This is a genomic window from Lentzea sp. NPDC060358, from assembly GCF_042725365.1.
GTDB lineage: Bacteria > Actinomycetota > Actinomycetes > Mycobacteriales > Pseudonocardiaceae > Lentzea.
Genome location: NZ_JBHXCW010000018.1, coordinates 1 through 57,671, shown reverse-complemented (window position 1 = coordinate 57,671; position 57,671 = coordinate 1). Strand labels below are relative to the sequence as shown.

21 protein-coding genes (1 of these 21 running past the window's edge) are annotated in these 57,671 nt (G+C 73.3%); 10 read left to right on the top strand and 11 right to left on the bottom strand.

Translation table 11 applies throughout. The annotated features are described in order from the left end of the window. The 7 genes in view from ACFWGZ_RS06360 to ACFWGZ_RS06330 are tightly spaced (at most 11 nt apart) and all read left to right on the top strand, a layout consistent with a single transcriptional unit that may run on beyond the window. Window positions 1–157: the end of an ArsR/SmtB family transcription factor gene (locus tag ACFWGZ_RS06360; RefSeq protein ID WP_382450415.1), read on the top strand. The gene continues 734 nt to the left of window position 1, outside the view; 157 of the gene's 891 nt are visible here — the last part of the coding sequence; its start codon lies off the left edge, out of view; the stop codon is at window positions 155–157. Then, window positions 135–566, top strand: a complete 432-nt coding sequence (locus tag ACFWGZ_RS06355; RefSeq protein ID WP_382450414.1) for a cobalamin B12-binding domain-containing protein — start codon at window positions 135–137, stop codon at window positions 564–566. Before ACFWGZ_RS06360 ends, ACFWGZ_RS06355 begins: the two co-directional genes overlap by 23 nt. Continuing rightward, window positions 563–1,771, top strand: coding sequence for a methylaspartate mutase (locus tag ACFWGZ_RS06350; RefSeq protein WP_382450413.1), 1,209 nt, complete (start codon window positions 563–565; stop codon window positions 1,769–1,771). The genes ACFWGZ_RS06355 and ACFWGZ_RS06350 overlap by 4 nt, the downstream gene beginning before the upstream one ends. Before the next feature lie 11 nt (window positions 1,772–1,782). After that, window positions 1,783–2,757: an asparagine synthetase A gene (locus ACFWGZ_RS06345; protein ID WP_382450412.1), complete on the top strand. Its 975-nt coding sequence runs from the start codon at window positions 1,783–1,785 to the stop codon at window positions 2,755–2,757. Then, a complete protein-coding gene (locus ACFWGZ_RS06340; RefSeq protein ID WP_382450411.1) occupies window positions 2,754–3,977 on the top strand; it encodes a glutamate synthase-related protein in 1,224 nt (407 codons plus the stop codon). Before ACFWGZ_RS06345 ends, ACFWGZ_RS06340 begins: the two co-directional genes overlap by 4 nt. Window positions 3,978–3,981: 4 nt before the next feature. After that, the gene (locus tag ACFWGZ_RS06335) at window positions 3,982–4,905 is read left to right on the top strand and encodes an ATP-binding cassette domain-containing protein (RefSeq protein WP_382450418.1); all 924 of its coding nucleotides are present in this window, start codon (window positions 3,982–3,984) and stop codon (window positions 4,903–4,905) included. A 5-nt stretch (window positions 4,906–4,910) separates the two neighbouring features. Continuing rightward, window positions 4,911–5,681 (top strand): ABC transporter permease, encoded by a 771-nt coding sequence (locus ACFWGZ_RS06330; RefSeq protein WP_382450417.1) that lies wholly within the window; start codon window positions 4,911–4,913, stop codon window positions 5,679–5,681. On the opposite strand, the gene ACFWGZ_RS06325 is transcribed toward ACFWGZ_RS06330, so the two are convergent. From ACFWGZ_RS06325 to ACFWGZ_RS06275, 11 genes are all read right to left on the bottom strand, one after another. Then, window positions 5,646–7,355: a hypothetical protein gene (locus tag ACFWGZ_RS06325; protein ID WP_382450410.1), complete on the bottom strand. Its 1,710-nt coding sequence runs from the start codon at window positions 7,353–7,355 to the stop codon at window positions 5,646–5,648. The two genes, ACFWGZ_RS06330 and ACFWGZ_RS06325, sit on opposite strands and share 36 nt — an antisense overlap. A 73-nt stretch (window positions 7,356–7,428) precedes the next feature. After that, window positions 7,429–7,584 carry a hypothetical protein gene (locus ACFWGZ_RS06320; protein WP_382450409.1) on the bottom strand — a complete coding sequence of 52 codons (156 nt, stop codon included), beginning with the start codon at window positions 7,582–7,584 and terminating at the stop codon, window positions 7,429–7,431. Then, on the bottom strand, window positions 7,581–8,753 hold the full coding sequence (locus ACFWGZ_RS06315) for a nucleotide disphospho-sugar-binding domain-containing protein (protein WP_382450408.1): 1,173 nt from the start codon (window positions 8,751–8,753) through the stop codon (window positions 7,581–7,583). The genes ACFWGZ_RS06320 and ACFWGZ_RS06315 overlap by 4 nt, the downstream gene beginning before the upstream one ends. A gap of 8 nt (window positions 8,754–8,761) precedes the next feature. Further along, the gene (locus ACFWGZ_RS06310; protein WP_382450407.1) at window positions 8,762–9,559 is read right to left on the bottom strand and encodes an alpha/beta fold hydrolase; all 798 of its coding nucleotides are present in this window, start codon (window positions 9,557–9,559) and stop codon (window positions 8,762–8,764) included. A gap of 3 nt (window positions 9,560–9,562) precedes the next feature. After that, a complete protein-coding gene (locus ACFWGZ_RS06305; protein ID WP_382450406.1) occupies window positions 9,563–11,896 on the bottom strand; it encodes a penicillin acylase family protein in 2,334 nt (777 codons plus the stop codon). An 86-nt stretch (window positions 11,897–11,982) separates the two neighbouring features. Beyond that, on the bottom strand, window positions 11,983–12,207 hold the full coding sequence (locus ACFWGZ_RS06300) for an MbtH family protein (RefSeq protein WP_382450405.1): 225 nt from the start codon (window positions 12,205–12,207) through the stop codon (window positions 11,983–11,985). 17 nt (window positions 12,208–12,224) lie between these two features. Next, window positions 12,225–19,100 carry an amino acid adenylation domain-containing protein gene (locus ACFWGZ_RS06295; RefSeq protein WP_382450404.1) on the bottom strand — a complete coding sequence of 2,292 codons (6,876 nt, stop codon included), beginning with the start codon at window positions 19,098–19,100 and terminating at the stop codon, window positions 12,225–12,227. A gap of 1 nt (window position 19,101) precedes the next feature. After that, window positions 19,102–38,664, bottom strand: a complete 19,563-nt coding sequence (locus ACFWGZ_RS06290; protein ID WP_382450403.1) for a non-ribosomal peptide synthase/polyketide synthase — start codon at window positions 38,662–38,664, stop codon at window positions 19,102–19,104. Then, window positions 38,661–52,127 carry an amino acid adenylation domain-containing protein gene (locus ACFWGZ_RS06285; protein WP_382450402.1) on the bottom strand — a complete coding sequence of 4,489 codons (13,467 nt, stop codon included), beginning with the start codon at window positions 52,125–52,127 and terminating at the stop codon, window positions 38,661–38,663. Before ACFWGZ_RS06285 ends, ACFWGZ_RS06290 begins: the two co-directional genes overlap by 4 nt. Before the next feature lies 1 nt (window position 52,128). Next, complete coding sequence (locus ACFWGZ_RS06280) at window positions 52,129–52,380, bottom strand: acyl carrier protein (protein ID WP_382450401.1); 252 nt, start codon at window positions 52,378–52,380, stop codon at window positions 52,129–52,131. After that, window positions 52,377–54,062, bottom strand: a complete 1,686-nt coding sequence (locus ACFWGZ_RS06275) for a fatty acyl-AMP ligase (RefSeq protein WP_382450400.1) — start codon at window positions 54,060–54,062, stop codon at window positions 52,377–52,379. Before ACFWGZ_RS06275 ends, ACFWGZ_RS06280 begins: the two co-directional genes overlap by 4 nt. A 231-nt stretch (window positions 54,063–54,293) precedes the next feature. Between ACFWGZ_RS06275 and ACFWGZ_RS06270 the strand changes: the two genes are divergently transcribed. From ACFWGZ_RS06270 to ACFWGZ_RS06260, 3 genes are read left to right on the top strand one after another with little or no spacing between them, the layout of a single operon-like run. Next, window positions 54,294–55,859, top strand: coding sequence for a tryptophan halogenase family protein (locus ACFWGZ_RS06270; RefSeq protein WP_382450399.1), 1,566 nt, complete (start codon window positions 54,294–54,296; stop codon window positions 55,857–55,859). Between the two features lie 45 nt (window positions 55,860–55,904). Next, window positions 55,905–57,158: a cation:proton antiporter gene (locus tag ACFWGZ_RS06265; protein WP_382450398.1), complete on the top strand. Its 1,254-nt coding sequence runs from the start codon at window positions 55,905–55,907 to the stop codon at window positions 57,156–57,158. After that, a complete protein-coding gene (locus ACFWGZ_RS06260; RefSeq protein WP_382450397.1) occupies window positions 57,155–57,640 on the top strand; it encodes a flavin reductase family protein in 486 nt (161 codons plus the stop codon). The genes ACFWGZ_RS06265 and ACFWGZ_RS06260 overlap by 4 nt, the downstream gene beginning before the upstream one ends. Window positions 57,641–57,671 lie beyond the last annotated feature (31 nt).

Sequence of the window (57,671 nt, the reverse complement as noted above, 5' to 3'; positions counted from 1 at the left end):
CGCCGTGCTGCGCGAGGCCGGCCTGATCATCACGCGGCGCAAGCAGAACACCGTGCTGCACTCCTTGACCCCACTCGGGCTCGCGCTGCTCAACAGCAGGGGCATCGAGGCGACCGCGACCGGGGAGAAGCCCGATGCTCGCCGCTCGGTGTCCTGAGCAGCTCGACGTCGTGGTGACCAGCACGGCGTCGGACTCGCACACGTGGAACCTGGTGTACCTGCAGCTCGCGATCGAGGAGGCCGGGCACCGGGTGCGCAACCTCGGTGCCTGCGTCCCGGACGACGAGGTCGTCGACGAGTGCCTGACCGGGCGGCCGGACCTGCTGGTCGTCAGCAGCGTCAACGGGCACGGGTTCGCCGACGGCCTGCGGCTGATCACGGCCCTGCGCTCGCACGACGACCTGCGCGGGCTGCCGGTCGTCATCGGCGGCAAGCTCGGGATCTCCGGCACCGCGGGGGTGCACGGCGAACTGCTCGACGCGGGCTACGACGCGCTCTTCGAGGACGACCCCGAACTGACCAGGTTCCTCGGTTTCCTCGGCGCGCTGGTCGCGGTGCCGCGATGACCTCCTTCGGCGGCTTCGTCCGCGCGGCCAGGGCGGCGGGAAACCTCGTCGTCCAGCCGCGGATGGGGATGAGCGACCCGGTGACGATGCGCGCCGGGCTGCTCGCGACCCGCGGCGCGGCGGCCACCACGGTCGGCACGATCACCGTCGACAGCTACACCCGCGTCGGGGACAACCGCGGCGCGGCACTGGCCCTGGCCCGCGGCTCGGCCATGAACGGCTACCCGATCACCGCGCACAGCCCGCGCACCACCCGCAGGGTGCTGCACGGGCTGGGCTTCCCCGTCCAGGTCCGGCACGGTTCGGCGGTGCCGGGCGACATCGTGACCGCGCTGATCGCGTCCGGGCTCGACGCGACCGAGGGCGGGCCGGTGTCCTACTGCCTGCCCTACAGCAGGCTCCCGTTGCGCGACTCGGTCGAGAACTGGGCGCGCACGTGCACCCGGCTGGCGGAACTGCCCGGTCACCACCTGGAGACGTTCGGCGGCTGCATGATGGGCCAGCTGTGCCCGCCGAGCGTGCTGGTGGCGATCAGCGTGCTGGAGGCGCTGTTCTTCCGGCGGCACGGGGTGCGCAGCATGTCGCTGAGCTACGCGCAGCAGACCAACCCCGGTCAGGACGTCGAGGCCGTGGCGGCGTTGACGAGCCTCGCGGGCGAACTGCTGCCCGACGTGGACTGGCACGTCGTGATCTACGCGTACATGGGCGTCTTCCCGCGGACGCCCGCCGGGGTGCGGCGGCTGATGGCCGAGGCCGCGCGGCTCGCGGTCACCACCGGGTCGGCGCGGCTGATCGTCAAGACGGAGGCGGAGGCGCACCGCATCCCGTCCGTGGCCGAGAACGTGGCGGCGCTGGAGCACGCGGGCGACGTCGCCGCGTTCTGCGCGCCGGCACCGGCCGACGGCCGCGACACCGAGACGTACGCGGAGGCGCGGGCGGTGGTCGAGGCCGTCCTGAACCTCGACCCGGACCTCGGCATCGCACTGGACAAGGCCTTCTCCGCGGGCTACCTGGACGTGCCGTTCTGCCTGCACCCGGACAACGCGGGCAGGGCCCGCAGCTACCTCGACCCCGACGGCCGGCTGCGCTGGTCGGCCACCGGCTCGCTGCCGTTCGGCGCGACCTCGCGGCACCGCCGGGACATGACCTCGTCCGACCTGCTGGCCGCACTGTCCTACATGGAGCGACGGTGCGACACGAACTGAGGAGGAGTGCGTTGGACAGCACACCGTCCAGCCCCAAGGAACACCTGCGCTCGCCCGTCACGAGGGCGGCGCTGCGGGTGCAGAACGCGGTGCTCGCCGCGACCAGGGAGTTCCTGTCGGCGCAGGGTTTCACCGAACTGCTGCCGCCGGTCATCGGCCCGGTCACCGATCCGGGCGCCCGCGGCGCGAAGCAGGTCGACGTGGACTACTACGGCCACCGCTACAAGCTGATGACGAGCGCGATCCTCTACAAGCAGGCGACGCTCACCGCGTTCGACCGGATCTTCGCCATCGCGCCGAACGTGCGGCTGGAACCGCCGGAGACCTCGACGACGTCCCGGCACCTCGCCGAGTTCCACCAGATCGACGTGGAGATCGCGGACGCCACCGCCGAACAGGCGATGGACCTGGCGGAGAACCTCGTGTCGCACGTGGTGAAGTCCGTGGTCACCCTGCCCGACCTGGCGGTCCTCGGCCGCGACGTCACCGCGCTGGCCGCCGTGCTCGGCCGGCCGTTCGACCGCCGCACGCACGCGTCGGCCGTCGCCGAGCTGCACTCGCTCGGGCACGAGCAGAACCCGGACGGCGAGATCGACTGGCGGGCCGAGGTGCTGCTGTCCTCCCGCACCGCGCAGCCGTTCTTCGTGACCGCCTACCCCAAGGGCTCGCGCGGGTTCTACGACCGCGAGTCCGCCGAGCACCCCGGCGTGCTGCGCAACTTCGACCTGATCGCGCCGGAGGGCTTCGGCGAGCTGTGCAGCGGCAGCGAGCGTGAGCACCGCTACGCCGAGATCGTCACGCGGATGCGCGAGACCGGCGAGAACCCGGCCAAGTACGGCTGGTACCTCGACGTGGTCCGCGACGGCATCCCCGCGAGCGCCGGGTTCGGCATCGGCCTGGAACGGCTGACCCGCTACCTGTGCGGACTGGCGGACGTCTGGCAGGCCTCGGCCTACCCCAAGCTGCCGGGGGTGGCGTCGCCGTGACGCTGCGAGCGCCGGGGTTCCCCGAGCAGGAGGTGCGGGACCGGGCCGCGCGGGGCCCGGCCGGGATCTTCCCGGACCTGGCCCGGTACGGGAGCACGCTGTTCGGCGCGACCCCGGCGACCGGTGACGCGCTGGACTCCGCGCGACTGGTGCCGCCCGTGTTCATGCCGCGGCGCCTGGAGAAGCTCGTCGAACTGGGCCGCGAGCCGATGCACGACGCGGTGGACCTGACCACCCGGGTCGGCGGGTTCCGCTCCGCGCTGCCGCTCTACGTCTCCGCCTTCGGCTCCACGCGGGCGGCGTCCGGCGACCTCGGCGTGGCGGCGGCGCGGCAGGCGGGACGTCTCGGCATCCCGCTGGTGATCGGCGAGAACGTGGTGCCCGTCAACGGGTACGGGCGGCTGGACAGCGCCGGGGAGAAGTCCCTGCTGGCCCGGATCCGCGCGTACGGCGACGAACTGGGCGAGCGGGACGGCGGCGTGGTCGTGCAGCAGTCCACCGAGGACGCCGACGCCGAGGTGTGGAACCTCGTCCACAGCGACCCGTCCGCCCAGGAGCTGCTCGGCAGCGGGCGGCTGGGCCTCGAGCTGAAGGTCGGCCAGGGCGCGAAACCGGGCCTGGGCGGCATGTCCGTGCTCGACAGCACCTCGGCCGTGGCCGACCGGTTCCACGTCGACACCGTGTTCGGCGCGGACGAGGTGCTGCGCTGCGCGAGCCCCGGCACGTTCACGCGGGAGATCCTCACGCAGCAGATCCGCCTGATGCGCAACAACTACCCGCGCGCCAGGGTGTGGGTGAAGCTGCCGCCGGCCAGGGACGTGGGCGACGCCGCCCGTGCCGCCTGGGACGCCGGTGCCGACGCGGTGACGGTCGACGGGGCCGAGGGCGGCACGGGCTGGGCCCCGACCGGGTTCCTCGCGCACGTGGGGCTGCCGCTGGCGGAGTGCCTGCGGCGCCTCGGGCAGCCGGCGGGCGACCTGCTCGTCTCCGGGCGGATGTGGGAGGGCGCGCGAGCGGTGAAGTGCCTGGCGCTGGGCGCGCGGGCCGCCGGTCTCGGCCGGGCCGCGCTGCTCGCCGCCGACACAGATCCGGTGCGGGGCCTGGAGAACCTCGTGCGGTGCCTGGAGCTGGAACTGCGCCTGCTCGTCAGCGCGCTCGGGAAGTACTCGGCCGGCGCGGTGTCGGCGGAGGACCTGTGGTGGGGGAGTCGTGCCAACTGACCTGATGATCCACGCCGAGGACGTCGTGAAGTCCTTCGGCGCGCACACCGCGCTGGACGGGGTGTCGCTGCGGGTGCCGCGCGGCACCGTCCTCGGTCTGCTGGGCCACAACGGCGCCGGCAAGACGACGTTGATCAACATCCTCACGACCGCGCTGCCCCCGGACGGCGGCACGGCGTCGGTCGCCGGGTTCGACGTGGTGACCCAGGGCGCGAAGGTCCGCTCGAGCATCGGCCTGACCGGTCAGTACGCGTCGGTCGACGAGGACCTGACCGGCAGGCAGAACCTCGTGATGATCGCCCGGCTGCTCGGGTACTCCTCCCGCGACGCCCGCGCGCACGCCGCCGGGCTGCTCGACTCGTTCGGGCTCGCGGAGGCCGCTGACCGCAAGGCCGGCACGTTCTCCGGCGGCATGAAACGGCGGCTGGACCTCGCGGTGAGCCTGGTCGGCCGGCCCGGTGTCGTGTTCCTCGACGAACCGACCACCGGCCTCGACCCGACGAGCCGGATCGCGCTGTGGGAGACCGTCGAACGGCTCACCCGCGAGGAGGGCACGACGGTGCTGCTGACCACGCAGTACATGGAGGAGGCCGACCGGCTGGCCGACTCGATCACGGTGCTGTCGCACGGCCGGGTCGTGGCGGCCGGCACGGCGGGCGAGCTGAAGGCCGGGCTGGGCCGCCGCACGGTGACCATCACGCCGTCCGACCCGGCGCTCGCCTTCGAGGTGCTGTCCCGCAACGGGTTCGAGGTGGCGCGGGAGCTGGGCACCGTGCACGTGCCGGTGTCCGCGACCCGCGAGGTGGCCGTGGTCGTGCGGCTGCTGGCCGAGGCGGACGTCGAGCTGGCGGCGCTGGCGGTCACCGAACCGACCCTGGACGACGTCTACCTGGCCCTGGCCGCGCAACCACGGGGAGTGCTGCGGTGACGACGATGCCGGCGAGTCCGTTCGTCCAGGTCGGCGTGCTGACCGGGCGGTCGCTGCTGGGGCTGCGCGATCCGCGGATGATCGTGATGAACCTGCTCCAGCCGATGATCATGCTGACCCTGTTCAGCCAGGTCTTCAAGACCATGGCGAACGCGCCCGGTTTCCCGCCGGGCGTCGAGTACCTCGACTACCTGATGCCCGCGATCCTGGTGACCACCGGCGCGCAGGCCGCGGTGTGGGCCGGCGGCGGGCTCGCCAACGACCTCAGGAACGGGGTGCTGGCGAGGTTCCGGACGCTGCCGGTCACGATGGTCTCGGTCGTGGCCGCGCGCAGCCTCTTCGACGCGGTGCGCAGCGCGTTGCAGCTGCTGACGCTGCTGGTCGCGGCGATGGTGCTGTTCGGCTTCCACCCGGCGGGCGGGGTGCTCGGCAGCCTCGGGGCCCTGGTGCTCGCGCTGGTGGTCGGAACGGGGCTCGGGGCGGTCTTCATGGCGCTCGCGGCGTGGGTGAAGAACGGCGAGCTGTTGCAGACCATCGGCATGGCGACGATGTTCCCGCTCATGTTCGCCTCCAGCGCGTTCGTGCCGGTGACCAACCTGCCGGGCTGGCTGCGCGCGGTGGCGGTCGTGAACCCGCTGACCTACGCGGTCGACGCGGCACGCGGGTTCGCGCTCGGCGCCCCCGCGTGGTCCGCTCTCGTCTCCGCGCTCCTGGTGAGCTCGGTGCTGCTGGTGACCGGGCTAGGCCTGGCTGCTCGCGGTGTCCGCCGTCCGTGACTTCGACACGACACGAGGAAGGAGGTCGGGAACATGACCGCGACGGCTCAGCACCACCGCGCCGGACGGGGGCAGGGTCACGCGGGTACCGGCCTCCCCCGCCTCGGCGGGGAGGGGCCGTCCGGTCGGGTCGGTGACCTGGACGTCCTCCACGTCGTGCCCGACGAGCAGCGTCCGGCCCTGCTCTCCGCGGACGCGGACCCAGTCCGTGCGACCGCGGCTGCGCGAGGCGTCGACCAGGCACGCGCCGGGCACCCGCAGCGACTCCACGGAGATCTCGTCCCACCCGTCCGGAATGGACGGGAACACGTCGACGGCACCGGTGCGGCCGTGCACCACCAGGTCCAGCACGGCCTGGCTGACGCCGAACGGCACCGACCACACGTCGAGGTCGAGCACGTGCCGCAGGTGCTCCGCTGCGGCGTCCGGCTCCCGCACGCGCGCGGCCAGCGACGCGGCGGCGACGTGGGAGTCCACGGTCCAGTCCTCCCGCATGCCCGCCCAGTGCCGGTAGCTGCGCTGTGCCACGTCGAGCGAGATGCTGCTGTCGTGCAACGGGAAGAGCCCGACGAGGTGCGCGGCCGCGCGGTGCGAGCGCGTGAGCGGCCTGCCCGCGCCGAGCAGCAGGCCGGACGGCCCGGTGTGGTACGGCACCAGGTCGCGGACGAGCTCGTCGTCGCCGAGCACGCGGGCGGCCCAGCGCAGCAGCGCCAGGTCGTAGGTGCTGTCCGCGACGTCGCCGTGGCCGGGCGAGTGCGTGGCGGGCAGGTGCAGGAAGCCGTCGCCGCCCCGCACGAGGAACGCCCGGTAGAAGTCGGCGGCCTTGCGCACCAGCGGGACCAGTGCTCGCGGTGAGTCGCCGCGGTGCTCGTGCAGCGACCACAGCGCCGGCAGGTTCCAGGCCATGATCGAGTTCTCGGCCGCACCGCCCTTCGATCCCGTGCCGGGGATCGCGGCGAACGACAGCGGCGGCGCGACGTCGACGTTCGCGAGCAGCGCCACCTGGTTCGCCCCGGCGAGCATGGACGGCACCGAGGCGAGCGCGGTGCCGGGCGCCACCGTCGCGGCCGCGTGGTACTGCTGGATCACGTGGAACCGCTGCACGGACCTGTCCGGCACGGACACGAAGCTGTTGGTGTAGAGCCGGTTCCACCACGCGCGGTGCGTGACGAGCAGCTTCTCGGGATCACCGGAGCCGCCGGCCAGGAACACCCGGCGCGAGCCCACGACCTGCCCGGCCCACCGCGCCGCGGCCTCCCCGGCGCTCGGCGTGACGGTCACGACCAGGACCCCGGTCTGCCGGTGCACCAGCGCGGACAGCTCCACCGCGCCGCACGTGGTGGTGACGGTCCCCGTCAGCTCGGCGTTCCACAGGTCGAGCTGCCAGCGCGCACCGGTCGGCGTGCCGGCCAGGTCGAGCCGCGCGAGGCCGGTGAACGCGATGCCGCGCTGGTCCCCGAACACCTGCGTGGTCACCGACCCGTTGCCCAGCAGCGGTCCCGCCCACTGCTCCAGCGGCAGCTCGTGCCACACCATCGCGGCGTCGCGGACGATCGCCTCGTGCGGCCCGACCGGGCTCGCCGACGCGGCGGAGGTCAGCCAGCCGCCCCCGGCGGCGGTGGCGCCGAGCAACGCGGCGCCGCGCAGGAACGTCCTGCGGCCGAAGGTCTTCATGTCACCAACTCCTCGCATGTTCCCCGCTCGAAGACCTCTTCCCCGTGCCGCGGCGGGGTCGCCCGCACTGCCCTCACGGCAGCAGCCAGGCCGCGCCGCGTGACGCGAGCCCGCCCGCGTCCCACACCCGCGCGTCGCCGATCCCGTGCCCGTCGGGCGCCCCGGCGGGCCAGACCCAGCACCCGGCCACCACGGCGGTGAGCACGCTCCACCTCCGCCACGCCCTCATGCGACCCCCTCCCCCACGATCAGCTTCTCCAGCTGGTCCGCCGCGGCCGCCGGTCCGTTGGACTGCCGCAGCCGCTGGGCGTTCTCCGCCACCGCGGCCCTGATCGCCGGGTCGGTCACCACGTGCTCCAGCGCCGCGCGGAACGCCTCGGGCCCGGCCTCGTGGTCCACCACGACACCGACGCCGAGGGCGGCGAGCGTGCGGGCGATCTCCTTCTGGTCCGACGCCCTGGGCACGATCACCATGGGCAGCCCCAGCAGCAGGCCCTCCATCGCGGAGTTCATGCCCGCGTGCGTCAGGAACGCGTCGCAGTGCTCCAGCACCGCCGACTGCGGCACGTACCGGCGTGCCACCACGTTCGCGGGCAGGTCGCCGATCTCCGCGGGGTCGGTGTGGGAGGTGGCCATGACCACGCACCAGCCGTTGTCCGCGAACGCGTCGGCGATCTTGCGGAAGAACCACGCCCCACGGGTGAAGAACGTGCCCGTGGACACGTAGAGGGTGCGTTCCCGCTCGATCCGGTCCCAGGGCAGGTCCGAGTCGCCCCGGGCGGGTTCGCAGCGCAGGGGGCCCACGAAGTGGAAGCGCTCGTCGAACGTCTCGCGGTGGGGCTGCAGCTCCTCGGTCGAGTTCACCAGCGCCAGCGCGGCGTTGCGGTGCACGCGGCGGCGCAGGCCCGGCTGGACCTTGGCGAAGCCCGAGTACTTCACGAACGCGGCGGTCTTCGGGCCGGCGAGCCTGCGGACGTCGTCGAGCAGCACCTGCTCGTTGACCGCGTAGGTGACGTGGAACGCCACGTGGGGCACGCGCGCCGACTCGGCCGCGTGCACGCCCCACAGCGACATGATGTCCGTGACGACGACGTCGGGACGCAGGTCGGGCATGCGGGCCTTCAGGAACGCGCTGAGGCGCACCCGTTCGCGGTGCACGTCGCGGATCCACCGCAGCCGGCCGAACTTGCGCTTGACGGACCTCTGCTCGGCCACCGCGGAGCGGGGCATGACGTCGAGCTCGACGATCTCGCAGCCGAGCTCGCGGAACGGTGCGGTGAAGCCGGGGCTGACGGCGACGGTGACGTGGCCGCCCCTGGCGACGAGCTCCGCGGCCAGCGCGGCCATCGGAACGACGTGCCCGTGCAGCGGGAAGGGCGTGAGCAGGTAGCGGGACATGCCGGCTCCTAGGCGTGGAAGAACTTGATGATGCTGTCGTTGACGGCGTCCGGCCGCTCCAGGTAGCCGTAGTGGCCCGCCCCCGCGACGACCTCGAAGGTCGCGCCGGGGATGATCCCGGCCAGCTCCTCGCCGTGGGCGGGAGGCGACAGGACGTCGTCGGAGAACGAGATCACGTGGCAGGGCACCAGGATGCCGCCGTAGGCGAGGCTGCGGTCCGGCATCGGCTCGAGCCCGAGCTGGGCGCGCACACCGGGCCCGTCCGGCGGCGAGAGCTCGAACAGGTCGAGCCAGTCCCTGATCTGCTCCTCCGAGTCCACAGTGGACCTGGCCAGCGAGGTGAGCGCGGTGACCGCGGCCCGGTAGGCGGGCGGGATCCGCACGCCGGAGTCGTGCAGCTCGATCTCGGCGCGGGCCAGGGCGCTGCGGAACCTGTCGCTGCGCGCCCGGCTCGCCATCAGCACCACCTGGCGCACGAGGTCGGGCCGCGCCAGTGCCAGCTCCTGCGCCACGTAGGCGCCGAGCGACGTGCCGACGACCCGCACGCCGCGGAGCCCGAGGTGCTCGATCAACCCGGCCGCGTCGCCGACCATGTCGTCCACGGTGAACGACTCCGGGCACGACGACGGCTCGATGCCCCGGTTGTCGACGGTGATCACGCGGTAGCCCGCGGCGAGCAGGGCGGGCACCTGGTGCGCGTGCCAGACCCGGCCGGGGCTGCCGGAGCCCATCAGCAGCAGGACCGGGTCACCGGTGCCCTGGTCCCAGTGGTGCAGGGTGATTCCGTTGACGGGTGCGAACGGCATGTCTCACCTCGGGTTCGCGACGAGCCGGACCACGCGCAGCGCCGGCGAGGAGTGGATGTCCTGCTCGGTGAACCGCTCGCGCACCCACTGCCCCCGGGAGAACAGGGCCGTCTGGTCGGCGTGGTGCGGCGAGGAGGGGTCGGTGGACTGCGAGTACGTGAGCAGCGTGCGGGCCTCGGGTGCCCCGCGCCCCTGGAACTCCACGACCTGCACGAAGCTGGAGCCGTGGCCGACCTCGGTGTTGCCGCCGGGGCCCCAGACCGGCGTGATCACGTTGAGCACGCCGAGGTCGTGCGGGCCGCCGTGGATCGGGTACCGCTGCCCGGCGCGCGTCACGTGCTGGTTCTCGCCCAGCGCCGCGTCCTGGGCGACCCCGGCCGCGGCCAGTTCCCGTGCCGTGTCACCGAACGCCTGCTGGACCGCGGCCAGGTCGACCGCCAGCGTGTTCGGCGTGCTCAGCGGCAGCGCCGGGTCGAAGGGGACCTTCCACATGGCCGCCACCGACTTCGCCCGCAGGACGAACCGGCTGAAGAACACGGCTCCCCTGCTGTCCAGCCGGAACGTGCCGTCCCAGCCGGCGAGGGCGGCGCAGGCGGTGGTGACGTCGACCGGCCCGCCGGCCGACGGGGCCTGGCCGCCGGGGAACGCCTCGCACATCCGCACGGTGTCGGCCCGCGCGATCTCGGCGACCCGGCTGCGGTCGGCGAACAGCAGGGCGCGCATGGTCTCGTTCGAGAAACCCCGGCCCGGCAGGCCGTCCGTGCCGGCGACGCGGCGCTGCACGGCGATCTGCGCCTCCTGGGCGCGCATCGACAGCTCGGTCGCGGTGGTGCCGAGCACGCGCGGGTACCCGGTCGCGAGCGCGTCGGGGTTCGCCATCCACGGGGTGTTGTTGGCGTTCGCCACGGTGTCGCGGCGCAGCAGCGACGGCAGGCGGCCGGGGCCGAGCAGGCCGGGCTCGCGGGCGTCGGGGTCGCTGCCCCACGCGCACTCGCCGCGCGAACCGTCCAAGATGGACAGACCGGTCTGCGGGAAGACCACGGCGCCGAGCGCGGTGCTGCACTTGCGCGCGTGCTCGTCGGTGACGTGCGGGGCGACCTGGATGTCCGCGTACAGCGAGTTGCCCTGCCGGTCGACGGCGAGGGTGTTGACCCACGGCGTGCCGAGCGTCCCGGCCAGCGTGTCGCGGACCTCGGCGGCGCTGCCGGCCCGGTCGAGACCGGTCCAGGTGTCGAGCAGCCGGAAGTTGGTGGCGTTGGCGTCGCGCAGCACGTAGGCGGTCGCGCCCCAGGGCAGCGGCACGCCGGGGACCCCGGCGAGCACCGGGCCGTACTCGGTGGCCCAGAGCGTCCTGGTGACCGTGCCGACCGACCCGTCGGGCCGCCGCACCTCGACCGAGACCTCCTGGGAGGTCATGTCCCTCTGCACACCGTCGACGACGTACCGGGTGGGCGCGCCCGCGACCGTGGGCACCTCGAAGAGCCCCGCGGTCACGGCGGTGGACACGGTGTGGCTCCACGCGACGTTCTCGTTGTGGCCGATCGCGACGACCGGGATGCCGAGCAGGGACGCGCCGGAGACGTTGAGCCGTCCGGGGATCGTGAGCTGGGCCTGCCAGAACCGGCGGACTCCCTGCCACGGGTAGTGCGGGTTGGCGAGCAGCACGCTGCCGCCGCCCGCCGTGTCCTCGGCACCGGCCGCGATCGCGTTGCTGCCCAGGCCGGGGTCGGGCTGGAAGTGCCGGACCAGTGCGCTCGCCTCCACGGCAGGCTGCGCGCCCGCCGCGGCGGGCGGCTGGGCGCCGACGAGTCCGTCGATCATGGCGCCGCTGCCGGACACGAGGGTGATCGCGTAGACGTGCCGGTAGACGTCCCGTTCCTCGATCGCCCGGGTGGTGCCGTCGCAGCTCTTCCCGCTCCCGGCCAGGTACCGGTTGTAGCCCTGGACGTACCCGCGGACGAGGTCGCGGACCGGCTGCGAGACGGCGCGCGCGTAGCGCTCGACCACGCCGCTGCCGTTGATCCGGCGGAAGTGCAGGTCGCTGTTCAGGTTGGTGCTCGCCGAGCCCACGCCGGAGTTCGCCGGCCCGTCCGGTCCGAAGTGGAGCGACCGCTGCCCGGCGACCGTCAGGTAGGTGTCGGCGAGCACGCACAGGTTGTCCTGGGCGCTCGCGTAGCCGAATCCGTAGCCCAGACCGAGGTGGTCGTGCGCGATGATGTGCGGGATGCCGTGTTCGGTGTAGCGGATGGTGGTGCCGATCGGCATGCCCTGCGCGGATGTCGTGAGCCCGGCGACGAGTGCGACCACCGCGGCGCACACCTTGAGAACGCGCCCCATTGCCTTTCCCCCTGTCTGGTGCGGATTCGGGCAGGCCGCCCCCACGACGCCCGGTCAGCGGGAGCGGCCTTCGCGGTGCTGCCCGGTCAGCCGCGGCCGGCCTCGGCCATGGCGCGGACGAGGCTCGCGGGACGCATGTCCGTCCAGTTCTCCTCGATGTGGTCGAGCGCCTCCTGCCGGGACACGGACTCGAGCTCGACCACCCACCCCGCGGGCACGTCCACGAACGACGGCCAGAGCGAGTACTGGCCCTCCTCGTTGACGAGCGCGTGGTAGATGCCGTCGGCGTCCTCGAACGGGTTGGTGGACATGGGTTCTCTCCTCAGGTTCAGTGGGTGCCGAGCTCGCGCCCGATGGCGGCGACCGCCCCGGGGTCGGACAGCATGTCCCCGTGCGTCGCGTCGACGGCGTGGTCGAGGACGTGACCCGTCACGTGCGGCCGCCAGGCCTCGGCGGTGGCGAGGCGTGCCACCTCCTCCGGCACGACGACTCCTGGCGTGGGCCGCGTGGCGGTGAAGAACACCAGGTCTCCGCCAAAGGTCTCCGGGATGAACGTTCGCATCAGCCGGTGGTTGTTCGCGAACACCTTCATCGAAGACTTAATGCGCTCCTCGCCCAGGGCGGCGAGCCGGTGGTTGCGGTCGTTGAGGAACGCCACGTACCGCGCCACCACGGCGTCCTCGCCGGTCAGCAGCTCCGCCGGGTCCAGCTCGAACTCCGCGACGAACGCGCTCGCGAAGATCTCGTGCTCGGGCACGTCCTCGTCGTGCCCGGCGGCGGGCGGGTAGGCGTCGACGACCACCAGCCGCCCGACCTCGTGCCCGAGGCCCTGCAACCGGGTCGCCATGGCGTGCGCGACGAGGCCGCCGAACGACCAGCCGAGCAGGTGGTAGGGGCCTTCCGGTTGCACCGCCAGCACCTGTGCGACGTAGTCGTCCGCTATCTCCCCGATCGACGACGGCAGCGCGCCGGTGCCGTCCAGACCGCGTGCCTGCAAGCCGTAGATCGGCTGGTCGGCGTGGGTCATGAGGCCCGCGTAGCACCAGCTCGTCCCCGAACCGGGGTGCACGCAGAACAACGCCGGCCCGGTTCCGCCGCGCCGCAGCGGGAGTGGTGACTCGAAGGGGTCGCGTTCGACGTCCGACCCCAGCTCCACGGCCAGGGCGGCCACCGTCGGCGCCTCGAACACGCTGCGCACCGAGATGTCCGCACCGAACGCGTCCCGGATGCGCCGCACCAGCCGGGTGGCGAGGAACGAGTGCCCGCCCAGCCGGAAGAAGTCGTCGTCGATCCCGACCTCCGGCACCCCGAGCAGCTCGGCGAACAGGCCGCACAGCACCTCCTCCTCGGGGGTGCGCGGCCCCCTGGCGGTCGCGGCGCCGGCGTCCGGGAGCGCGGCGCGGTCGAGCTTCCCGTTGGGGGTCAACGGGAACTCCTCCAGCGCGACGAACGCGGCCGGCACCATGTAGTCGGGCAGGCTCTCCCCGACGTGCTTCGCCAGCACGTGGCCGTCGACGCGGCCGTCGCGCGGCACGACGTAGGCGACGAGCCGTTTGTCCCGTGCCAGCACCGCGGCCTGCGCGACGTCCGGGTGCCGCGCGAGCGTCGCCTCGATCTCCCCCGGCTCGATCCGGAACCCGCGGATCTTGACCTGGTGGTCGGCCCTGCCCGCGAACCTCAGCTCACCGTCGTGCGTCCAGCTCACCAGGTCGCCGGTGCGGTACATGCGGCCCCCGCCGAACGGGCAGGCGACGAACCGTTCCGCGGTCATGCCGGGCCTGCGCAGGTAGCCGCGGGCGAGACCGGAGCCCGCGATGTAGAGCTCCCCGATCGCGCCGGGCGGCACGGGGTTCAGCGCGGGGTCGAGCACGTACAGCCGGGCGTTGGCGATCGGGCCGCCGATGGGCGGGGGCACCGGCCACCAGTGCGGGTTCTCCGGCAGGGTCCTGGCCGTCATCACGTGCGTCTCGGTGGGGCCGTACTGGTTGTGCAGGCGGCGCGGGACCTTCGCGAAGAACTCGCGCATCGCCGCGCTCGGGACCAGCGCCTCGCCGGACTGCACGACGTCGACGAGCGCGGGCAGCGCCAGGCCGCGGTCGTTCGCCGCGTCGCAGACCGCGTCCACCACGAGGTTCGGCGCGTACAGCTCCTGCACCCCGTGCCGCTCGAGCCACGCCACGAGCTGGTCGGAGTCGCGCCGGGTCTCCTCCGGGCACTCCGCGAGCGTCTTGCCGAACAGCAGCGCCGAGCAGATCTCCTGGATCGAGCCGTCGAAGCTGATCGGCGCGAACTGGGCGGTGACCTTGCGGCCGTGCCGCGGGATCACCTCGTCCTGCCAGACCACCAGGTTCAGCGGGCCGCGCGAGGTCTGCACGACGGCCTTGGGCCGGCCGGTCGAACCCGAGGTGTAGATGACGTAGAACGGGTGCTCCGGCCGCAGCGGCGCGGTGCGTTCGGCGTCGGTCAGGTCCTGCGCGGACTCCCGGTCCAGGTCCAGCCCGGCGAGCAGCTCCGCGTCGAGCACGAGCGCGGGATCGGCGTCGGAGAGCATGTACCGCACGCGGTCCGGCGGGTAGTTCACGTCGATCGGCACGTACGCCGCCCCCGACTTGAACACCGCGAGCACCGCGACGATCAGCTCCAGCGAGCGCGGCAGCGCGACGGCGACGTAGTCCTCCGGCCCCAGCCCGCGCCCGGCGAGGTGGCGCGCCAGCCGGTTGGCCCGCGCGTTGACCTCGCCGTAGGTCAGGCTCGTGTCGCCGAAGACGACCGCGGGCCGGTCGGGGTCGCGGCGCGCCTGGGCCTCGAACAGCTCCGGCACCGAGCGCCACGGCAGGTCGCGCCGGGTGTCGTTCCAGTCGCCCAGCACCCGGCCGCGTTCCTCGGCCCCGAGCACGTCGATGCCGCTGACCTTCACGTTCGGGTTGGCCGTCACGGCGTCGAGCACCCGCACGAGCCGCTGGGCCAGCTGCTGCACGGTGTTCTCGTCGAACAGGTCGCGGCTGTACTCGACGGCCGCGATCATGCCGGCCGGCTTGCCCTCCGCGCGGCGCTCGACGAACGAGAACACCAGGTCGAACTTCGCCGACGTGATGTCGGTCCGCTCGCGGGTCGCGGTCAGGCCGGGCAGCGCGCCGTGGGCCTGGGCCGCGGCCGAGTCGTCGTTGTTGTTGACGGTGAGCTGCACCTGGTACAGCGGGTGGCGCGAGAGCGAGCGCACCGGGTTGAGCGTGTCGACGAGCCGCTCGAACGGCACGTCCTGGTGGGCGTAGGCGCCGAGTGCCGTGGCACGGGCCCGTGCCACGAGATCGCGGAACCTCGGGTCACCCGAGACGTCCGTGCGCAGCACCAGCGAGTTGACGAAGAAGCCGATGAGATCGGTCAGCGCCTCGTCGGTGCGGCCCGCGATCGGGGTGCCGATCGGGATGTCCGTGCCGGCGCCCAGCCGGTGCAGCAGCGCGGCGAGGCCCGCCTGCAGCACCATGAACGGGGTCGACCTCGTCGCGCGGGCGAGGTTCAGCAACGCCGTGTGCAGCGGTGCCGGGACCTCGAACTCGACGATGCCACCGCGGTGGGTCGACACCGCCGGGCGCTGCCGGTCCACCGGCAGCCGCAGCTCCTCCGGCAGTCCGGCCAGGGTCTGCGTCCAGTGCGCCAGCTGCCGGTCCAGCTCGGTGCCGAGCAGGTCCCGCTGCCACAGCGTGTAGTCCACGTACTGCACCGGCAGCGGCCGCCAGTCCGGGCTCTGCCCGGCGACGCGTGCGGCGTAGGCGGTCGTGAGGTCGCGCACCAGCAACGGCATCGACCAGCCGTCGCCGACGACGTGGTGCATCAGCAGCACCAGCACGGACTCCCGGTCGCCGAGCCGCAACAGGTAGGTGCGCAACGGGTTCTCGCCGACCAGGTCGAACCGGTGCGCGCCGATCTCCGCGAGACGGCGGGGCAGCTCGTGCTCCGTGACGCGGGAGACGGTGAGGTTCGGCCGGCCCGCGGGCAGCACGACCTGGTGCGGGCCCGACGCGTCCTCGGCGAACACCGTGCGCAGGGGCTCGTGCCGATCGGCCACATCGGACAGTGCGGCGCGCAGCGCGGACTCGTCGAGGTCTCCCGACAACCGCATCGGCACGACGATGTTGTAGGTGGGGTTCGGGCCCTCGACCTGGTTGAGGAACCACAGCCGTTGCTGGGCGTAGGACAACGGGATCCGCTCGGGCCGTTCTCGCCGGGTGAGCGCGGGGCGGCCCGGCCCGGCCGCGTCGAGCAGCTCGGACAGCGCGGCGACGGTCGGCCGTTCGAAGAGCTGCCGGATGGACAGCTCGGCGTCGAGCGTCACCCGCACCCGGCTGACGAGCCTCGTCGCGAGCAGCGAGTGGCCGCCCAGGTCGAAGAAGCTGTCGTCGATGCCGACCGCCTCCGCGCCCAGCACGTCGGCGAAGATCCCGCACAACGCCTCCTCGCGCGGGCTGCGCGGCGGGCGGGACTCCCCGGCCGCGCGCACCGGTGCCGGCAGCGCCTTGCGGTCCACCTTGCCGTTCGGGGTCAGCGGCATCTCCTCGAGCCGCAGCAGCGCGTCCGGCAGCAGGTGCGGTGGCAGCGTCTCGGCGAGCCGTGACCGCACCTCGGCCGGCTCGTCCGGTGCCACGTAGTAGGCGACCAGGCGCTTGTCGCCGGGCACGTCCTCGCGCACCAGCACGACCGGCTGGGGCACGATCCGGCCCAGCGCCGTCTCGACCTCGCCCGGCTCCACCCGGAACCCGCGGATCTTGACCTGGTCGTCGCCGCGCCCGGCGAAGAACAGCCGCCCGCTCGCGTCCCAGCGGGCCAGGTCGCCGGTGCGGTACATGCGCCCGTGCGCCGTGGCCACGAACCGCTGCGCGGTCAGGCCCGGCCTGCCGAGGTAGCCCCGGGCCAGCGACGGGCCGGACACGTACAGCTCGGCCGTCACGCCGGGTCCCACCGGCTTCAGGTTCGCGTCCAGCAGGTGCAGCGTCGCACCGGTGACCGGCGGCCCGAGCGGCGGTGGGACGTCCTGTTCGGACAGTGGCGGGCTGAGGGTGGCGGCGACCGTGGTCTCGGTCGGACCGTACCCGTTCTCCAGCACGTGGTCGCGCGACCACGTCTCCACGACGCCGGGCGGAGGCGCCTCGCCGGCGACGAGGATCGTCGTGCCGTGCGGCAGCTCCGGCACCACGGCCAGCGCGGTCGGCGGCAGCACGAGGTGCGTGACGCGGTGGGCGCGCACGAACTCCGCGAGGGGCTCGCCCGGCGCGATCTGCTCCGCCGTGCCCACGACGAGGCAGCCGCCGTTCAGCAGCGCGGCGGTCATCTCGAAGAACGCCGCGTCGAAGCTCGGCGAGGCGAACTGCAGCACCCGGCTGTCCTGCCCGGTCCTCATCTGTGCGTGCTGCGCGTGGGCCAGCGCGGCGATGCCCCGGTGGGTCACGCCGACGCCCTTGGGCCGTCCGGTCGACCCGGACGTGTAGATCACGTACGCCAGCCCGTCGATCCTTTGCGGAGCGTCGACCGGCGTGTCCGGCAAGGCCGCCGCCTCGTCCAAGTCCGCCTCGGTGAGCACGCACCGGGGGCGCGCGTCGTCGAGCATGTAGTCGATGCGGCTCCGCGGGTAGTCGCCGTCGATCGGCACGTACGCCGCGCCGGCCTTCATGACGCCCAGCGACGCGACGACGCGGCCGGTCGAGCGCGGCATCATGACCGCGACCAGGTCGTCCGCTCCGACGCCGCGGCCGGCCAGCAGGCGCGCCACCTGGTTCGCCCGCGCGTCCAGCTCCGCGTACGACGTGACGGCGCCGGCGAAGTCGACGGCGGGCGCGTCCGGCCTGCTGCGCGCGATCTCCGCGAACAGCTGCCCGAACGTGGCCGCGGGCAGCTCCGGCCGTGGTCCCCGCGACCACTCCTCCACGCGCGCCAGTGTCGAGGGGCTCAGCAGCTCGACGTCCGCGAGCAGCCGGCCCGGGTCCGCGGCGAACGCGTGCAGCGCCCGTTCGACCTGGTCGAGCACCTCCCTCGCCGTGTCGGCGGAGACCACGTCAGGGCGGTGGTCCAGGCGCAGGGCCATCTTCCGGCCCGGAGCGCCCACGAACGCCAGCGGGTAGTGCGTGGCGTCGTGTCCCTGGACGTTCGTCACCCGCAGGTCGCCGGGCGTCCCCGCCCCGTCACCGGTCCCGGCGGGGTAGTTCTCGAAGACGAACCCGGTGTCGAACAGCGTGCCGTGCCCGGCGAGCCGCTGGACGTCGGCGAGGCTCACGTGCTGGTGCGCCAGCAGGGCGAGCTGGTCCGCCTGCAACCGTTGGAGGAACTCGGCGACGGTGTCGCGGCCGCGCGGCACGGCCCGCATCGGCACGGTGTTGATGAACAGCCCGACCATGCGCTCCACACCGGGGATCTCGGCGGGCCGCCCGGAGGTCGTGATGCCGGTGACCACGTCGTCGCGGCCGGTCAGCCGGGACAGGGCCAGGGTCCAGGCGCCGAGCACGACGGTGTTGAGCGTCAGCCCGCTCGACCGCGCCCACTCCGTCAGCGCCGTCGTCGTGTCCTCCGCCAGCTCCCGGTGCAGCTGCACGGGCGCGGCGGTGCCGGGTTCCGCGGCGACGATCGTCGGCTCCACCCCGTCCAGGACGGCGCTCCAGACGGCATCGGAGTCCTCTTTGGACTGTCTGCCCAGCCACTCCAGATAGCCGCGGAACGGCGGCACCGCCGGCAGGTCGGTCCGGCCCGCGTACAGCGCGACCAGGTCGCGCAGCACGATCGGCACGGACCAGCCGTCCACCAGCATGTGGTGGAACGTCAGCACCAGGTGGTGCGTCCGCTCGCCGAAGCGCAGCAGCGCGCCGCGGAACAGCGGCGGCTTCGCGAGCTCGAACCGCTCCGCCAGCTCCTCGGCGGCGATCTCCCGCGCCTTCACCTCGTCCGGCACGTCCACGACCCGCCACGGCACGGTGACCGCCTTCGGGATCACCTGCACCGGCCGGCTCAGCCCCTCGTGCCGGAACCCGGCGCGCAGGCTGTCGTGCCGCGCCAGCAGGGCGTTCAGCGCCGACTCCATCGCCGTCTCGTCCACCACGCCGTCCAGTTCGACGACGAGCTGCACGGCGTAGACGTCCGGCCCGGCGCCGTCGTAGGCGTGGTGGAAGAGCATGCCCTCCTGCAGCGGGGACAGCGGCAGGATGTCCTGCAGCCCACTCATGTCAGTACTCCTCCTCGAGCAAGTCGATCTCGGCCTGGCTCAGTTCGGTCAGTGCCACGTCGGACGGGGTGTGGCCACCCGCGTCCGGGTTCCCGGCGTGCCGGGCGATCGCGGTGAGCGCGTCGAACCACCTGGTGGCCAGCGCCCGCACCTCGTCCTCGGTCAGCAGCCGTCCCGACCACACCCACTCGGCGACCAGCACCGGGCCGCCGGCGCGGTCCCGGGTGACGGCGGCGAGCTCGATCGGGTGCGGCATCCGCAGACCGGGGTCCTGGCCGCAGATCCCGGCCAGGTCGCCGAGCACGGACCAGTCGGTCGCGTCCGCCGTGGACGACTCGGAGAACCGGCCCAGGTAGTTGAAGCCGATCTGGGCGTGCCCGGTCACGCCGGCGAAGCCGTACCCGAGCCCGTGGCCGGGCACCTCGCGCAGGGTCTCCTTGACCCGCTTGAGGATCTGGCCCGCGGCCTGCCCGCCCGCCCACGCGTCGCGGTGGTCGAACGCGCCGGGGTCGAGCTTCACGGGGTGCATGCTGGTGAACCAGCCCAGCGTCCGCGAGGTGTCGACCTTGCCGACGAGGTCGTCGTGGCGGCCGTGGCCCTCCAGGTCCACCAGGAAGCTCGGCACCGACCGGACGTCGTGCACCGCCATCGCGAGACCGGCGAGCAGCACCTCGTTGACCCGCGCCGAGAACGCCTCCGGAACCGTCGTCAGCAACGCCGCCGTGACGTCGGCGGGCAGCGTCAGCGACAGCGAGCGGGCCTCGCTGATCGTGTCCCCGGTCCCTGCGGACTCGAACAGCGGTGGCGCGTCCACGACCGCACGCCAGTAGTCCCGGTCCTGGCCGCGCCCGCCCCACCGCGCGAGCCGCTGGGCCCAGCCGCGGAACGACGTGCGCACCGGCTGGAGCGCGGGGCGCTCCCCCCGTGCGACCGCGGTGAAGGCCTCGGCGAGGTCCGGCAGCAGGATCCGCCACGACACCCCGTCCACCGCGAAGTGGCTGAGGATCAGGAAGAGCCGGCCCGGCTCGGCGCCTCGGTCGAACCAGACGACCTCCATCATGGTGTCGAACGCCAGCCGGTCGCGGGCGGCCGCGGCGTGCCGGGCCATCTCGCGCGGGTCACCGGTCTCGACCCGGGTGATCCGCACCGGCAGCGACGGCACGACCTCCGCGCTCCAGTCGGGACGGATCCGCAGCCGCAGCACGTCGTGGTGGTCGACCAGCGCCTGGACCGCACCGGTCAGCTGGTCCTCGGTGGCCCCGGCGGGCGTCTGCACGACCCGCCACTGGCTGAGCTTCTCGATCGGGCCGCCGATCTCGGCGAAGTGCCGCATGATCGGCGTCAGCTCGACCTCGCCGACACCGGACTCCTCGGCCAGTTCCTCCACGGTGGACGTCGCGACCAGCGCGAGCGCCCTCGGCGTGTTGTGCTCGAAGATGTCCCTGGCCGTCAGCGCGAGACCGGCCCGGCGGGCGCGGCTCGCGAGCTGGATCGACATGATGCTGTCGCCGCCGAGCGCGAAGAACTCGTCCTCGGCGCCGATCTCCGCAAGGCCCAGCACCTCGGCGAAGAGCCCGCACAGCAGCTCCTCGCGCTCGGTGCCCGGCGCCGCCGCCCCGGTCGTGAAACCGGGTTCCGGCAACGCCCTGCGGTCGAGCTTGCCGTTCGCGGTCAGCGGCAGGACGTCGAGCACGACGACCGCCGCCGGCACCAGGTACCCCGGCAACGTCCGGGCCAGCGACTCGCGGACCTCGGCCCCGTCGACGTCGCCGACGACGTAGCCGACGAGCCGCTTGTGCTCGCCGGAGCCGAGGACGACCGCCGCCTCCGCGACACCGGGCAGCGCCCGCAGCGCGGTCTCGATCTCGCCCGGCTCCACCCGGAACCCGCGGATCTTGACCTGGTCGTCGGCCCGGCCGAGGAACTCGAGCTGCCCGTCGTCGTTCCAGCGCACCAGGTCGCCGGTCCGGTACATCCGCCCGCCGAACGGCGAGGCGACGAACCGGTGCGCCGTGGCGGCCGGATCGCCCACGTAGCCCCGGGCGAGACCGGCACCCGCGACGTACAGCTCGCCGACGACACCGATCGGCACCACGCGCAGCGAGCCGTCCAGCACGTACGCGGCCATGCCGTCGAGCGGCCGGCCGATCGGGATCCGGTCCGGCACGACGTCGTCCGGTCCGATGCGGAACGACGAGGCGAACGTCGTGGTCTCCGTCGGCCCGTAGCCGTCGACGACCGTGATGCCGGGGCACGCCTCGCGCACGGCCCGGACGGCGGCGGCGGGAACGACGTCACCGCCGGTCCACACCTCCCGCACCCCGCGCAGGCAGTGCGGGGACTCCTGCGCCAGCACGCGGAACAGGCCCGCCGTGAGCCACAGCGCCGTGATGCCCTGGCGTTCGATCGCGGCGGCGTCGAGGTCGCCCGGCACCACCACGATCCGGCCGCCGCGGGTCAGCGGCATCCACAGCTCGTAGGTCGACGCGTCGAACGCGACGTGCGAGTGCAGCGGGACGACGTCCGGCCTGGTGCCGAACCCGGACTCCACCGCCAGCGCGGCGATGTCGCGGTGCCGGACCCCGACCCCCTTGGGCTCCCCGGTCGAGCCCGACGTGAACATGAGGCACGCCAGCTGGTCCGGGAACACCGCGACGTCCGGTGCCGCCGCCTCGGCGGTCACGTCGACCTCGCGGACCACGACGTCCGGTGCCGCGGCGGCGAGGATCCGCCGCACGCGGTCCTCCGGCGCGCCGACGTCCACCGGGAGGTAGGCGGACCCGGCCTTGAGCACGCCCAGCACCGCCACGACGTACTCGGCCGAACGCGGCAGCAGCAACGCCACCGGCCGGTCGGGCCGGGCCCCCTCGGCCAGCACCCGCCGGGCGAACGCGTTCGCGGCGGCGTCGAGCTCCGCGTAGGTCAGCTCGACCGCACCGGACACGGCAATCGCGTCCGGAGTGCGCGCCACCTGTGCGGCGACCAGGTCGAGCACGGTCGCGCCGGGCACGGCGTCCGGGCTCTTCTCGAGCCGGGAGCGCACACCGGGGTCCAGCACGTCCAGCGCGCTGAGCGCGGTCGACGGGTCGGCGGCCACCGCGGCGGCGACGAGTCCGACCCCGTCGGCGATCCGCCGGGCCGTCGCGGGGTCGAACAGGTCGGCCGCGTACTCGACGGTGCCCGCGACGCCTCCCCCTGCCAGCTCGTCGAACGCGAACATCAGGTCGAACTTCGCCACCCCGAGCGACGCCTCGTACGGCGCCACCTCGACGCCCGGCAGGGCGGGCACGGCCGTGGCCGGGTCCGCGGTGTTGTTGAGCGACAGCAACACCTGGAACAGCGGGTGCCGCGACAGCGAGCGTTCCGGCGACACCGCGTCCACCAGCCGTTCGAACGGCAGCTCCTGGTGGTCGAAGGCGTCGAGGTCCGTCTCGCGCACCCGCGCCACCAGGTCGGCGAACGACGGGTCGCCCGAGAGGTCGGTCCGCAGCACCAGGGTGTTGAGGAAGAACCCGACCAGGCCGGTCAGGGCGTCGTCGGTGCGGCCCGCCACGACCGTGCCGATCGGCACGTCCACGCCCGCGCCGAACCGGTTCAGCACCGCCGCCACCGCGGCCTGCAGCACCATGAACATGCTGGCACCGCTGGACTTCCCCAGCGCCGCGAGGCCGGCGTGCACCTCGGCGGGCAGGGTGAAGTGCACCTGGGCTCCCCGGTGCGACGCCGTCGCGGGCCGCGGCCGGTCCGCGGGCAGCCGCAGCTCGGCCGGCAGGCCGGCGAGCCGTGCCGTCCAGTGCGCGAGCTGCCCGGAGATCACGCTGCCCGGGTCGTCCTCCGACCCCAGCGCCTCCCGCTGCCACACCGCGTAGTCCGCGTACCGCAGGCCGAGCGGCGCGAACTCCGGTGCCGCGCCGGCGCACCGCGCGGTGTAGGCCTCGACGAGGTCCCGCGACAGCACGGACATCGACCAGCCGTCGGCCAGCACGTGGTGCACCGACAGCAGGAACACGTGCGACTCGGGGCCGGAGGCGAACAGCCACGCCCGCACCGGCGGTTCTGCCGCCAGGTCGAACCCGCGCGACGCGGCCAGGCGCACCTGCTCGTCGAGGTCGTCCGCCTCGACGACCTCCAGCCGCAACGGGGACTCCGGCAGCACGACCTGCACCGGACCGCGGTCGGTCTCGCTGAAGACCGTGCGCAGCGACTCGTGCCGTGCGGCCACATCGGACAGTGCGGCGGCGAGCGCGGCACGGTCGAGCGAACCGTTCAGCCGCAACGCCAGCCGCATGTTGTAGGTGGCGTTCGGTCCCTCGATCTGGTTCACGAACCACAACCGCCGCTGCCCGAACGACAACGGCAGGTCGCCGTCTGCCGTCCCGCGGCGGATCCGCGGCCTCGTGCCGCGCCCGGACTCGAGCGCACGGGCGAGCCCGGCGACCGTCGGCGACTCGAAGACCTGGCGGATGCCCAGGTCACCGCCGAGCGTCACGGAGATCCGGCTGACCAGCCTCGTCGCGAGCAGCGAGTGACCGCCCAGCTCGAAGAAGCTGTCGTCGGCGCCGACGCGGTCCACGCCGAGCACCGACGCGAACAGCTCGCAGAGCACCTCCTCGCGCGGCGTACGCGGCAGCCGGCCGGAGGACGACGACGCGTAGTCCGGCGCGGGCAGGGCCTTCACGTCGACCTTGTGGTTAGCGTTCAACGGGAGTTCGGGCAGCACGACGAACGCGGAGGGCACCATGTAGTCCGGCAGCGTCGCCGCCGCACGGCGCCTCAGGTCCTCCGGCGCGAGCACGGCACCGTCCGCCGCCACTGCGTACGCGACCAGCCGCCGGTCGCCGGGCCGGTCCTCCCGCACGACGACCGCGACCTGCTCGACGTCCCGGCCGGCCGCGAGCACCGCCCGCACCTCGCCCAGCTCGATCCGGAACCCGCGGATCTTCACCTGGTCGTCGGCCCGGCCGACGAACTCCAGGTTGCCGCCGCGGTTCCAGCGCACCAGGTCGCCGGTCCGGTACAGCCGCCCGCCGAACGGCGAGGCGACGAACCGTTCCGCGGTCATCCCCGGCTGCGCGACGTACCCGCGGGCCAGGCCGTGGCCCGCGAGGTACAGCTCCCCGGTCATGCCGTCCGGGACCAGCCGCAGCCGTTCGTCGAGCACGTAGGCCCGCGTGTTCGGCACCGGCCGCCCGATGTGCGGAGCCTCGTCCACGCCCAGCGGCTGCGTCATCGTCGGCGCGACCGTCGTCTCGGTCGGGCCGTACCCGATCACGAGCCTGCGGCCGCCGCGGGTCCACTGCCGCGCGAGCTCCGGCGTCATCGCCTCGCCGCCGGAGCAGACCGACCGCACCGAGGGCACGTCGTCGGCGTCGATCGTCGCCAGCAGCGGGGGCGGCAGCATCAGGTGCGTGATCCCGCGGTCGGTGATCAGCTCGGTGAGCTGCCGGCCGTCGAGCTCGCGCGCCGGCGGCCCGAGGACCAGCGTCCCGCCGGACACGAGCGTCCTGCCGACGTCGGCGACGCTCGCGTCGAAGCTCAGCGAGAGCAGCTGCAACGCGCGGGCACCCGGCGTCATGCCGAGCTTGTCGACGTGGCTGCGCAGCATGCTCGCGAGGCCGGAGTTGCCGACCGCCACGCCCTTGGGCCGCCCGGTGGAGCCGGACGTGTAGATCACGTACGCCAGGCTGTCGCGCGTCGCCCGCACCGGCGGGTTGAAGCAGGACATGGTCTCGGTCTCGGCGACCGTGTCGTTGTCGTCGACGACCAGCAGCGGCTCGCTGACGAGCTGTTCCAGCCCGCCGAGGGAGTCCTTGTCCGCCAGCACGACCGACGGCCGGGCGTCGGCCAGGACCTGCCGGATCCGTTCCTCGTTCTGGCCCGCGTCGAGCGGCAGGTACGCCGCCCCCGCCTTGACCACCGCGAGCATCGAGGTGATCCACTCCTCCGAACGCGGCATCGCCAGCGCCACCAGGGACTCCGGCCCGGTGCCGCGCTCGATCAGCAGGTGCGCCAGCCGGTTCGCGCGCTGGTTCAGCTCCCCGTAGGTCAGGCTGACGCCCTCGAACTCGACCGCGACCGCGTCCGGGGTGCGGGAGACCTGGTGCTGGACCATCTCCGCGAACGACCACACCGGCAGCGGCAGCGCGGTGTCGTTGCGCTCGACCAGGAGGCGGTGCCGTTCCGCCGCCGTCAGGACGTCGATCTCACCGACCCGGATCGACGGGTCGGCCGCGACCGCCTCCAGCACCAGCACGAACCGCTCCGCGAGAGACCGCGCGGTCGTGGCGTCGAAGAGGTCGGTGGCGAACTCGATCGCGCCGGTCAGCCTGCCGTTCGCCTCCTGCAGGTACACGCCGAGGTCGACCTTGGCGGTGTCGTCGTCCACCACGAGGCCGCGCACGTCGAGGCCGGTCGGCGACGAGGAGACGTCGACCGCCCGGTCGACGTTGTTGAGCGACAACGTGACCTGGAACAACGGGTGCCGCGACAGCGACCGCTCCGGGTTGAGCACCTCCACGAGCCGTTCGAACGGCACGTCCTGGCTCGCGTACGCGCCCAGGTCGACATCGCGGACCCGCCCGACCAGCTCGGTGAACGCCGGGTCGCCGGAGACGTCCGTGCGCAGCACCAGCGTGTTCACGAAGAACCCGACCAGCCCGGCCAGCGCCTCGTCCGTGCGGCCCGCGATCGGCGAGCCCAGCGGGATGTCCGTGCCGGCGCCGAGCCTGCTCAGCAACGTCGCCAGCGCGGCCTGCACCACCATGAACAGCGTCGCGCCGCTCTGCCGCGCCACGTCGGTCAGGGCCGCGTACAGCTCGTCCGGGACGTCGAACTCCAGCGTGCCGCCCCGGTAGCTCGCGACCGCGGGGCGCGGGCGGTCGAAGGGCAGCGTCAGTTCGGACGGCAGCCCGTGCAGCGCTTCCTTCCAGTGCGCGAGCTGCTTCGCGATCGTGCTGTCCGGGTCGTCCTCGTCACCCAGGACCTCTCGTTGCCACAGCGTGTAGTCCGCGTACTGCACCGGCAGCGCGGTCCACTGTGGAGCTTCTCCGGCGGCGCGGGCCGCGTACGCCGTCGTCAGGTCGCGGCTGAGCAGCGGGCCGGACCAGCCGTCGCCCGCGATGTGGTGCAGCAGCAGCAACAGCACGTGGCTGCGTGGCCCGGTGACGAACAGCACCGCGCGCACCGGCAGTTCCGCCGCCAGGTCGAACCCGTGCTGCGACGCCAGGTCGAGCTTCTCCAGCAGCTCGTCCTCGGTCGTGTGCACCACCGTCAGCCCGGGACGCGCCTCGGGCAGCACGCGCTGGAACGGGCCGTCGGTGTCCTCGCCGAAGAGCGTCCGCAGCGTCTCGTGCCGGGTCACCACGTCCACCAGCGCCTGCCGCAGCGCGTCGCGGTCCAGCTCGCCCTCCATCCGCATGGCCCCGCGGATGTTGTAGGTGGGCGACGGTCCTTCGAGCTTGTGCATGAACCACAGGCGTTGCTGCGCGTAGGACAACGGCAGCCGCTCCGGCCGCGGCGTGATCGCCCTGACCCCGGCCCGCGCGTCCTGCGCACCGTCGAGCGCGGTGGCGAGACCGGCGACGGTGGGCGTCTCGAACAGCTGGCGGATCGACACCTCCGCCGACAGCGCCTCGCGGACCCGGCTGACCAGTTTCGTGACCAGCAGCGAATGCCCGCCCAATGCGAAGAAGTCGTCGTCGGCGCCGATCTCGGCCACACCGAGCACTTCGGCGAACAGCCCGCAGAGGACGACCTCGCGCGGGGTGCGCGGGGCCCGGCCACCCGCGGCCGCGCCCCAGTCGGGTGCGGGCAGCGCGGACCGGTCCACCTTGCCGTTCCCGGTCAGCGGCAGGTCGTCGAGCACCAGCACCGCCGCGGGGACCATGTACTCCGGCAGCGAGAGCGAGACCTCGTCCCTGATCGCCTGCGGGTCGACGGGGACGCCGGCCCGCGGCACGACGTAGGCGGTGAGCCTGCGGTCGCCGGGGTTGTCCTCGCGGACGACCACCGTGGCGCGGGCGACACCGCGCGCGGACAGCACGGCGGTCTCGACCTCGCCCAGCTCCACCCGGTAGCCGCGCACCTTGACCTGGTCGTCGACCCGGCCGAGGTACAGCAGCCGGCCGTCGTCGTTCCAGCGCGCCCAGTCGCCGGTGCGGTAGAGCCTGCCGGTGCCGAACGGGTTGGCGACGAACCGGGACGCGGTCAGGCCCGGCCGGTTCAGGTACCCCTGCGCCAGCATGCCGCCCGCGATGTAGAGCTCGCCGCGCACCCGTGGCGGGACGGGCTGCAGGGCGTCGTCCAGCACGTAGATCTGCGTGTTCCAGGTACCGCGGCCGACCGGGACCTCACCGGGTGCCATCGGGTCGCCGGCCCGCACGCGTTCGACGATGCAGCCGACGGTCGCCTCGGTCGCGCCGCCCTCGTTGACCACGGTGGCACCGGGGTTGCGGGCGAGCCACTGCCGCACGACCTCGCTCATCAGCGCCTCGCCGCCGACGACGAGCTCGCCGGTCGGCGAGAAGTCGTCGGGCAGCGCCAGCAGCAGGGACATGTGCGCGGGCGTGACCTTGAGGAACGTCGGCCGCCGCACCTCGGCCTCCTCGGCCAGCGGCGCGACCTGCACGCACCCGCCCGTGACGAGCGGGGCGAGCAGCGACGTGACCGTGAGGTCGAACGCGACCGGCGAGTGCAGCAACGTGCGCCCGGCGACGCTCGGGTAGTTCTCGGCCACGTAGGACAGGTAGAGGTTCAGCGGCCCGTGCTCGACCACGACGCCCTTGGGCCGTCCCGTCGAGCCGGAGGTGTAGATCACGTACACGGGGTCGAGCGGCGACAGCTCCGGCGTGCAGAACTCCGCGTCTCCCCCGCCCACCACGTGGATCCGCTCCGGCCCGGCCGGCAGCACCGCGTCCGGAGTCGTGATCACCAGCGCGGGCCGCGCGTCGTCGAACGTGAAGCGGATGCGCTCGGCCGGGTGGTCGGGCTCGATCGGCACGTACGCCGCGCCGGCGTGCACCACGGCCAGGATCGCGACCACGAGGTCGACCGAGCGCGGCAGGACGATCGCGACCAGCGATCCCCTGCCGACGCCGCGACCGGCCAGCACGGACGCGAACCGGCGGACGCGCTCGCCCAGTTCGGCGTAGGTCACCTCGGTGCCGCCCTCGACCAGCGCGAGCGCACCGGGCGTGCGGGCGGCCTGCCGGGCGAACAGCTCCGGCAGCGTCGCGGGCACGACCTCGTGGCCGGTGTCGTTCCACTCCACCAGCATCCGGCGGCGCTCAGCCGGGTCCAGCACGTCGATCTCGGAGATCCGGCGGCCGGGGTCGGCCGCCATCGCCTCGAGGACCAGCACGAACCGGCGGACCACGCTCTGTGCGGTCTCCTCGTCGAACAGGTCGGCGCTGTAGAGCACCGCGCCGCGCACCCCGGCCGGAGCGCCGTTCTCCCCGCGCTTCTCGGCGAGTCCGAACAGCAGGTCGGTGCGGGCGACGCCGGTCTCCGTGGTGCCGGGCGTGATCGTGACGCCGAGCAGTTCCTCGACCTCGGCGGTCGCGGACTGCTGGTCGGTGCTGTCGACCGTGAGCACGGTCTGGCACAGCGGTTGCCGCGCGAGCGAGCGCTCGGGGTTGAGCGCCTCCACCAGCCGTTCGAAGGGCACGTCCTGGTTCGCGTACGCGGCCAGGTCGGTCTCCCGCACGCGGCCGACCAGCTCGGCCACCGTCGGGTCGCCGGAGGTGTCGGTGCGCAGCACCAGGGTGTTGATGAAGAGGCCGACCAGGTCGTCGGTCGCGGCGTCGGTGCGGCCCGCGACCGGTGAGCCGATCGGGACGTCCGTGCCGCCGCCGAGCCGGGTCAGCACCGTCGCGACCGCGGCCTGCGCCACCATGAACAGGCTCGCCCTGCTCCGCCGCGCGAGCTTCAGCAGCCCCGCGTGCAGCTCGGGTGAGAGCGCGAACTCGATCCGCCCGCCCTCGTAGGTCGGCACGGCGGGACGCGGCCGGTCGAGCGGCAGCTGCAGTTCGGCCGGCAGACCGGCGAGCGCCCCGGTCCAGTAGCCGAGCTGGTCGGAGATGGCACCGCCGTCGAGCTGGTCGCGCTGCCACAGGGTGTAGTCCGCGTACGTCACCGGCAGCGGAGTCCACTGTGGAGTGCCACCGGCCTTGCGGGCGGCGTAGGCCTTCGCGAGGTCGCGCACGAGCACCGGCATCGACCAGCCGTCCCCGGCGATGTGGTGGATCAGCACGAGGAGCAGCCGTTCCCCGCCGCCCAGGTCGAAGAGCCACGACCGGACCGGGATCTCGGCGGCGAGGTCGAACGCGTACCGGGCGGCCTCGGCCCGCTGCGCCTGCAGGGTCTCCTCGGTCGCGGGCACGACCAGCAGCGGCGGTTCGGCCGCGTCGAGCACGACCTGGTAGGCGCCTTCGCGGTCCTCGGCGAAGACCGTGCGCAACGGCTCGTGCCGTTCCACGACGTCGCCGAGCGCCTGCCGCAGCGCCGCCACGTCGAGCTCGCCGGAGAGCCGCAGCGTCAGCGGGATGTTGTAGGTCGCGCTCGCGCCCTCGACGCGGTTCATGAACCACAACCGCTGCTGCACGAACGACAGCGGCACCCGCTCCGGCCGCGGCACGACCGGCCGCACGCCCACGCGTCCGGTCTCGGCGTACCGCACCGCCTCCGCGACCCCGGCGACGGTCGGCGTCTCGAACAGCTGCCGCACCGAGATCTCCGCGTTCAGCGTCGACCGGATCCGGCTGAGCAGCTGGACGGCGAGCAGCGAGTGCCCGCCCAGTTCGAAGAAGCTGTCGTCCGGGCTCACCGCGGCGGCACCGAGCACCTCGGCGAAGAGGCCGCAGAGGATCTCCTCGGCGGGGGTGCGCGGCGCGCGGCCGGCCGTCGAGCCGTACTCCGGCGCGGGCAGCGCCTTGCGGTCGATCTTGCCGTTCACGTTGAGCGGCAACGACTCCAGCTGCACGAACGCCGACGGCACCATGTAGTCCGGCAGCACCGAGCGCAGGCCGGCCACGTCGTGCTCGCCGACCACGTAGGCCACCAGCCGCACGTCGCCGGGCCGGTCCTCGCGGGCCAGCACGACGCTCTGCCGCACCCCGGGCTGCGCGGCCAGCGCGGCCTCGACCTCGCCCAGCTCGATGCGGAAGCCGCGCACCTTCACCTGGTGGTCGGCCCGGCCGAGGAACCGCAGCTCCCCGTCGGCGGTCCAGCTCACCAGGTCACCGGTGCGGTACATCCGCCCGGCCCCGAACGGGTTGGCGACGAACCGCTCCGCCGACAGCCCCGGCCGGTTGAGGTAACCGCGCGCGACACCGTCACCGGAGATGTAGAGCTCCCCGGGCACACCCGGCGGCACCAGCCGCAGCGCGGGGTCGAGCACGTAGACCTGCGTGTTGGCCAGCGGGCGGCCGATCGCCGGCGCGGGCGTGTCCACGCCGATCTCCGAGGACGTCGACCAGACCGTGGTCTCGGTGGGGCCGTAGAGGTTCGTCAGCGACGGCACCTCGGCACGCAGCCGGCGCATCAGGTCGACCGGCAGGGCCTCCGCCCCGATGAACGCCCGGATCCCGGCCAGCTCGCCGGGCTCCACCTCGCCCAGCAGCGCCTGCCACAGGCTCGGCGTCGCCTGCAGCACGGTGGCGTCGCGCAGGAGTGCGCGCAGCACCGCCGGGTCGCGGCTCTCGCCGGCGTCCGGGACGACCAGGACCGCGCCGGACAGCACGGCGAGGAACAGCTCGGGCTTGGCCATGTCGAACCCGACGGGCGCGACCGCGACCATCCGGTCGCGCGGGCTCAGGCCGAAGACGGGCGCGAACGCCGTCATCGCGTTGAGCAACGCGTGCCGGGAGATCACGACGCCCTTCGGCCTGCCCGTCGAACCGGACGTGTAGACCACGTACGCCGGGTGCTCTCCCCGGCACGCCACCCGCGGGGCGTCCGCCCGGGGTTCGACGGCCGCGAGGTCCTCCGGCGTCACGGTGAACGCCGGCCTGGCGTCGTCCAGCACCGCCTGCCGCCGCTCGGCCGGGTGGCCGAGCTCCAGCGGCAGGTACGCGGCACCGGACTTCAGCACGCCCAGCACGGCGACGACGGTCTGCTCGGACTTCGGCAGCGCGAGCGCCACCAGGTCCTCGGGCCCCGCGCCCCGGCCGGCGAGCCAGTGGGCGAGCCCGTTGGCCCGCTCGTCCAGTTCGCGGTAGGTCAGCGAGTCGCCGCGGCCGATCACCGCGAGCGCGTCGGGCTGACGGGCGGCGGTGTCCTCGAACCACTCGACGACCGACCCGGCCTCGACGGTCACGGCCGTGGCGTTGACCGTCTCCACCAGGTGGTGGCGTTCGTCCTCGGTCAGCAGCTCGATGGCGGCCAGCTCACCCCGTTCGGCGAGCACCGTCCGCAGTCTGTCCACAAAGGACTGCGCGGTGGCGCGGTCGAACAGGTCGGTGCTGAACTCGAGCGTCGCACAGCCGGACCGCACGGTCAGGTGCAGGTCGAAGCGGGACGTGCCGGTGTGCACCGGGTACCGCGTGGCCTCCAGGCCGTCGAACGAGAGGTCGCCGGCGGCGGACAGCACCACCTGGAACAACGGGTGCCGGGCCCGCGAACGCACCGCGCCGGCCAGCTCGACCAGCTGCTCGAACGGCACGTCCTGGTGCTCACGGGCGGTCCGCAGCGTCTCGGCCGCGCGCGCCACCAGCTCGTCGAACGTCGTGACGCCCTCGACGTCGGTCCGCAGCACCAGCGCGTCGTCCGCGCGGCCCTCCACCGGCGTGCCGAGCACGAGGTCCGTGCCGGCGCCGAGGCGGTGCAGCACGGTCAGCACCGCGGCGTGCACCTCGGCGAACCCGGTGCCCTGCGGCAGGTCGAAGTCGATCGCGTCACCCCGGTGCGCGGCCACGGGCGGGCGCGGCCGGTCGGCCGGCGGGCTCACCTCGTCCGGCAGGTCCGCCAGCACCCGCCGCCAGTGCTCGGCGGACTCCCCCGTGGCGGGCGTGACGGCGGTCGCCCGCACCGGTTCGCCCCGGTAGGCGGCGGCGAGCTGGTCGCCGAACGACGACCAGCCGCGGCCCGCGCTGTGGTGCATCACCAGCAGCAGCACGTGGTCGTCGTCCGCGAGCCGGTGCAGCCCGGCCCGCACCGGGATCTCGGCCGTCAGGTCGAACGGCCGCAGCGCGAAGTCCTCCAGCTCCGCCAGTTCGGCGATCTCCAGCTCGAACTCGTCCAGCAGCAGCGCGTGCGTCTCGTCCACGAGCAACGTGCGCAGCGCCGGGGTGGCCGCCACGACGGCGCTCAGCGCGCCGCGCAACCGCGCGAGGTCGAGCTTTCCGCGCAGCCGCACCGCTTCCGGCACGTTGTAGAGCGCGGAGCTCTCCTGCAGGTTGTGCAGCAGCCACAGCCGCCGCTGGTCGGCGGTCAGCTCCAGCCGGCGCGCGGACGGCCCGATCGTGCGCGCCAGCGACTCCGGCGTCGGCGCCTCGAAGACCTGCCGCATCGTGAGCCCGGCGCCCAGGTCCTGCCGGATGCGGCTCACCAGCCGGGCCACCAGCAGCGAGTGCCCGCCGCGTTCGAAGAAGTTGTCGTCCGCGCCGACCCCGGACACCCCGAGGACCTCCGCGAACAACGCGCACAGCTCGCGTTCGCGGGTGGTGCGCGGCGCCCGTCCGCCACCGGCCGGCGCCTCGGGCAGCGGCAGCGCCCCGCGGTCGAGCTTGCCGTGCGCCGACACCGGGAGCGCGTCCATCCGCACGAACGTCCACGGCACCATGTGCTCCGGCAGCGACGTGCTCGCGTGCTCCCGCAGGCCGGCGAAGTCCGCGGCGCCCACGACGTACGCGACGAGCGTCAGGTCGCCGGGCCGCAGTTCCCGCGCGAGCACGGCGACGTGGTCCACCGCCGGGTGGCTCGCGAGCACCGACTCGACCTCGCCGAGCTCGACCCGGAACCCGCGGATCTTGACCTGGTCGTCGGTGCGGCCGAGGAACTCCAGGTAGCCCCGCGGGTTCCAGCGCGCCAGGTCGCCGGTGCGGTACATCCGTCCCCCGGGACCGGCCACGAAGCGTTGCGCGGTCAGGGAAGGACGGTTCAGGTAGGCGTCCGCGAGCTGGACGCCCGCGAGGTACAGCTCGCCGGGGACGCCGGCGGGCACCGGGCGCAGGAAGCGGTCCAGCACGTGCACCCGCGTGTTCCAGACCGGCCGGCCGATCGGCACGACCGCGTCCTCGCCGTCCACGCACTCCCAGTGCGTGACGTCGACGGAGGCCTCCGTCGGGCCGTAGAGGTTGTGCAGCCCGGCGGGCAGCAGCTCGGCGAACCGGCGGCGCGCCGAGCCGGGCAGCGCCTCACCGCTGCAGATCACCCGGCGCAGCCCGGTGCAGAGCGCGGCCGAGGGCTCCGCCAGGAACTCCTGCAGCATCGACGGGACGAAGTGGACGGTCGTGATCCGCTCGCGCCGGATCAGCCCGGCGAGGTAGGCGGGGTCGCGGTGGCCGTCCGGCTTCGCCACCACCAGGGTGGCCCCGGTGACCAGCGGCCAGAAGAACTCCCACACCGACACGTCGAACCCGGCCGGGGTCTTCTGCAGCACCCGGTCGTCGGCGGTGAGGCCGTACTCGTGCTGCATCCACAGCAGGCGGTTGACGATGCCCGCGTGCGGGATCACCGCGCCCTTCGGCTTGCCGGTCGAACCGGACGTGTAGATCACGTACGCCGGGTGCGCCGGCAGCAGGCCGGAGTCGAACGGTGCCGGGTCCTCGGCCGAGAGGTCGAGCCCGTCGAGGAACTCCCCGGTCAGCACCAGCGAAGGCCGTGAGTCCTCCAGGACGTGCGCGATCCGCTCCGCCGGGTAGCCGGGGTCGACCGGCACGTAGGCCGCGCCCGCCTTGTGCACGGCGAGCAGCGCCACGACGAGGCCGGTCGAGCGCGGCAGCGACACCGCGACCAGCCCGCCGGGTCCGGCGCCGTGCCGGACGAGCACGCGGGCGAGCCGGGTGGCCCGGTCGTCGAGCTCCGCGTAGGACAGGGACTCGTCCTCGAACACCAGCGCCTGCGCGTCCGGGGTGCGGCGGACCTGCTCGCGGAACAGCTCGGCCAACGTCGTCGAGGGCACGTCGGCGGAGGTGTCGTTCCACTCGGCGAACCGGTCGGCGGGCAGCAGCACGTCGATCTCGGCGACCTTGCGGCCCGGCGCGGCGACGACGCTCTCCAGCACCCGCAGCAGCCGTGCGGTGAGGTTCCGCGCGGTGGCGGCCTCGAACAGGTCGGTGCTGTAGAGCAGCGCGCCCCGCAGTCCGTCGCCGCGGTCGCCGAAGGTGAAGAGCAGGTCGAACTTGGCCGCCGCCGCGCGCACCGGCTGCGGCGCGACCCGCGCGCCGAACAGCCCGCCGAGCTCGTCCGCGGTCAGCCCGAGGCCCGCGTTGTCGAACGTGAGCATCACCTGGAACAACGGGTGCCTGCTCAGCGACCGCTCCGGGTTCAGCACCTCGACGAGCCGTTCGAACGACACGTCCTGGTTCGCGTACGCCTCCAGGTCGGCGTCGCGCACCCGGCCCAGCAGCTCGGAGAACGCGGGGTCGCCGGAGACGTCCGTGCGCAGCACGAGCGAGTTCACGAAGAACCCGACCAGGCCCTCGACCGCCTCGTCGACGCGGCCCGCGACGGGCGTGCCGATCGGGACGTCCGTGCCGCCGCCCATGCGGGACAGCAGGACCGCCAGCGCGGCCTGCACGACCATGAACACGCTCGTGCCCGTGCCGCGGGCGAGGGCGGTCAACCCGGCGTGCAGCTCGGGAGGGACGTCGAACTCGACGCGGTCGCCGCGGTAGGACGCCACCGCCGGGCGCGGCCGGTCGGTCGGCAGCTCGAGCTGGGTGGGCAGCCCGGCCAGCCGGGCACGCCAGTAGCCGAGCTGACGGGCGGCCGGGCTGTCGTCGTCGCCCTCGGCGCCGAGCACCTCCGCCTGCCACAGCGCGTAGTCCGCGTACTGCACCTCCAGCTCCGGCAGCGCCCGGCCGGCGTAGAGCTCACCGAGCTCCCGCAGCAGCAGCGAGACCGACCAGCCGTCGCCCGCGATGTGGTGCAGCAGCACCAGCACCACCGACTCGGCCCCGGTCTCGAACACCGTCACCCGCACCGGGCACTCGGCGCCCAGGTCGAACACGTGCCCGGACGCCTCCGCGAGGCGGTCGGCGAGCTCGTCCTCGTGGCACGGGACCACGTCCAGCGCCGCGACGGCGTCCGGGAGCACGACCTGGACCGGCCCTCCGGTGCCCTCCGCGTAGACCGTCCGCAGCACCTCGTGCCGCGCGACGACGCCCGCAAGCGCTTGCCGCAGCCGGTCGGCGTCGAGCCGCCCGGACACGCGCAGCGCCATCGGCAGGTTGTAGACGGCGTTCGGCTCCTCGAAGCGGTGCAGGAACCACAGCCTCCGCTGCCCCGACGACAGCGGGACCTCGGCGGGCCTCGGCACGGCCACGACGCCGGCACGGGCCTCGCCGGCACCGTCCAGGCACGCGGCGATGCCGGCGGGCGTGGGGCTGCCGAAGATCTGCTGGATCGACACCTCGGCCTTCAGCGTCGAGCGGACGCGCCCGGCGAGCCGCACCGCCAGCAGCGAATGCCCGCCCAGCAGGAAGAAGTCGTCGTCCACGCCGACGGAGGCCACCCCGAGCACCTCGGCGAAGAGTCCACAGAGGATCTCCTCGCGCGGCGTGCGCGCCGCACGGGAGCGGGCACTCGTCGTGCGGTCCGGTGCGGGCAGGGCGGCGCGGTCGAGCTTTCCGTTGACCGTCAACGGCAACGCGTCCAGCACGACGAACGCCGCGGGCACCATGTAGGCGGGCAGGGCGTCACCGAGCCGGTCGCGCAACGCCGCCGGCTCGACGTCACCGACGACGTACGCGACCAGTCCCTCGTCGCCCGCGGTGATCTCCCGCAGCACCACGGCCGCGTCGGCGACCCCCGGCTGCGCGACGATCTTCGCCTCGATCTCGCCCAGCTCGATGCGGAACCCGCGGACCTTCACCTGCTGGTCGGACCGGCCCAGGTACTCGAGCCCGTCGTCCGTCCACCGCGCCAGGTCACCGGTGCGGTAGAGCCGGCCGGTGCCGAACGGGTTCGCGACGAATCGAGCGGAGGTGCGGCCGGGCTGGTTCAGGTATCCCCGCGCCAGACCGGCACCCGCGACGTACAGCTCGCCCGTGACACCGGGGGCGACCAGGCGCAGGTCGTGGTCCAGCACGTACGCGGACAGGTCGGCGATCGGGCCGCCGATCAGGCTGCGCGACACGGTCGCGTCCAGCGCCAGGTGGCTGACGTGCACGGTCGTCTCGGTGATGCCGTACATGTTGGACAGCAGCGGGCCGTCCGGGTGCCGGGCGTACCAGCCGGCCAGGCGCGCGGGTTCGAGCGCCTCGCCGCCGAACACGACGTGGCGCAGCGCGAGCGCGCGGCCGGGGTTCTCGGCGTCGGCCTGCGCCAGCTGGTAGAACGCCGACGGGGTCTGGTTGAGGAACGTCACCCGGTGCTCGGCGAGCAGCTCGAGGAACTCGCCGGGGGAACGGCTGACGTCGTGCGGCACCACGACGAGCTTGCCGCCGTGGAGCAGCGGCCCCCACAGCTCCCAGACCGAGAAGTCGAAGGCGTAGCTGTGGAACAGGGTCCAGACGTCGGTCTCGGCGAACCCGAAGTGCCGCTCGGTCGCGGTCATCAGCCGCACGACGTTCTCGTGCGTGACGACGACCCCCTTGGGCTCCCCGGTGGAACCCGAGGTGTAGATGACGTACGCGGGGTGCTGCGGCAGCAACGGCACCACCCGCTCGACGGCGGTCACGGGGAGGTGCTCCGGCAGGTCGTCCAGCACGACCACGTCCGCCGGCAGGTCCGCGGGCAGCCGGTCCGCCTGCTCGCGGACGGTCAGGAGCACCGCCGCGTCCGCGTCGCCCAGCAGGTAGCGGACGCGGTCGACCGGCTGCACCGGGTCGATGGGCAGGTACGCGGCCCCGGACTTGAGCACGCCGAGGACGGCGGGCACGAGCTCGGGCCCGCGCGGCAGCAGCAGCGCCACCACCGATCCCGGTCCCATGCCGCGGTCGGCCAGGTCGTGCGCCACCCGGTTCGCGGCCTCGTCCAGCGCGCCGTAGGTCAGTTCCGTCCCCTCGCTGACGACGGCGACGGCGTCGGGGGCGCGCCGGACCCGGGCCTCGAACAGCTCCGGGATGCTCGCGTCGACGCGCGCCACGTCCCCGGGGCCTTCGCCCCGGCGCCGGACGGCGGCGCGGTCCTCCTCGCCGAGCAGCGCGATGCGGCCGACCGGGACGTGCGCGAGCCGCGGGACCTGGGAGAGGAGCCGCAGCACCTGGTCGGCCAGCGCCTCCACGGTCCGGGTGTCCAGCGCGTCCGGCCGGTGGTCGAGGTGGAACCGCAGCGTGCGGCCCGGTCCGACGATGAACGTCAGCGGGTAGTGCGTGGCGTCGCCGCCGCGCGCCGCGACGGCGGTGACGGCGAGCCCGCCCTGCGCGGCGGACCCGCTGGACGGGTAGTTCTGGAACGCGTAGAGCGTGTCGAACAGCTCGCGGCCGCCCTGGCTGTCGGTGAGCCCGACGTGCTGGTGCGGCAGGAGCGCCGACTGCTCGGACTGCAGGCGCCGGAGCAGTTCGAGCAGCTCCTCGCGCGGGTTCGTCCGCACGCGCAGCGGCACGGTGTTGATGAACATGCCCACCATCGACTCGACGCCGTCGAGCTCCGGCGGCCGGCCGGACACCGTGCTGCCGGTGACGACATCGGCGCGTCCGGTGAAGCCGCCCAGCACCAGGCCCCAGACGCCCTGCACGACGGTGTTCAGCGTCAGCCCGTTCGACCGCGCCCACGCCACCAGCGCCGAGGTGTCCTCTTCGGACAGTGCGCGGTGCACCTGCTCGGGCAGCACGGCCTCCGGCGAGACGTCGGGCGCGACGAGCGTGGGCTCGCCGACGTCACCCAGCGCGTCCCGCCACGCCCGCAGCGCCGCGTCCCGGTCCTGCCGGCCGAGCCAGCGCAGGTAGTCGCCGAACGGCCGGGCCTTCGGCAGCGCCGCCTCCTGCCCGCACAGGGCCAGGAGCTCGCGCACCAGGACGGGCAGCGACCAGCCGTCCACGACGACGTGGTGGAACGTGAGGACCAGCCGGTGGCCGTCCCCGGTCGCGATCAGCAGGAACCGCAGCAGCGGTGGCGTGGCCAGGTCGAACCGGCGCAGCCGTTCCGCCTCGATCAGCTCCTCGGACTCGTCGGCCGTGGCCCGCACCTCCTGCCACGCCGCCGGGACCGAGCGCACGACGAGCTGCGCCAGTTCCCCGGACTTGCGCGGGCGGAAGCAGGCGCGCAGGCCGTCGTGGCGCTCCAGCAACGCCTGCGCGGCCCGGCGCAGCGCCGGCACGTCGACGGGGCCGGCGAGGTCGATCACGACTTGGCCGACGTAGAGGTCGGTGCCCTCGCCCGTGAGCCGGTGGTGGAACAGCAAGCCCTCCTGCAACGGCGAGAGCGGCAGGACGTCCTGCACCACTCGGGACTGTCGGCTCACGTCAACGTCTCCCATTCGTTCTCGAGCTCTGCCTCGAAGTCGTCGATCTCGTGGTCGAGGGACTGCCCGGCGCGGGCCACCAGGTCGGCGAGCGCGCCCAGCCAGTTCCCGGCGAGCGCCCGCACCTCCGCCTCGCCGAGCACCCCGGTCGCGTACGTCCAGGTGGCGACGAGCTCCGCGCCGTCCTCCCCCTGCCGGGCGGCGGCGTTGATCTCCAGCACGTGCGTCAGGGGCATGGCCGGGTCGTGCTCCGGCCCGGTGTCCACACCGGACACCACCGACCAGTCGGACTCCTCGGCCGCGAAGACCCGGCCCAGGTAGTTCAGGGTGATCTGCGGCCGGGCCAGCGGTGCCAGCACGGCGGCCGCGTCCGCGTCGAGGTGGCGCAGCACGCCGAACCCGATCCCGCGGTCCGGATGTGCCCGCACCTGCTCACCGGTCAGTGCCACCTGCGCGACGACGTCGGAGGCGAACTCCAGCCGCAGCGGGTGAACCGCGGTGAACCAGCCGACGGTGCGGGAGAGGTCCGCGCCGGGCACCAGTTCCTCTTCCCGGCCGTGCCGTTCGACGTCCACCAGCACCGTGCGGCCGACGGCCTGGGCGAGCGCGGCGAGCAGCAGTTCGTCCACCGCGGCACCGAACGTCGTCGGCACGGACGTCAGCAGCGCGTCGGTGAGGTGCGGTGGCAGCGTCACCGACACCTTGGCCGACTCGGCCCGCGTGTCGCCGTCCAGCGCGCGCGAGCCCAGCAGCGGCTCCGGTGCCAGGGTCTCGATCCAGCCCGGCAGCTCGGCCACGCGGTCCTGCGCGGCGAGGGCCTTCGCCCAGCCCCGCAGCGAGGTCGCGACCGGGGCGAGGTCCGGTGCCAGACCGGCCGCCACCGCGTGCCAGGCCTCGGCGAGGTCGGGCAGCAGCACCGTCCACGACACCGCGTCGACCACGAGGTGGTGCAGCACCAGCAGGAGCTGCCGCCGGTCCTCGAACCAGACCGCCTGCACCACCGCCCCCGCCCGCGGGTCGAGCCGGCGCCGCGCGGCGACGGCCTCGTCCCGGATTTCGGCACCGGACACCCGCCGCAGCTCCACGGCGGCACCGGGCGGATCGACGTGCAACGACCAGCCGCCGGTGGTGTCGAGCCGTGTCCGCAACGCGTCGTGGTGGTCGACCACGGCCTGCAACGCCTGGCGCAGCTGGTCCTCGGTGGCCTCGGCCGGCACGCGCACGAGGTGCGACTGGCTGAAGTGCCCGATCGGCCCGCCGCGGCCGGCGAACCGGTGCACGATCGGCAGCAGCGGCAGGTCCCCGGTCCCGGGCTCGTGCACCACCGCCTGCCGCGCGTCCTGCGCCACCGACGCCAGGGCGGCCACGGTCTGCTGCTCGAACACGTCGCGGACGGCGAACCGCAGACCCGCGCGGCGGGCCCTGCTCACCAGACCGATCGCCATGATGCTGTCGCCGCCGAGCGCGAAGAACCCGTCGTCGACGCCCACCCGCTCGACCCGCAGCACCTCGGCGAAGAGCGTGCAGAGCAACGCCTCGGCGTCGTCGCCGGCCTCGCGGAACCCGGCCGCGGCGAACTCCGGTGCCGGCAGCGCGGCGCGGTCGAGCTTGCCGTTCGGGGTGAGCGGCAACGCGTCCAGGACCACGAACGCGGCCGGGACGAGGTAGCCGGGCAGCGTGCGCGCGAGCCGTTCCCGCGAGGGTTCACCGCCCACGACGTAGGCGACGAGCCTGCCGTCGCGCACGACCACCGCGGCCTGCTCGACCTGCTCGCGCAGCACCGCCTCGACCTCGCCGGGCTCGATCCGGAACCCGCGCAGCTTCACCTGGTCGTCCGCGCGGCCGATGAACCGCAGTTCGCCGGACGCGGTCCAGCGGACCAGGTCTCCCGTGCGGTACATGCGGCCGTGCGGCGCGGCGACGAACCGTTCCGCGGTCAGGCCGGGCCTGCCGAGGTAGCCGCGCGCCAGCGACGGGCCGGACACGTACAGCTCCCCGGCCACGCCCGCGGGCACCGGCCGCAGGAACCGGTCCAGCACGTGCACGCCGGCGTTCGCGATCGGCCTGCCGATGGGCGGGATCTCCCGCCCGGTCAGCGGGGCGCTCGTCACGACGTTGACCGTGGTCTCGGTCGGGCCGTACGCGTTGATCGTCGTGCGCCCGCCGGACCAGCGCCGCGCCACCTCCTGCGAGACCGCTTCGCCGCCCACGACGAGCGTGGTGACGGGCAGGTCGGCGTCCTTGTCCAGGGCCGCCACCACCGACACCGGCAGCTTCGCGTAGGTGATCCGGTGCCGGGCGACGAAGTCCGCGAGGTCCGTGCGGTCCGGCAGCACCACCAGCGTCGCGCCGGTCGACCAGGCCGTCCACGTCTCCAGCACCGACACGTCGAAGCTGAACGAGGCGAACTGCAGCACCCGGCTCCCGGCGTCCACGCCGTGCTCGGCGGCGAGCGTCAGCAGGCTGCCGAAACCGCGGTGCGTCACGACGACGCCCTTGGGCCGCCCGGTCGTGCCGGAGGTGTAGATGACGTACGCGGGCTGGTCCAGTCCGATGTGGACTTCCGGTGCCGTGGCGGGGAACGGTCCGAGGTCCGGCAGCTCCCGCAGCACCAGCGCGGGCCCGGCGTCGGAGAGCATGAACTCGGTCCGCTCACGCGGGTGCTCCGGGTCGAGCGGCAGGTACGCCGCCCCCGCCCTGAGCACGCCGAGCATCGCGACGAACGCGTCCGCGGTGCGCCCGAACTCCAGTGCCACCAGCTGTTCCGCGCCGACGCCCCGGCCGATCAGCCAGTGCGCCAGCCGGTTCGCCCGCGCGTCGAGCTCGGCGTAGGTCAGGCAGACCCCGCCGCACTCGACCGCCACGTTCTCCCGGTGCCGCGGCGAGAAGAAGCCGGGCAACGGCAGCTCCGGCACGTCGGTGACGACCGGCAGGCTCGGGACGGCGGCCGCGGTGACCGCGGAGACCGCCTCGTCCGGCTCGGCCACCAGCCGCTCGAGCAAGCGGGCGAACAGCTCCACGACGGAGGCCGCCGTGTCGTGGTCGAACAGGTCGGTGCTGTAGACCAGTTCACCGTCGAGGTCGTCCGCGCGGACGTTGAACGTCAGGTCGAACTTCGCCGTGCCCAGGTCCAGGTCGTACCGCGTCACGTCGAGGCCGGGAAGCCCGCGCACGGCTTCCATCGCGGTGCGCCGGTCGGCGCCGTCGACGTTCAGCATCACCTGGAACAGCGGGTGCCGCGACAGCGACCGCTCCGGTGCCAGCGCGTCCACCAGCCGTTCGAACGGCACGTCCTGGTGCGCGAACGCGGCCAGGTCGGTCTCCCGCACCCGTGCCAGCAGCGCGCGGAACGTCGGGTCTCCGCTCAGGTCGGTGCGCAGCACCAGCGAGTTCACGAAGAACCCGATCAGGCCCTCCACGGCCTCGTCGGTGCGGCCGGCGACCGGCGTGCCGATCGGGACGTCCGTGCCGCCGTCCAGCCGTGACAGCAGCACGGCCAGCGCGGCCTGCAGGACCATGAACAGCGTGACGTCCTCGGTCCCGGCCAGCGCGGTGATCCCGTCGCGCACCCCGGCGGGCAGCGCGAACTCCACCCGGCCGCCCCGGTAGGACGGCACGGCGGGACGGGCCCGGTCCGCCGGCAGCGCCAGTTCGGCGGGCAGGCCGCGCACCGCGTCCGCCCAGAACGCGAGCTGGCGCGAGACCAGGCTCGCCGGGTCGTCCTGCGAGCCGAGCAGGTCCCGTTGCCACAGCGCGTAGTCCGCGTACTGCACCGGCAACGGCCGCCACTGCGGCGCGCCACCACTGCGATAGGCGCCGTACGCCTCGGTCAGCTCGCCCGCGAGCACCGGCAACGACCAGCCGTCGCCGGCGACGTGGTGCAGCAGGAGCAGCAGCACGTGACTGCCGGGGCCGGTGGTGAACACCGTGGCCCGCAGGGGGAGTTCGGCGGTGATGTCGAACGCGTACCGGGCGGCGGCGACGAGCTCCTCGTCCAGCCGCTCCCCGGTCACCTCCGCGACCCCGAGCACGGGCCGGGCGGAGGGCAGCACGACCTGGTGCGCGCCGTCGTCGTCCGCGACGAGCACGGTCCGCAGCGCCTCGTGCCGCCACACCACGTCGCCCAGAGCCAGCTCGAGCGCGGCCGGGTCGAGGTCGCCGGACAGCCGCAGCGCGGCCGCGATGTTGTAGCCGGGGTTCGGCCCGTGCAGTTCGTGCAGCACCCACAACCGTTGCTGCGCAGCGGACAGCGGAACGCGGTCCGGCCGTTCGCGCCGCACGATCGCCGTCCGTTCCGACGACTCCGACGGCAACGCGTCGTACAACGCGCTGACGGTCGTGTGCTCGAACAGGCTGCGGATCGGCACCTCGACGCCGAACACGGTCCGCAGCCGGCTCGCCAGCCTCGTGGCGAGCAGCGAATGCCCGCCCAGCGCGAAGAAGTCGTCCTCCACGCCGACCGACGGCACACCCAGCACCTCGGCGAACACCTGGCACAGCAACGCCTCGCGGGCGTCCCGCGGTGCGGCGGTGCCGGCCTTCACCTCCGGTGCGGGCAGTGCCCCGCGGTCCAGCTTCCCGTTGGCGCTCAACGGCAACGCGTCCAGCTCCACGACCACCGAGGGCACCATGTGGTCGGGCAGCACCTCGCGCAACCATTCGCGCGCCGGCGCCGTGCCCACGACGTAGCCGACGAGTCCGTCGCCCGCCTGCTTCACCGCGGCCTCGCGCACCGCGGGCGAGCGCAGCAACGCCGACTCGACCTCGCCCAGCTCGACCCGCTGACCGCGGATCTTGACCTGGTCGTCGGTGCGCCCCAGGTACTCCAGGTACCCGCCGGTGCTCCAGCGCGCGAGGTCGCCGGTCCGGTACATCCGGCCCCCGAACGGCGAGGCGACGAACCGTTCGGCGGTGAGCCCCGGCCGTCCCGAGTAGCCGCGGGCCAGCTGCGCGCCCGCGAGGTACAGCTCCCCCCGCACGCCCGGCGGCACCGGTTGCAGGTACCGGTCCAGCACGTGGACCTGGGTGTTCCACACCGGACGGCCGATCGGCACGGGAGCGAGACCGGTGTCCTCGGTGCACGGCCAGTACGTGACGTCGACCGACGCCTCCGTGGGGCCGTAGAGGTTGTGCAGCCCGCGGCCGAGCACACGGGCGAACTGCGCGCGCAGCTCGCCGGACAGCGCCTCACCGCTGCAGATCACCTGGCGCAGCCCGGTGCACGACGCGGCGGCCGGTTCCGCGAGGAACGCCTGCAGCATCGACGGCACGAAGTGGATCGTGGTGATCCGCTCCCGCCGGACGACCTCGGCGAGGTAGGCCGGGTCGCGGTGCCCGTCCGGCTTCGCGACGACGAGCACGGCACCGGTGATCAGCGGCCAGAAGAACTCCCACACCGACACGTCGAACCCGGCGGGCGTCTTCTGCAGCACGCGGTCCACGCTCGTGAGGCGGTACTCGTGCTGCATCCACGCGAGCCGGTTGACGATGCCGGAGTGCGGCACGACGACGCCCTTGGGCCGCCCCGTCGACCCGGACGTGTAGATCACGTACGCCGCGTTCTCCGGCAGCAGGTCGGACGTCACCGGGGAGTCGTCCTGCGCCATCAGCTCGTCGCGCACGGCCTGGCTGTCCAGCACCAGCGCGCCGTCCAGCGGCGCCGCGGCGGTCGTGACGACCAACGCCGGCCTGGCGTCGGCGAGCACGAACGCGTTGCGCTCGGCGGGGTGCGACGGGTCGATCGGCAGGTACGCCGCGCCCGCCTTGTGCACGGCGAGCAGCGCGACGACCAGTTCCAGCGACCGGGGCGCCGCGACGGCGACCACGGTGTCCGGGCCCGCGCCCCGCGAGACGAGCAGCCGGGCGAGCCGGTTGGCCCGGCGCTCCAGCTCCACGTAGCTCAGCGTCGTGTCGCCGCACACCAGCGCGGGTGCGCGCGGCGTGCGGCGGACCTGCGCCGAGAACTGGTCGGCGAGCGTGGTCCGCGGAACGCGGTGCGCGGTGGCGTTCCACGACTTCAGCAGCCGTGTGCGCTCACCGAGCGCGAGCACGTCCATCCGCGAGATCGGCACGTCCGGCGCGATGGCGTCGAGCACCCGCAGCAGGCGCTCGGTGAAGATCTGCGCGGTGACCCGGTCGTAGAGGTCCGTGCTGTAGAGCAGTGCTCCGCGCAGGCCGCCGTCCCGCTGCTCGCCGAAGCCGAAGAGCAGGTCGAACTTCGCCACACCGGCGTCGGTGACCTCGGGCGTGATCTTCGTGCCGAGCCGGTCGCCCAGCGCCGCCGCGATGCCGTCCTGGTCGGAGTTGTCGAACGTCAGCATCACCTGGAACAGCGGGTGCCGCGCCATCGCGCGCTCCGGCGCGACCACCTCGACCAGGCGCTCGAACGGCACGTCCTGGTGCGCGAACGCCGCGAGGTCGCCCTCCCGCACGCGCGCCACCAGCTCGGCGAACGTCGGGTCGCCGGACAGGTCGGTGCGCAGCACCAGCGAGTTCACGAAGAACCCGACGAGCCGTTCGACGCCCTCGTCCGTGCGGCCGGCGACCGGCGTGCCGATCGGGATGTCCGTCCCGCCGCTCAACCGGCCGAGCAGCACCGCGAGCGCGGCCTGCACGACCATGAACTCGGTGGCGTCGAGCGACCGCGCGAGGTCCGCGATCCGCGCCCGCACCGAGGCGGGCACGCTGAACTCGACCCGCCCGCCCCGGTAGGACGGCACCGCCGGGCGGGGCCGGTCGGCCGGGATCTCCAGCTCCGCCGGAATCCCGCGCAGCACCTCCGCCCAGTGGGCGACCTGGCGTGCGGCGAGGCTCTCCGGGTCGTCCTCCGACCCGAGCAGTTCCCGTTGCCACACCGCGTAGTCCGCGTACTGCGCGGGCAGCGGCGACCACTGCGGGGCCACTCCCGCGGCCCGCGCCTCGTAGGCCTTGGCGACGTCGTTCGCGAGCACGGGCAGCGACGCGCCGTCCCCGGCGACGTGGTGCAGCACGAACAGCAGCAGCTGCTCACCGCCCAGGTCGAACAGGTGGGTGCGCAGCACGACGTCGGCGGTCAGGTCGAACGGCACGGCGCAGGCCGCGGACACCAGTCCGGGCAGCTCGGCCTTCGTGGCCCGCACGAGGGAGAACGGCACGTCCGGTCCGTCGAGGACGACCTGGTGCGGTCCCCCGGAGTCCTCGCGCAGCACGGTGCGCAGCACCTCGTGGCGTCCGACGACGTCGCGGACCGCCTGGCCCAGCGCGTCCGGGTCCAGCGCGCCGGACACCCGCAGGGCGAACGACATCGTGTAGGTGTCGCTCGGTCCCTCCAGCCGGTCGAGGAACCAGAGCCGAAGCTGTGCGAACGACAGCGGCAGCCGGCCGGGCCGCGCGACCGAGCCGATGCGCGGCCGCGTCGTCCCGGCGCTCTCCCCCACCACGGCGGCGAGTCCCGCGACGGTCGGCGTCTTGAAGAGCTGGCGGATGGTCAGCTCCACGCCGAACACCGTGCGGAGCTTCGCCACCAGCGCGGTGCCGAGCAGCGAGTGCCCGCCGAGGTGGAAGAAGTTGTCGTCGACCCCCACCGAGGCGAGGCCGAGCACCTCCGCGAAGAGCCCGCAGAGGATCTCCTCCCGCGGGTCGCGCGGTCCGCGCCCCCGAGCGGAGGTGATCTCCGGCGCGGGCAATGCGGCCCGCTTCACCTTGCCGGACAGGTCGACCGGCAGTGCCACGAGGAACACGAACGCGCCGGGCACCATGTGCGCGGGCAGCAACGCCCCGAGGTGCGAGCGCAGGTCCGCCTCCGACGGCGGGGCGCCGTCCGCCACGACGTAGGCGACGAGCCGGCGTTCGCCCCGGTCCTCGCGCGCCACCACGACGCACTGCCGGACCCGCGGGTGCGTGCCGAGAGCGGCCTCGACCTCGCCCAGTTCGATCCGGAACCCGCGCAGCTTCACCTGGTCGTCGGCGCGGCCGAGGTACTCGAGCTCGCCGGAGCGGTCCCAGCGCACGACGTCACCGGTGCGGTAGAGCCTGCCCTCGCCGAACGAGTTCGCCACGAACCGTTCCGCGGTCAGCGCCGGCCGGCGCAGGTAGCCGCGCGCCAGCCCGTGCCCGGCGAGGTACAGCTCGCCGGGCACTCCCCGCGGCACCGGCACCAGCCGGTCGTCGAGCACGTGCACCCGCGTGTTGACCGACGGCGTGCCGATCGTCACCTCGCCCCCGGGCCGCAGCCTGCTCCAGGTCGCGTCGACGGTGTTCTCGGTGGGGCCGTAGGCGTTGAACATCGGGTGCGCGGCCGCCCAGCGGTCGACCAGGTCGGGGTTCGACGCCTCACCGGCGACGACCACCACGAGGCCCGCCGGCACGTCGTCCGGGGACATCACCGCGAGCGCGGCGGGCGGGATCGTGGCGTGCGTGATGGCGCGCTCGCGCAGGAAGCGGGCCAGCGGCTCGCCCGGCTCGCGTTCGTCCGCGGTGGGCACGACGAGTGTCGCGCCCGACAGCAGCGCCATGCAGATCTCGGAGACCGACGCGTCGAAGCCGATGGACGCGAACTGCAGCACGCGGCTGTCCGGGGTGACGCCGAAGCCCTCGATCTGCGTGGCGGCGAGGCTCGACAGGCCGACGTGCGAGACGACGACGCCCTTGGGCCTGCCCGTCGACCCGGACGTGTAGATCACGTACGCGGGATGTCGCGGATCGTGCCGGACTTCCGCGAGAGCGGGAGCCCCACCGCTCTCCGCGAGCCACTCGGGGGTGATCGTCAGCGCCGGTTCGGCGTCCTCCAGGATCGTGCTCACCCGGCCGGCCGGGGTGTCCTGGTCGATCGGCAGGTAGGCGGCACCGGTCTTGAGCACGCCCAGCACCGCCGCGACCAGGTCCGCGGACCTCGGCAGCGAGAGCGCGACCACGGTCTCCGGCCCGGCCCCTTCCGCGACGAGGCGGCCGGCGATCTCCGACGCCCGCGCGTCGAGTTCGGCGTAGGTGAGCGCCACGGCGCCGTGCTCGACGGCGATCCGTTCCGGACCGAGCCGGACCTGTTCGGCGAACAGGTCCGGCAGCGGCCGGACCGGCACGGCACGAGCCGTGTCGTTGCGCTCCTCGAGGATCAGCCTTCGCTCGGCCGGCAGCAGCACGTCGACGTCGCCGACGCGCCGGGAGGGGTCGGTGGTCACCGAACCGAGCACCTGGGACAGGCGGTCCACGAGGAGCAGAGCGGTCTCCGGGTCGAACAGGTCGGTGCTGATCCGGATTCCGCCGTTCATGCCGGCGGGGTCGCCGCCCGCCGTGAAGTTCTCGCCCAGGTCGATGGACAGGTCGAACTCCGCGCCGCCGGGGTCCGCGTCGAGCAGCGCGACCTCGAGGCCGGGCAGCGCGTTCAGCGCGTTGACACCGTCCTGGCGGAACGTGTTCTGGTAGCTCAGCATCACCTGGAACAGGGGGTGCCGGGCCAGCGAGCGGTCGGGTGCGAGCGCCTCGACGAGCTGTTCGAACGGCACGTCCTGGTGCGCGTACGCGGCCAGGTTCGTCTCCTGCACGCGGGCCAGCAGGTCGCGGAACTCCGGGTTGCCGGACGTGTCGGTGCGCAGGACGATCGTGTTGACGAACACGCCGACCAGGTCCTCGACGACGTCGGCGGTGCGGCCCGCGATCGGCGAGCCGATCGGGATGTCGGTGCCCGCGCCCAGCCGGGTGAGCAGCACGGCCATCGCCGCCTGCAGCACCATGAACACGCTGGTGCCCGTCTCCCTCGCGAGCGCGGTGATGCCGGCGTGCAGCGACGCGGGCAGGTCGAACTCGATGCGGCGGCCGCGGTGCGAGGCGACGGCGGGGCGCGGCCGGTCCGACGGCAGGGCGAGCTCGTCCGGGACGCCCGCGAGCGCCGTCTTCCAGAACGCGATCTGCTCGCTGACGACGCTGTCCGGGTCGCGGTCGGACCCGAGCACTTCGCGCTGCCACAGCGCGTAGTCCGCGTACTGCACCGGCAACGGCGCCCAGCCCGGTTCCGCGCCGGTGGACCGCGCCGCGTAGGCCGTGCTGAAGTCGCGGACGAGGCGGTCCATCGACCAGCCGTCGCCGGCGACGTGGTGCACGACGAGCAGCAGCACGTGCTCGGTCTCGTTCAGCACGAACAGGAACGCGCGCAGCGGTGTGTCGGCGGTCAGGTCGTACGGCGTCCGTGCGGCGGCGCGGGCCTGTTCCAGCACGGTGTCCTCAGTGGACTTGACGACCGGCAGGTCCGGAGCGAACGGCTCCAGCACGACCTGGGTCAGCTCGTCCCCGTCGTGCAGCACCGTGCGCAGCGCCTCGTGCCGGGCGACGACGTCGGCCAGCGCGGGCCGCACCGCCTCCCGGTCGAGCCGGCCGGACACCCGCAGCGCGGCGGGGATGTTGTACGTCGCGCCGCTCTCGTCGAGCCGGTCGAGGATCCACCAGCGGTGCTGCGCGAACGAGACGGGCAGCGGGTCGGGTCGTTCCCACGGCCCGGTGAGCCGCGGCACGGAGCTGGACTCGTCGCCCAGCGCCGCGGCGAGCGCGGCGACGGTCGGGGTCGCGAACAGCTGCCGCAGCGGCAGCTCCACGTCCACAGTGGACCTGATCCGGGTCACGAGCCCCGTCGCCAGCAGCGAGTGACCGCCGAGCTGGAAGAAGTCGTCGTCCACGCCGACGGCCGGCACCCCGAGGACCTCGGCGAACAGCGCGCAGAGCGCTTCCTCGTGCGGAGTGCTCGCGGCACGGCCGGCCGCCACCTCGACCGCGGGCACCGGCAGTGCCCGCCGGTCCAGCTTTCCGTTGCGGGTCAACGGCAGCGCGTCCATCTCGACCAGCGCCGAGGGCACCATGTGCTCCGGCAGCCTGGCGGTGAGCCACTCGCGCAGCCCTTCGGTGGCACCGACGACGTAGGCGACCAGGCGCTGGTCTCCCGGCCGGTCCTCGCGCACGACCACGGCGGCGGCGACCACGCCGGGATGCGCGACCAGCGCGGCCTCGACCTCGCCGAGCTCGATCCGGAAGCCGCGCAGCTTCACCTGGTCGTCGGCACGCCCGGCGAACTCGACGAGGCCGTCGGGCCGCCAGCGCGCCAGGTCACCGGTGCGGTACATCCGCGCGCCCTGCGGCCCGAACGGGTCGGCGACGAACCGTTCGGACGTGAGACCGGGCCGCTGCCAGTACCCGCGCGCCAGCACGGCGCCGGAGACGTACAGCTCACCCGTGACACCGATGGGCGCGGGCTGCAGCGCGGAGTCGAGCACGTACGCCCGCGTGTTCCAGAACGGCCGGCCGACCGGGACCGCGCCCTCGCCGGTCGGAGCGCCGGCGGGCAGGTGGAAGTCGAGGCAGTTGACCGTCGCCTCGGTCGGGCCGTAGGCGTTGCACACCACCACGTCCGGGTGCCGCTCCCGCCACGCGGCGAGCTTGTGGCCGGTCAGCGCCTCGCCGCCGATCACCAGCATCGACGTCGGGGAGGCGTTGCGCGGCAACGCCTCCAGCATCTCCAGGTGGCTCGGCGTGACCTTCATGAACGTCGGGTCCGCGCCGCGCACGCCGTCCTCGGTCAGGTCCGCGAGGCGCACCGCGCCCCCGGAGACCAGCGGCGTGTAGAGCGCGGTCACCGTGAGGTCGAAGGACAACGGCGAGTGCACCAGCGAGGACCCGCCCGCGGCCGGGTAGACCTCGCGGGCCCGCACCAGGTAGTCGCCGAGCGAGCGGTGCTCCACGACGACGCCCTTGGGCCTGCCCGTCGAACCGGACGTGTAGATCACGTAGGCCGCGTCCCCGCGCAGCGGCGGGTGGAGCTCCCCCTCGGCCGGCTCGGTCATCCCCGCCAGCACGTCCGGCGTCACGACCAGCACGGGCCGGGTGTCGTCGAGGACGAACCGCAGGCGCTCGGCCGGTTCGGCCGGCTCGACCGGCAGGTAGGCGGCACCCGACCGCAGCACGGCCAGCAACGTCACCACGGCGTCGATCGAGCGCGGCAGCACGACGGCGACGAACGTGCCCCGCCGGGCACCGCGCGCGACCATCCGCCGGGCCAGGCCGTCCACGCGCTCGCCGAGTTCGCGGTAGGTCAGGCGGTCGTCACCGCACACCAGCGCGAGGGCGTCGGGGGTGGCGGCGATCTGCTCGGCCAGCAGCTCGGGCAGCGTCGTCTCGCGCACCCGGCGCGCGGTGTCGTTCCACTCGACGAGCAACCGGTGCAGCTCGGCCGGGTCGAGCAGGCTGATCGCGCCGATCGGCGTGGCGGGCTCCGAGAGCACGCCGTCGAGGAAGCGCAGGAACCGGTCGCGGTGCTCGCGCACCTCGCCCGCGTGGTAGCGGCCGGGGTTGGCGTCGAAGTCGACCCGCATCCCGCCGGCGCCGTCCGGCGTGCCGTAGACGTGCGCGGAGATGTCCTTCACGCGACCGGTGGAGAGCTGCCGGGCCACGACCTCCTGCCCGGCGAAGGAGACGGACTGGTCGAACGTCACGAGGTTCACGACGGGCCCGGTGACCGGGCCGCCCAGCTCGGCCTGCAGCCGGTCGCCGGAGTAGCGCTGGTGCCGCACGGCTTCGGTGAGCTGCGCCGCGGCCTGGTCGACGAGCTGCTCGAACGTCGCGGTGGGCCGCACGACCAGCCGCACCGGCACCTCCCCCGCCAACATCGCCGGTGTCCGCAGCGCGAGAGGGGAGGTCCGCGCGGACACGGGGAGGCCGAGGACGATGTCGGTGCGGCCGGTCATGCGGTGCAGGTAGGCGGCGGTCGCCGCCACGAACGCGGTCGTCCAGCGGGTGCGGGCACCGGCGGCGACGTCGCGCATCAGCTCGGACTGGGCGTCGGAGAGCCAGGTCGTCAGCGTGAGGTCGCTGTGCCCGGCGGGGGCCTGCCGGTCGGACAGGCTGACCGGTTCCGCGTGGTGCGCGAACTGGTCGAGCCAGTAGGCCCGGTCGCGATCGTGCCGCGGGGAGTCCGCGTACCCCGCCGCCTCGGCCGTAAGGTCCGCGAGCGCGCCGAACCCGGCGGCGGGCACGTCCTCGCCGTCCACCAGCGCGGTGTAGACCTCGGCGATGCGGCGGCAGTGCAGGGTCTGACCCCACCCGTCGAGCACGGCGTGGTGGTAGCGGAAGTACAGCAGGGACCGCTCGGCTCCCAGGCGGATCAGGGCGTGCCCGAACAACGGGCCGGTGGCGAGGTCCACCGCGACCGAGAGGTCGCCGCGCATCCACTCGTCGGCGGCGGCGTCGGGGTCCTCCGCGTCGCCGAGGTCCACGAACCGCAGTTCCGGCACCTCGGTGAGCGGCACCTGGTACACGCCGTCCGCGTCCTCGGCGAACCGCACGCGCAGGGACTCGGTGTCCTCGACGGCGATCGCCACGGCCTTCGCGAGCGACGACGCCGAGATCGGCCCGTCGAGTCCGAAGTGGACACCGCAGTTGTACAACGGGCTCCCGGGCGCCTTCTGCTGAGCCAGCCACACGCCCAGCTGCGCATCGGTCAGGTTCATCTCAGCCTGCGCTCTCGTCGGCGGTCCGGCCCAGCTCGGCGGTCAGGAAGCCGGCCAGGTCGTCGATGGTCGGGTGGTCCCAGGTGACGGCGGGGTCGACGACGATGCCCCACTCGTCCTCGATCGCGGCGGCGAGGCCGACCGCGTGCACCGAGTCCAGGCCGTACTCGGCGAGCAGCACGTCCGTGCGCACCACCGGCTGTCCCAGGTGGACCGAGACCTGCTCGGTCAGCCACTGCTCGACCTCGCTCATGACTGGTACTCCGCATCCAGGTCCGACTGCAGGAACAGCTCGCGCATCTGGGCGCGCATGACCTTGCCGCTGGTGGTGCGCCGGACCCCGCCGCGGCGCAGCAGCGCGAGCCCGCCGACCTGCACGCCGAACTCGCGGGCGACCGTCTGCTTCATCCGCTGCGCGAGGTCGCGCAGGTCGGCCGGGTCCTGGCGGCCCTGGACCTCGTGGGTGACGACGAGCTCGGTGTCGACGGTGAAGACCGCGCCGACGTTGCCCAGCTCCGGGTGCTGCGCGCGCAGCTCGTGCTCGATGTCCTGCGGGTAGAGGTTGCGGCCGCGGACGATCATCACGTCCTTGATGCGCCCGGTGATGTAGACGTCGCCGTCGTGCACCGTGCCGAGGTCGCCGGTGCGCAGGAAACCCCGGTCACCGCACGCCGTCTCGGCCAGGAAGGTGCGTTCGGTCGCCTCCGGCTTACGCCAGTAGCCGCGCGCGACGCTGGGGCCGCGCAGCCAGATCTCGCCGACCTTGCCCTCGGGCAGCACCGCGCGGGTGACGGGGTCGACGACGCGCACGTCGCTCAGCGGCGCGGCGCCGTTGCCGGCCAGCGCGCGTCCGGTGCCCGAGGGCACGAAATCGTTCTGCGCCAGCCGGTCCGGGTCGATCATCGTGATCATCGGCGGCCGCGAGCCGGTGCCGGAGACGAACACCGTCGACTCGGCGAGGCCGTAGCACGGGCACGCCGCCTCCGCGCGGAACCCCGACACCGCGAACCGCCGCGCGAACGCCTCGATCGTGGCGACGTGCACCGGCTCGGAGCCGTTCACCGCGTACCGCCAGCGGGACAGGTCGATCCCGGCGGCCTGCTCGTCGGTGACCCGGCGGACGCACAGGTCGTAGCCGAAGTTCGGTGCGGCGGACCAGCCGATGTCGTACCGGTCGATCATGGCGAGCCACTGGTGCGGCCGCTTGAGGAACGTCGTGGCGCTCATCAGGACGCAGGTCGTGCCGAGGAAGAGCGCCGGCAGCGTCTGCGCCATCAGGCCCATGTCGTGGTAGTGCGGTGCCCAGCCGCCGAACCGCGTGCCGACGGGGATCCGCAGCGCCGTGATCATGGTGTGCGCGTTGACGAGCAGGTTCCCGTGCGTCACCACGACGCCCTTGGGGTCACCGGTGGAGCCGGAGGTGTACTGCAGCAGCGCGATCGTGTCGTGGTCCGCCTCGGGCGCCGTCCACCGCGCCGCGTCGCCGAAGCCCGCCTCGTCGGTCGCGAGCACCGGCAGGTGACCGATGTTCTCGGCCTGGGCCCATTCGCGGACCGTGCCGGCGTTCGCGGTGTCGGTGAGCACGACGGAGACGTCCGCGTCGGCGGCGATCCCGCGCACCCGCCGGCGTTCGTGCGGGTAGCGGCCCGGCAGCGGCGCCGGCACCGCGACGACACCCGCGTAGAGGCAGCCGAGGAACGGGACGATGAACTCGACCGGCGGGTACAGCAGCAACGCGCGGGACCCCGGCGGGCAGAGCTCGCCCAGCCGCGCCGCGATCGCCCGCGCCCGCTGGTCGAGCTCCGCCCACGACAGCCGGCCGGTGGCCACCAGGTCGTCGCCGACCCAGATCAGCGCATCCTGTTCCGGCTGCGATTCCACGTGTTCCCGCAACAACTCGACGACATTGGCGCCGCGCGTCAGATCAATCATCATCCACCGATTCCCCTCATCACCCGACCGAGTGCGACGATTGCAGCGGCGTTTCCGCCCGTCAACCACACAAAAGGGCTCTCACCAGCCGTGATGCGGCGCGAGCAGGATGATTAGGCCCAGCCGAAATATCGCCGGTGGAGGTCATTTCACGACCGCTTAAGAGCGTGGTCGGCGCATTTGCCGACACCTACGCTGATCGGGCCAAACGTCGGTGAATTCCAGGGAGTCGGTATGCAGAACCGGAAAGTCGTCATCGTCGGAGGGGGCACCGCGGGCTGGATGACCGCGTCCTACCTCAGGACCGCGTTCGGCGCGGGCGTCGACATCACGCTGATCGAGTCGGACAAGGTCAACACCGTGGGTGTGGGCGAGGCGACCTTCAGCGACATCCGGCACTTCTTCCAGTTCCTCGGACTCGAGGAGCAGGACTGGATGCCGGCGTGCAACGCCACCTACAAGCTGGCCGTCAGATTCGAGAACTGGCGCAGGCCGGGGCACCACTTCTACCACCCGTTCGAGCAGATGAGGTCCGTCAACGGCTTCCCGCTCGCGGACTGGTGGCTGCAGAACGGGCCCACAGACCGGTTCGACCGCGACTGCTTCGTCATGGCGGCCCTGTGCGACGAGGAGCGCAACCCGCGCCACCTCGACGGCAGGCTCATCGGCCAGAGCTTCTCCGAGGACGCCGACGAGTTCGCCGGCCTCACGATGTCCGAGCACCAGGGCAAGACGCAGTTCCCGTACGCGTACCACTTCGAGGCGGCGCTGCTCGCCAAGTTCCTCACGAAGTTCGCGGTCGACCGGGGCGTCAAGCACCTGGTGGGCAACGTCGACGACGTGGTCCTGAACCAGCAGGGCGACATCGACCACGTGCTGACAGCCGAGCACGGCGCGTTGCACGGCGACCTGTTCATCGACTGCACGGGCTTCCGCGGCCTGCTCGTCAACAAGGCGCTGGAGGAGCCGTTCATCTCCTTCTCCGACGTGTTGCCCAACGACAGCGCGGTCGCCCTGCAGGTGCCGCAGGACATGGAGAAGCGCGGCATCCGCCCGTGCACCACGGCGACGGCGCAGGACGCCGGCTGGATCTGGACGATCCCGCTGTACGGCCGCATCGGCACCGGCTACGTCTACGCGCGCGACTACATCGAGCCGGAGCAGGCCGAACGGGTGCTGCGCGAGTTCGTCGGCCCTGCCGCCGCCGAGGTCGAGGCGAACCACATCCGGATGCGCATCGGCCGCACGCGCAACCCGTGGACCCGCAACTGCGTCGCGATCGGGCTGTCCAGCGGCTTCGTCGAGCCGCTCGAGTCGACCGGCATCTTCTTCATCCACCACGCCATCGAGCAGCTGGTGAAGTACTTCCCCGGCCCCGGCTGGCAGCCGACGATGCGCACGATGTTCAACGACGCCATCCGGCACGTCATGGAGGGCGTCCGCGAGTTCCTCGCACTGCACTACCTCGCCGCCGCCCGCGACGACACCCGGTACTGGCAGGACACGAAGACCCGCAAACTGCCCGACGGCCTCGCCGAACGGCTGGAGCGCTGGCAGGTCCAGCTCCCCGACAGCGAGAACGTCTTCCCGTACTACCACGGCCTTCCGCCCTACTCGTACATGTGCATCCTGCTCGGCATGGGCGGCATCGACCTCAAGCCGTCCTCAGCACTGGCGCTGGCCGACGACGCGTTGGCGCTCAAGGAGTTCCAGTACGTCCGCGACCGCGGCAGCGAGCTCGTCGAGGCGCTGCCGACCCAGTACGACTACTTCACGCACATGCGCCTGGGTGCGCGGTAGGCCGTCGTGGCGACAACCGTGCGCTCCGTTCCCCTGCGCGGAACGGTGACGATCGCACTCGGCTGCGCTGCCGCCGCCCTGCTCGTCTGGTCGCTCGGCGGCGGCGCGGGATCCACTGTGGACACCACGGGCAAGTTCATGCTCGCGGTGACGCTGGTGCTGCTGCTGAGCCAGCTCTGCGGCCGGGCCGTGCGGCTGCTGAAACAGCCACCCGTGGTGGGCGAGGTGCTCGGCGGCCTGCTGCTCGGGCCGTCCGTGCTCGGCCTGCTCGCACCCTCGGCGCAGCAGTGGCTCTTCCCCGCACCGGTGAAGTCGGCGATCCAGCTGACCGCGCAGCTCGGGCTGGTGGCGTTCATCTTCCTCCTGGGCTGGGAACAGGACGTGCGGGACCTGAGGTCGTCCGGCCGAGGAGCGGGCGTGGTCGCGCTGACGTGCCTGGTGATCCCGTTCGGCTCGGGCCTGCTGATCGGCGTGCCGCTGATGCCCGAACTGCCGAGCGCGTTCTTCCTGGCGCTGGCCCTCAGCATCACGGCGCTGCCGGTGCTGGCGCGGATCCTGCACGACGTGGGGATGGAGGGAACGCGCCTCGGCAAGATCGCGGTCAGCGCGGCGGTCCTGGACGACGCGGCGTGCTGGGCAGTCCTGGCGGCCATCCTCCCGTTCGCCGGCCACCACGCGCGCTCACCACTGCTCACCGTCGCGGCCGGAGCCGCCTTGGTGGCGGTGCTGGTGTTCCTGGTGCGTCCGTTCCTGGAAGTGGTGCTGCGCACGGCACCCCAGTCGGCGGTGCTGACCGCGGCGGTGGCGGGCGCGCTCGGCACGGCGACGATCACCGAGATGATGGGACTGCACTCGATCCTGGGCGCGTTCCTCTTCGGCCTGGTGATGCCGCGCCGTTCGGTGGACCAGGAGGCGACCACCCAGCGCATCAAGGGTTTCACGGTCGCCGTGCTGCTGCCGCTGTTCTTCGCCTACGTGGGCATGAACACGTCACTGCAGTCGGTCTCCGGCCACTGGGGCCTGCTACTCCTCGTCCTGCTGGCGGCAGTCGCGTCGAAGTTCGTCGGCGGCGCAGCAGGAGCACGACTGGCAGGCCTGAACCGCCGCGAGGCGACCGTACTCGGCGTGCTGATGAACTGCCGCGGCATCACCGAACTGGTGGTGGCGAACCTCGGACTCGGCCTGGGCTTGATCGACGGCGCGATGTTCGCGATCCTCGTGGTCGTGGCGCTGCTGACCACGGCCATGACCACACCGGCGCTGACCCTGCTGCGCAGACGGGAGGAGGTGTTCACATGACCCAGGTAGTCGACACGGTCGACCAGCGACAACTGCGCACCGCACTGGGCCACTTCGCCACGGGCATAGCCGTGGTGACGACCGTCGCCGACGGCGAACCCATCGGCATGACGGTGAACTCGCTGTGCTCGGTGTCGCTCTCCCCACCGATCCTGCTCTTCTGCGTGGGACACCGCTCCCAGCTCCACCCGGTGTTCACAGCAGCACAGCACTTCGCAGTACACGTCCTGGCATCGGGCCAGGAGCAGGTGTGCAGCCAGTTCGCCCGCCCAGGCCGCTCACGTTTCGGCGACCTGCCGTGGCAACCAGGACACACCGGCTCCCCACTGCTGCCGAACTCGTTGGTGACACTGGAATGCGCGGCCGAACGCGTGATCACGGCCGGCGACCACGACATCGTGCTCATGTCCGTCCAGCACCTGCACCCGCTGTGCGGCGACACCCCGCTGCTGTTCTTCGCGGGCGACGTGCGCGACCTCTGACGGGCCGGAGCGGGCCGAGACCACCTCGGCC

Coding starts and splice junctions, on each gene's coding strand:
- ACFWGZ_RS06275 (WP_382450400.1), bottom strand. CDS start 54,062: ATGATGATTGATCTGACGCGCGGCGCCAATGTCGTCGAGTTGTTGCGG.
- ACFWGZ_RS06350 (WP_382450413.1), top strand. CDS start 563: ATGACCTCCTTCGGCGGCTTCGTCCGCGCGGCCAGGGCGGCGGGAAAC.
- ACFWGZ_RS06305 (WP_382450406.1), bottom strand. CDS start 11,896: ATGGGGCGCGTTCTCAAGGTGTGCGCCGCGGTGGTCGCACTCGTCGCC.
- ACFWGZ_RS06300 (WP_382450405.1), bottom strand. CDS start 12,207: ATGTCCACCAACCCGTTCGAGGACGCCGACGGCATCTACCACGCGCTC.
- ACFWGZ_RS06260 (WP_382450397.1), top strand. CDS start 57,155: ATGACCCAGGTAGTCGACACGGTCGACCAGCGACAACTGCGCACCGCA.
- ACFWGZ_RS06315 (WP_382450408.1), bottom strand. CDS start 8,753: ATGTCCCGCTACCTGCTCACGCCCTTCCCGCTGCACGGGCACGTCGTT.
- ACFWGZ_RS06295 (WP_382450404.1), bottom strand. CDS start 19,100: ATGAGTGGGCTGCAGGACATCCTGCCGCTGTCCCCGCTGCAGGAGGGC.
- ACFWGZ_RS06310 (WP_382450407.1), bottom strand. CDS start 9,559: ATGCCGTTCGCACCCGTCAACGGAATCACCCTGCACCACTGGGACCAG.
- ACFWGZ_RS06330 (WP_382450417.1), top strand. CDS start 4,911: ATGCCGGCGAGTCCGTTCGTCCAGGTCGGCGTGCTGACCGGGCGGTCG.
- ACFWGZ_RS06280 (WP_382450401.1), bottom strand. CDS start 52,380: ATGAGCGAGGTCGAGCAGTGGCTGACCGAGCAGGTCTCGGTCCACCTG.
- ACFWGZ_RS06355 (WP_382450414.1), top strand. CDS start 135: ATGCTCGCCGCTCGGTGTCCTGAGCAGCTCGACGTCGTGGTGACCAGC.
- ACFWGZ_RS06270 (WP_382450399.1), top strand. CDS start 54,294: ATGCAGAACCGGAAAGTCGTCATCGTCGGAGGGGGCACCGCGGGCTGG.
- ACFWGZ_RS06335 (WP_382450418.1), top strand. CDS start 3,982: ATGATCCACGCCGAGGACGTCGTGAAGTCCTTCGGCGCGCACACCGCG.
- ACFWGZ_RS06285 (WP_382450402.1), bottom strand. CDS start 52,127: ATGAACCTGACCGATGCGCAGCTGGGCGTGTGGCTGGCTCAGCAGAAG.
- ACFWGZ_RS06325 (WP_382450410.1), bottom strand. CDS start 7,355: ATGAAGACCTTCGGCCGCAGGACGTTCCTGCGCGGCGCCGCGTTGCTC.
- ACFWGZ_RS06320 (WP_382450409.1), bottom strand. CDS start 7,584: ATGAGGGCGTGGCGGAGGTGGAGCGTGCTCACCGCCGTGGTGGCCGGG.